The organism is Microbulbifer hydrolyticus (assembly GCF_009931115.1).
Taxonomy (GTDB): Bacteria; Pseudomonadota; Gammaproteobacteria; order Pseudomonadales; family Cellvibrionaceae; genus Microbulbifer; species Microbulbifer hydrolyticus.
The window spans coordinates 2,818,566-2,876,236 of record NZ_CP047491.1; the positions used below are offsets into that span (position 1 = coordinate 2,818,566).

At 54.8% G+C, this 57,671-nt stretch carries 50 protein-coding genes (2 of these 50 cut by a window edge); 31 read left to right on the forward strand and 19 right to left on the reverse strand.

The window, feature by feature from the left end:
- The 11 genes from GTQ55_RS12015 to GTQ55_RS12065 all read left to right on the forward strand — a co-directional run.
- Positions 1-1,040: the 3' portion of a ribonucleoside-diphosphate reductase subunit alpha gene (locus GTQ55_RS12015; protein ID WP_161858956.1), read on the forward strand. Its footprint begins 1,894 nt before the window's first position; 1,040 of the gene's 2,934 nt are visible here — the last part of the coding sequence; its start codon lies off the left edge, out of view; it ends in the stop codon at positions 1,038-1,040.
- Between the two features lie 267 nt (positions 1,041-1,307).
- The gene (locus GTQ55_RS12020; RefSeq protein WP_237567926.1) at positions 1,308-2,513 is read left to right on the forward strand and encodes a ribonucleotide-diphosphate reductase subunit beta; all 1,206 of its coding nucleotides are present in this window, start codon (positions 1,308-1,310) and stop codon (positions 2,511-2,513) included.
- A gap of 925 nt (positions 2,514-3,438) precedes the next feature.
- Positions 3,439-3,702 (forward strand): hypothetical protein, encoded by a 264-nt coding sequence (locus GTQ55_RS12025; protein ID WP_161858958.1) that lies wholly within the window; start codon positions 3,439-3,441, stop codon positions 3,700-3,702.
- A gap of 550 nt (positions 3,703-4,252) precedes the next feature.
- Entirely contained in the window at positions 4,253-4,579 is a 327-nt protein-coding gene (locus GTQ55_RS12030) for a hypothetical protein (RefSeq protein ID WP_161858959.1), read from the forward strand.
- A 1,033-nt stretch (positions 4,580-5,612) separates the two neighbouring features.
- Positions 5,613-6,179, forward strand: a complete 567-nt coding sequence (locus GTQ55_RS12035; protein WP_161858960.1) for a hypothetical protein — start codon at positions 5,613-5,615, stop codon at positions 6,177-6,179.
- A 555-nt stretch (positions 6,180-6,734) separates the two neighbouring features.
- Positions 6,735-7,010 (forward strand): hypothetical protein, encoded by a 276-nt coding sequence (locus GTQ55_RS12040; protein ID WP_161858961.1) that lies wholly within the window; start codon positions 6,735-6,737, stop codon positions 7,008-7,010.
- Positions 7,011-7,194: 184 nt separating this feature from the next.
- A complete protein-coding gene (locus GTQ55_RS12045; RefSeq protein WP_161858962.1) occupies positions 7,195-7,869 on the forward strand; it encodes a DUF2314 domain-containing protein in 675 nt (224 codons plus the stop codon).
- Between the two features lie 77 nt (positions 7,870-7,946).
- Positions 7,947-8,663: an NYN domain-containing protein gene (locus GTQ55_RS12050; RefSeq protein ID WP_161858963.1), complete on the forward strand. Its 717-nt coding sequence runs from the start codon at positions 7,947-7,949 to the stop codon at positions 8,661-8,663.
- Between the two features lie 107 nt (positions 8,664-8,770).
- The gene (locus GTQ55_RS12055; RefSeq protein WP_161858964.1) at positions 8,771-10,315 is read left to right on the forward strand and encodes a hypothetical protein; all 1,545 of its coding nucleotides are present in this window, start codon (positions 8,771-8,773) and stop codon (positions 10,313-10,315) included.
- A 243-nt stretch (positions 10,316-10,558) separates the two neighbouring features.
- Complete coding sequence (locus GTQ55_RS12060) at positions 10,559-10,780, forward strand: hypothetical protein (RefSeq protein ID WP_161858965.1); 222 nt, start codon at positions 10,559-10,561, stop codon at positions 10,778-10,780.
- A gap of 228 nt (positions 10,781-11,008) precedes the next feature.
- Entirely contained in the window at positions 11,009-11,383 is a 375-nt protein-coding gene (locus GTQ55_RS12065) for a potassium channel family protein (protein ID WP_161858966.1), read from the forward strand.
- 152 nt (positions 11,384-11,535) lie between these two features.
- On the opposite strand, the gene GTQ55_RS12070 is transcribed toward GTQ55_RS12065, so the two are convergent.
- The 6 genes from GTQ55_RS12070 to GTQ55_RS12095 all read right to left on the reverse strand — a co-directional run bounded on the left by GTQ55_RS12070 (position 11,536) and on the right by GTQ55_RS12095 (position 19,581).
- Complete coding sequence (locus tag GTQ55_RS12070) at positions 11,536-13,119, reverse strand: amidohydrolase family protein (RefSeq protein WP_237567660.1); 1,584 nt, start codon at positions 13,117-13,119, stop codon at positions 11,536-11,538.
- A gap of 250 nt (positions 13,120-13,369) precedes the next feature.
- Positions 13,370-14,746: a M24 family metallopeptidase gene (locus GTQ55_RS12075; RefSeq protein ID WP_161858968.1), complete on the reverse strand. Its 1,377-nt coding sequence runs from the start codon at positions 14,744-14,746 to the stop codon at positions 13,370-13,372.
- 117 nt (positions 14,747-14,863) lie between these two features.
- Positions 14,864-16,030, reverse strand: coding sequence for a hypothetical protein (locus GTQ55_RS12080; RefSeq protein WP_161858969.1), 1,167 nt, complete (start codon positions 16,028-16,030; stop codon positions 14,864-14,866).
- 714 nt (positions 16,031-16,744) lie between these two features.
- Entirely contained in the window at positions 16,745-18,223 is a 1,479-nt protein-coding gene (locus GTQ55_RS12085; RefSeq protein WP_237567927.1) for an arylsulfatase, read from the reverse strand.
- 483 nt (positions 18,224-18,706) lie between these two features.
- Positions 18,707-19,159, reverse strand: a complete 453-nt coding sequence (locus GTQ55_RS12090; protein ID WP_161858970.1) for a GNAT family N-acetyltransferase — start codon at positions 19,157-19,159, stop codon at positions 18,707-18,709.
- A gap of 5 nt (positions 19,160-19,164) precedes the next feature.
- Complete coding sequence (locus tag GTQ55_RS12095; protein WP_161858971.1) at positions 19,165-19,581, reverse strand: rhodanese-like domain-containing protein; 417 nt, start codon at positions 19,579-19,581, stop codon at positions 19,165-19,167.
- Positions 19,582-19,699: 118 nt separating this feature from the next.
- On the opposite strand from GTQ55_RS12095, the gene ftrA reads away from it, so the two are divergent.
- The 5 genes from ftrA (at position 19,700) to GTQ55_RS12120 (ending at position 23,590) form a co-directional block, all read left to right on the forward strand.
- Positions 19,700-20,653 (forward strand): transcriptional regulator FtrA, encoded by a 954-nt coding sequence (gene ftrA, locus GTQ55_RS12100; RefSeq protein ID WP_161858972.1) that lies wholly within the window; start codon positions 19,700-19,702, stop codon positions 20,651-20,653.
- Between the two features lie 141 nt (positions 20,654-20,794).
- A complete protein-coding gene (locus GTQ55_RS12105; RefSeq protein WP_161858973.1) occupies positions 20,795-21,508 on the forward strand; it encodes an AHH domain-containing protein in 714 nt (237 codons plus the stop codon).
- A 6-nt stretch (positions 21,509-21,514) separates the two neighbouring features.
- Positions 21,515-22,090: a hypothetical protein gene (locus GTQ55_RS12110; protein ID WP_161858974.1), complete on the forward strand. Its 576-nt coding sequence runs from the start codon at positions 21,515-21,517 to the stop codon at positions 22,088-22,090.
- Positions 22,091-22,392: 302 nt separating this feature from the next.
- Positions 22,393-22,956, forward strand: a complete 564-nt coding sequence (locus GTQ55_RS12115) for an NlpC/P60 family protein (RefSeq protein ID WP_161858975.1) — start codon at positions 22,393-22,395, stop codon at positions 22,954-22,956.
- Positions 22,957-23,113: 157 nt separating this feature from the next.
- Positions 23,114-23,590, forward strand: coding sequence for a YcxB family protein (locus GTQ55_RS12120; RefSeq protein WP_161858976.1), 477 nt, complete (start codon positions 23,114-23,116; stop codon positions 23,588-23,590).
- A gap of 113 nt (positions 23,591-23,703) precedes the next feature.
- On the opposite strand, the gene GTQ55_RS12125 is transcribed toward GTQ55_RS12120, so the two are convergent.
- Positions 23,704-23,928 (reverse strand): tautomerase family protein, encoded by a 225-nt coding sequence (locus GTQ55_RS12125; protein WP_161858977.1) that lies wholly within the window; start codon positions 23,926-23,928, stop codon positions 23,704-23,706.
- 173 nt (positions 23,929-24,101) lie between these two features.
- Between GTQ55_RS12125 and GTQ55_RS12130 the strand changes: the two genes are divergently transcribed.
- The 9 genes from GTQ55_RS12130 to GTQ55_RS12170 all read left to right on the forward strand — a co-directional run bounded on the left by GTQ55_RS12130 (position 24,102) and on the right by GTQ55_RS12170 (position 30,781).
- On the forward strand, positions 24,102-24,785 hold the full coding sequence (locus GTQ55_RS12130) for a winged helix-turn-helix transcriptional regulator (protein WP_161858978.1): 684 nt from the start codon (positions 24,102-24,104) through the stop codon (positions 24,783-24,785).
- A gap of 23 nt (positions 24,786-24,808) precedes the next feature.
- The gene (locus GTQ55_RS18080) at positions 24,809-24,913 is read left to right on the forward strand and encodes an excalibur calcium-binding domain-containing protein (protein WP_202620614.1); all 105 of its coding nucleotides are present in this window, start codon (positions 24,809-24,811) and stop codon (positions 24,911-24,913) included.
- A gap of 88 nt (positions 24,914-25,001) precedes the next feature.
- Positions 25,002-25,469 (forward strand): GNAT family N-acetyltransferase, encoded by a 468-nt coding sequence (locus GTQ55_RS12140; RefSeq protein WP_237567661.1) that lies wholly within the window; start codon positions 25,002-25,004, stop codon positions 25,467-25,469.
- 293 nt (positions 25,470-25,762) lie between these two features.
- Complete coding sequence (locus GTQ55_RS12145; protein ID WP_161858979.1) at positions 25,763-27,094, forward strand: erythromycin esterase family protein; 1,332 nt, start codon at positions 25,763-25,765, stop codon at positions 27,092-27,094.
- Positions 27,095-27,342: 248 nt separating this feature from the next.
- Entirely contained in the window at positions 27,343-28,023 is a 681-nt protein-coding gene (locus GTQ55_RS12150; RefSeq protein WP_161858980.1) for a zinc metallopeptidase, read from the forward strand.
- A 70-nt stretch (positions 28,024-28,093) separates the two neighbouring features.
- Positions 28,094-28,534 (forward strand): GFA family protein, encoded by a 441-nt coding sequence (locus tag GTQ55_RS12155; RefSeq protein WP_161858981.1) that lies wholly within the window; start codon positions 28,094-28,096, stop codon positions 28,532-28,534.
- A gap of 37 nt (positions 28,535-28,571) precedes the next feature.
- Positions 28,572-28,976, forward strand: coding sequence for a GFA family protein (locus GTQ55_RS12160; RefSeq protein WP_161858982.1), 405 nt, complete (start codon positions 28,572-28,574; stop codon positions 28,974-28,976).
- A gap of 49 nt (positions 28,977-29,025) precedes the next feature.
- The gene (locus tag GTQ55_RS12165) at positions 29,026-30,081 is read left to right on the forward strand and encodes an oxidoreductase (protein WP_161858983.1); all 1,056 of its coding nucleotides are present in this window, start codon (positions 29,026-29,028) and stop codon (positions 30,079-30,081) included.
- A 133-nt stretch (positions 30,082-30,214) separates the two neighbouring features.
- Positions 30,215-30,781, forward strand: a complete 567-nt coding sequence (locus GTQ55_RS12170) for an SOUL family heme-binding protein (protein WP_161858984.1) — start codon at positions 30,215-30,217, stop codon at positions 30,779-30,781.
- Here the strand turns inward: GTQ55_RS12170 and GTQ55_RS12175 are convergent.
- Positions 30,775-31,959 carry a PilT/PilU family type 4a pilus ATPase gene (locus GTQ55_RS12175; RefSeq protein WP_161858985.1) on the reverse strand — a complete coding sequence of 395 codons (1,185 nt, stop codon included), beginning with the start codon at positions 31,957-31,959 and terminating at the stop codon, positions 30,775-30,777. The two genes, GTQ55_RS12170 and GTQ55_RS12175, sit on opposite strands and share 7 nt — an antisense overlap.
- Positions 31,960-32,570: 611 nt before the next feature.
- On the opposite strand from GTQ55_RS12175, the gene GTQ55_RS12180 reads away from it, so the two are divergent.
- Positions 32,571-33,497: a CE1 family esterase gene (locus tag GTQ55_RS12180; protein WP_161858986.1), complete on the forward strand. Its 927-nt coding sequence runs from the start codon at positions 32,571-32,573 to the stop codon at positions 33,495-33,497.
- A gap of 156 nt (positions 33,498-33,653) precedes the next feature.
- On the opposite strand, the gene GTQ55_RS12185 is transcribed toward GTQ55_RS12180, so the two are convergent.
- From GTQ55_RS12185 to GTQ55_RS12205, 5 genes are all read right to left on the reverse strand, one after another.
- Entirely contained in the window at positions 33,654-34,283 is a 630-nt protein-coding gene (locus GTQ55_RS12185) for a TetR/AcrR family transcriptional regulator (RefSeq protein WP_161858987.1), read from the reverse strand.
- Between the two features lie 116 nt (positions 34,284-34,399).
- Entirely contained in the window at positions 34,400-35,995 is a 1,596-nt protein-coding gene (locus GTQ55_RS12190; RefSeq protein ID WP_202620615.1) for a long-chain-fatty-acid--CoA ligase, read from the reverse strand.
- A complete protein-coding gene (locus tag GTQ55_RS12195) occupies positions 35,992-37,554 on the reverse strand; it encodes a carboxylesterase/lipase family protein (protein WP_202620616.1) in 1,563 nt (520 codons plus the stop codon). The genes GTQ55_RS12190 and GTQ55_RS12195 overlap by 4 nt, the downstream gene beginning before the upstream one ends.
- A gap of 186 nt (positions 37,555-37,740) precedes the next feature.
- On the reverse strand, positions 37,741-40,005 hold the full coding sequence (locus tag GTQ55_RS12200) for a TonB-dependent receptor (protein WP_161858988.1): 2,265 nt from the start codon (positions 40,003-40,005) through the stop codon (positions 37,741-37,743).
- A gap of 178 nt (positions 40,006-40,183) precedes the next feature.
- Positions 40,184-41,854 carry a carboxylesterase/lipase family protein gene (locus GTQ55_RS12205; protein ID WP_161858989.1) on the reverse strand — a complete coding sequence of 557 codons (1,671 nt, stop codon included), beginning with the start codon at positions 41,852-41,854 and terminating at the stop codon, positions 40,184-40,186.
- Positions 41,855-42,045: 191 nt separating this feature from the next.
- Here GTQ55_RS12205 and GTQ55_RS12210 point away from each other — a divergent pair, with 191 nt between their 5' ends.
- A complete protein-coding gene (locus GTQ55_RS12210) occupies positions 42,046-43,344 on the forward strand; it encodes a hypothetical protein (RefSeq protein WP_161858990.1) in 1,299 nt (432 codons plus the stop codon).
- A 17-nt stretch (positions 43,345-43,361) separates the two neighbouring features.
- Here GTQ55_RS12210 and GTQ55_RS12215 read toward each other — a convergent pair whose 3' ends face one another.
- Entirely contained in the window at positions 43,362-45,074 is a 1,713-nt protein-coding gene (locus GTQ55_RS12215; RefSeq protein WP_161858991.1) for an MFS transporter, read from the reverse strand.
- 248 nt (positions 45,075-45,322) lie between these two features.
- Positions 45,323-47,143, reverse strand: a complete 1,821-nt coding sequence (locus tag GTQ55_RS12220) for a cation:proton antiporter (protein WP_161858992.1) — start codon at positions 47,141-47,143, stop codon at positions 45,323-45,325.
- A 185-nt stretch (positions 47,144-47,328) separates the two neighbouring features.
- Between GTQ55_RS12220 and GTQ55_RS12225 the strand changes: the two genes are divergently transcribed.
- Together GTQ55_RS12225 and GTQ55_RS12230 are read left to right on the forward strand one after the other, a co-directional pair.
- Positions 47,329-47,715 (forward strand): DUF2750 domain-containing protein, encoded by a 387-nt coding sequence (locus GTQ55_RS12225; protein WP_161858993.1) that lies wholly within the window; start codon positions 47,329-47,331, stop codon positions 47,713-47,715.
- Between the two features lie 36 nt (positions 47,716-47,751).
- A complete protein-coding gene (locus GTQ55_RS12230; RefSeq protein ID WP_161858994.1) occupies positions 47,752-48,081 on the forward strand; it encodes a hypothetical protein in 330 nt (109 codons plus the stop codon).
- 50 nt (positions 48,082-48,131) lie between these two features.
- Here the strand turns inward: GTQ55_RS12230 and GTQ55_RS12235 are convergent, their stop codons facing one another.
- Positions 48,132-49,124: a GGDEF domain-containing protein gene (locus GTQ55_RS12235; RefSeq protein ID WP_161858995.1), complete on the reverse strand. Its 993-nt coding sequence runs from the start codon at positions 49,122-49,124 to the stop codon at positions 48,132-48,134.
- A 1,124-nt stretch (positions 49,125-50,248) separates the two neighbouring features.
- Between GTQ55_RS12235 and GTQ55_RS18130 the strand changes: the two genes are divergently transcribed.
- Positions 50,249-50,686, forward strand: coding sequence for a recombinase family protein (locus GTQ55_RS18130; RefSeq protein ID WP_161858996.1), 438 nt, complete (start codon positions 50,249-50,251; stop codon positions 50,684-50,686).
- 267 nt (positions 50,687-50,953) lie between these two features.
- On the forward strand, positions 50,954-51,289 hold the full coding sequence (locus tag GTQ55_RS12245; protein ID WP_161858997.1) for a hypothetical protein: 336 nt from the start codon (positions 50,954-50,956) through the stop codon (positions 51,287-51,289).
- 490 nt (positions 51,290-51,779) lie between these two features.
- Here GTQ55_RS12245 and GTQ55_RS12250 read toward each other — a convergent pair whose 3' ends face one another.
- From GTQ55_RS12250 to GTQ55_RS12260, 3 genes are all read right to left on the reverse strand, one after another.
- Positions 51,780-52,103 carry a hypothetical protein gene (locus tag GTQ55_RS12250; RefSeq protein ID WP_161858998.1) on the reverse strand — a complete coding sequence of 108 codons (324 nt, stop codon included), beginning with the start codon at positions 52,101-52,103 and terminating at the stop codon, positions 51,780-51,782.
- 633 nt (positions 52,104-52,736) lie between these two features.
- Complete coding sequence (locus GTQ55_RS12255; protein WP_161858999.1) at positions 52,737-53,354, reverse strand: hypothetical protein; 618 nt, start codon at positions 53,352-53,354, stop codon at positions 52,737-52,739.
- A protein-coding gene (locus tag GTQ55_RS12260; protein ID WP_161859000.1) for an FG-GAP-like repeat-containing protein crosses the window boundary here: on the reverse strand, positions 53,351-57,671 show its 3' portion. It continues 2,594 nt past the right edge of the window; 4,321 of the gene's 6,915 nt are visible here — the last part of the coding sequence; its start codon lies off the right edge, out of view; the stop codon is at positions 53,351-53,353. Before GTQ55_RS12260 ends, GTQ55_RS12255 begins: the two co-directional genes overlap by 4 nt.

Below are 57,671 nucleotides of genomic sequence, written 5' to 3' on the forward strand. Positions count from 1 at the left end.
CCGTCAAGCTGGAAAGCACCGTGAAAACCGCCGTGCGCATGCTCGATAACGTCATCGACATCAACTACTACTCCGTGGAAACCGCGCGCCAGTCCAACATGCGTCACCGCCCGGTGGGCCTGGGCCTGATGGGCTTCCAGGACGCGCTGTACAAGGCCGGTATCTCCTACTCCAGCGATGAAGCCGTACAGTTCGCCGACACCACCATGGAAGCGATCAGCTACTACGCCATCTCCACCTCCAGTGATCTGGCGGCAGAGCGCGGCTCTTACGGCAGCTACGAGGGTTCCCTGTGGAGCCAGGGCATACTGCCGATCGACTCCATCGAGATTCTGGCCAAGAACCGCGGCGACAAGTTTATCGACCAGGACACCAGCAGCACACTGGACTGGGATGTGGTCCGCAAGAAGGTCTCCAGCCAGGGCATGCGTAACTCCAACGTCATGGCCATCGCCCCGACCGCGACCATTGCCAACATTACCGGCGTATCCCAGTCCATCGAGCCGACGTACCAGAACCTGTACGTGAAATCGAACCTGTCTGGCGAATTCACCGTAGTGAACCCCTACCTGGTACACGACCTGAAAGCGCGCGGCCTGTGGGACAAGGTGATGGTCAACGACCTCAAGTACTACGAGGGCTCGGTACAGAAGATCGACCGTGTACCGGCCGACCTCAAAGCCAAGTACGCCACCGCGTTTGAAGTGGAGCCGCGCTGGATCGTGGACGCCGCCAGCCGTCGCCAGAAATGGATCGACCAGGCCCAGTCCCTGAACCTGTACATCGCCGGCGCCAACGGCAAGAAGCTGGACCTGACCTACCGCATGGCGTGGTACCGCGGTCTCAAGACCACCTACTACCTGCGCGCACTGGCCGCCACCAGCACGGAAAAATCCACCGTGAACGGCGGCACCCTGAACGCAGTAAGCTCCGGCAGCAGCGCCCCGGCAGCCAGCGCGGCACCGGCCGCAGAGCCAGCCCCGGCCGCAGTGCCGCAGGCCTGCTCCCTGGACGATCCAGACTGCGAAGCCTGCCAGTAAGCGCAGGTTAAAAGTCTCTCGGGGGAGAGCCATCGCGCAGAACCGCAAACCATCGCGGGACTGCGCAACCAAGACCATGAGCGCCGCCCCGGTACCAGACACAATAAGTCCGGGCCGGGTGCAGGCTGCACACCACACACTTTCGACCACCTGTGCCCGCACACCAATGCCCGCACAAGGGTCACACGGAAAATAAAAGGGGAAGTCATGCTGAGCTGGGACGATATCGATACCAAGCCCGAACCCAAAAAAGCCGAACCGCAACCGATGCCGGGTGCGCTGCAATCCGAGCAGCAGGCAGTCACCGAACCCAGCGCTAGCTACCAGGCAGATAGCGCGAGCAGTGCCCCGGCATCGACCGCGGCCCAGGGCAGCGCCTCCTCCGCTGTGGAAGCCGCACGCGCCGCCGTCAGCGAACTGGACCCGGCCCCGGGCCTCGAAGAACTGGAAATGGGCGCTGCCCGTATCCAGGTGGACGAAAAGCGCATCATCAACTGCCGCGCCGACCTCAACCAGCTGGTACCGTTCAAGTACGACTGGGCCTGGCAGAAATACCTCGACGGCTGTGCCAACCACTGGATGCCGCAGGAAGTAAACATGAACAAAGACGTGTCCATGTGGAAAGACCCCAACGGTCTGACCGAGGACGAGCGTCGCATCGTGGAATACTCTCTGGGTTACTTCTCCACCGCCGACTCCCTGGTAGCCAACAACCTGGTGCTGGCCATCTACCGCCACATCACCAACCCGGAATGCCGCCAGTACATCCTGCGCCAGTCGTTTGAAGAAGCCATCCACACCCATGCCTACCAGTACTGTGTAGAGTCCCTGGGCATGGACGAAGGTGAAGTCTTCAACATGTACCGCGAAGTACCGAGCGTCGCCAAGAAAGCCGCCTGGAGCCTCGCGCACACCGGCTCCATCAGCGACCCCAACTTCAAGACCGGCACCGTGGAAACCGACCAGGAACTGCTGCGCAACCTGATCGCGTTCTACGCGGTGACCGAAGGCATCTTCTTCTACTGCGGCTTCACCCAGATCCTGTCCATGGGCCGCCGCAACAAGATGACCGGCGTTGCCGAGCAGTTCCAGTACATCCTGCGCGACGAGTCCATGCACCTGAACTTCGGTATCGACGTCATCAACCAGATCAAACTGGAAAACCCGCACCTGTGGACCGAAGAGTTCAAGCAAGAAGTGACCCAGATGATCCTGGAAGGCATGGAACTGGAAGTGGCCTACGCCCGCGACACCATGCCCCGCGGCGTACTCGGCATGAACGCGGCGATGATGGAAGAATACCTCCACTTCATCGCCAACCGCCGCCTGAGCCAGCTGGGCCTGAAAGAACAGTTCCCGGGCGCCCAGAACCCCTTCCCGTGGATGTCCGAGATCATGGACCTGCGCAAGGAGAAGAACTTCTTCGAAACGCGGGTTATCGAATACCAGACTGGCGGTGCACTGCAGTGGTAAGCCACTGAATACACATCGACTGTAGATAAGGAATACCTACAAGAAAGAGTCGCTCACAGGATGAGAGTTATTGAAGCGGGCGTAATGCCCGCTTTTTTTATGCTTGCCAGATTTGCAAGCCGTTGAGGGGAACGCAGATGTGCACATATAGACACACGTGTGTATATTTAGACACCATTGCATATACCCAAGTGTCTACATCTAGACACGCTTCTGAATAACACTGTTAGGGTTCCGGGTAGAAATGAGAATATTCATTAATTTTCTTATGCTGCTTTTCACTCTCAATGCGTACGGATGGGAGTGTCCAGAAAATTATTTAGATATAGATAAGAATTGGAGTGATCGCAAAAACGTGTTTGTTGCACGCGTTATGAAGGGGGAGTACTCTCCGAGAAATTCTTATGCTCAAAGATTTAGCTACGAGTTGAGTATTACTGCAAAGCTTAAGGGTGAAATAGATGATCGTCTTATCATTAGTGGCGATTCAAACTCGCTTCCCCTTGAGTTATCTGGAGAGTACATATTCTTTCTAGACGACAGCAAGCTGGATCTATGTACGCTGGTGTTGCCTTTCAGTTTCGCGTGGTCTGAGCGAACGGATATACGAGAGGCGGATTACGTTAGAAAAATTATCGAGCTTAGCGGGTATGAACCCTAACAAACGCAAGCAGAATACTCCGGCCCTTCGGGCCTCCGCGGGACGCCCAACGCTGTGCACGTATTGTGCGGGTCGCTGCGCTCCCAGTTTCGCACAAAACGTGTACAGCATTGGTCGCCCCTGTTGCGGGCGTTAGGTTTCAATCAGTCATATGAAAAAATATATTCTGTCTATTTTTGTTCTGGTTACTTCATCTTTAGCAAATGCTTCCCTCCCGCCACCTTGCGGGTGGGAAATTATGAATATTCATGAAAAAATCCTGGGTTGGAAGGGTTCGCAATTCAGCGATACCCAGATTGGGATAAGGATGAAAAAATTTATAAGGGTGGTCACCCTTATATTGTCTTCTTCAAGTTTAAGAACGGTATGGATCACATCGTTTTTTATTCTGCCTCCGGCCAAGTAATGGGCGGTGAGTGGGAAAAACTACCTGATAGCCATTGGAAAAAATATAAATTACGGAATGTTTCTGATCTTTATCATGAGTGCCGAGGACATCATTCATTGGGCGCGGCGCGTAAAACCTAACAAGCGCAAGCAGTATGCTACGGCCCTTCGGGCCTCCGCAGGACGCCCAACGCCATGCACATTTTGTGCAGGTCGCTGCGCTCCCAGTTTCGCACAAAATGTGCATAGCATTGGTCGCCCCTGTTGCGGGCGTTAGCAATCTTTAGAGAGCAAGGATGTTCAAATTATTTAAAATCACTACGCTAACTATATTTTGCCTTGCCGGGATCTATATCTTGGGCTTTGAGTTGGGCAGGGGGCTTGGGAATCCCCAAGTGTTCGAGGAAAACTACCTACTTTTATTGGGTATTTTGTGTAGCGTAATCTTCGCGGTTTCTTTGCTTGTATCAGAGGTCCGTCGGGGCTCTAAAGCAGCTGAAATGTAAGCGCCAGCCTATGTACAGATATCCAATTGCTAACAAGGCCAGGCAGGATGCTCCGGGCCTTCGGCCCTCCGCGGGACAGCTTACCTTGTGCACGTTTTGCGCGGGTCGCTACGCTCCCATTTTTGCGCAAAAAGCGCACAAGGTAAGCTGCCCCTGCTGGCGGCGTTAACTGTAAAGTAGCCAGAATGAACAAATATATAATTGCTCTTTTAATGATGCTGTTTTTCGCTAATGTCAATGCCGCAATTCCCAGGGAAAAAGAGGTTCCAGGGGTAAAGGAAAATCTCTCTATCCCGGTTCCGGATGGTGAAAGTTTTTCAAATGTGAGGGCGCTTTGGCTTCAGCGAGTACAAGAAAAATGTAACTTTAAAGAATTTAAGATTATTCGCTATGCGGAGCGGCATGAGATGTATGGAGATGCGCTTTCACTGAATCCAGCAACCGGGAAGTATGAGGCCCCAAAATTCCCAGCGTCAGTTTCAGGTGTGTACCAGTGCCTCGAAAACAGTTAACAAGGCCGGGCAATTTGCTCCGGGCCGGAGGCCCTCCGCGGGACAGCTTACCTTGTGCACCTTTTGCGCGGGTCGCTGCGCTCCCATTTTCGCGCAAAACGCGCACAAGGTAAGCTGCCCCTGCCGGCGGCGTTATATTTTCGTTAACCTTAAGGATTGAGGATAAATAAGGTATGAGAAATTTTTCACTAGCTGCCCTTGTGCCAATCATTGGTCTTATTCCAACGGTCATTGCACCGATAGTAGCCAGGAGCAATAGTAGCGATTTCTTGTTTGGTTTGAGCTCAGATTATTGGGCCGGTTTTATCGGTGCCGCGGGCGTCGGCATGATGCTTGTGGTTCTATCTTTGCATTTTAAAAAACAGAGAGCGGCCCGAGACTGCAGTAAAATATAACAAGGCGAGGCAATTCGTTACGGCCCTGAGGGCCTCCACCGGACAGCTTACTTTGCGCACATTATGCGCAGGTCGCTTCGCTCCCATTTTTGCGCATAAAGCGCCCAAAGTTAGCCGCGGCTGAGCGCGGCGTTAGGCATTTTTATGAAATCAGAAATATATTCTGACACCACAAACCGTTCTCGAAACAAGAAGCCAAAAGGAAAATAGGAGATCAAAATGGTGGTTTTTATATTTCGTATTTTGGGCATGTTTAACGATATGGGGTAATTACTCTCTAATCCAGCAGCCGCAGCTCGGACTCGCTGAGTACTTGAGCATTGTTAGCATACCAATCACCATATTAGGGATAGTCGGTTTTCTCTTGAAAAAGAAATTATTTCAAAGAGTTCACTGGAAGGCATATTTTTGCTTTTCGATAGCATTTGTGTTCGCGTACCCTTATTTAACCCACATTGACTATCGGCAGGATATTCCGTGGACATACTACTTAATAGGGCAGGCGGTTTCACTTTTAATGTTTTTGCCTCAATATATAGCTCTTTATTTATATGCATATAAATCGAATGATATTTGGCAAGCGGGCGATGCCTAACAAGGCGTTGTTGTGGACGCTTCACCGCGTCCTAGTTTTGCGCTTGGATAGCACAAAACTCGTTCGCCGTAACCGCCGCAAAACTGGGCGTTATATTTCAGGAGAAATCGTGCCTTCGTATCTGCTAATAATAGGAATCTTATTTTCGGTCACAGGCTGCACGGCGATTCCTTACGCAGTAAATTGCATTGATGCAAAGATACCTCGCGAAGCGCCGTCAGAGCCAGTCGAATACCGTGTGAGTTTTAAAAATATTCACGCTGAAGCTGAAGTTTCAAGAACTCTTATCTGCCAAGAATTTTATGATGCGCAATGCAGTACGAAAGGAAATGGATGGAGTATGCGTCAGTTAAATGATCCTCGCCCCGTCGAGTTGTTGGCTTCTAATGGAAGCGTTGTGCGAGTTTTAATTCCTTACTGCAATCAAATGGTTATCGGAACTACAAAGCTTAGTAACTTAAATAAATATTTGATGCCGGAAAATGTGTATATTGAGGCAAGCGAAATTCCGAATAGTCAGCCGTATTACATAGAAGATGAAAAAGGAACGTTGTACTTTGATATCCCCTATGAACTCCGCCTGGAAAATATAACAAGGCCGGGCAATTGACTCCGGGCCTACGGCCCTCCGCGGGACAGCTTACCTTGTGCACGTTTTGCGCAGGTCGCTTCGCTCCCATTTTTGCGTAAAACGCGCACAAGGTAAGCTGCCCCTGCCGGCGGCGTTACATGGCCATCAAAATGATTTCCGGATTAAAGCGATTTTTCACGATTTCATTGATTATTTGCCCGCAAGCATTTTCAATATTACTCGTAGGAGTTTTCATGGAAGCCCTCTATAGGGCTTTCATCGTCGTCGGCCAAGCGGAACCTGGTTCTGAGTGGCTGCTCCTGCAGACAACCACTCTTGTATCGGCTGTATGTTTGATTTTTTCTTGGGGTAGATACTTTCTAGTAGGCGCAAAGCTTTAGCTGCTGTAAAACATGTAACAAGCGCGTGAAGAACGACTCCGTAAGCTTTGCTTCGCTTTTTGTTCGCCGCGCTCACAATTTAACAAAAAATCGACGCGCCGCTAGTCGCGCCTTACGCGGGCGCTACGCTGCCAACCATCCATTCGTTTTCCAATGATCAATAAAAATGAAGCCATACGCAAAGATAATCACTATGATTCCGGTCCTAATGTTTTTATTTTCCTCAATCGTATATGCGCAAACTGATGTGAATAAGCATGAAAAGGAAACAGGGACTTCATTGATAGCCCCTTCTATTCAGGATGCTAAAGATTTTCCAAAGCTGAGTAGCTCTGATACAAAACAAATTGATTCCTCGCAGAAGCGCGAAGGAAGTAATGAAGAATCTAAACAAAAACCAAAGCCAAAACCAGCACAAACTTTCACAGGGTCTGGCCCAGCAATGGCAAGGGACAATCCTGATGCTTAGGCTTCTAAATTGGTTTTGGAACTTCACAGCATAACAAGGTACGGCAGCCCGACGTTGATCCTCACCGGACAGCTTACCTTGTGAGCTTTATTCGTAGGCCGCCTCCTTTTACGTTCACAAAGCGCCTAAATTAAGATGCTGCTGCTCGCGGCTTTATGAATCTTACCTCAGAACATAAGAAGCCATGAATAAACTATTACCGATCATCTTTTTTCTACTCTCATCTACTCTTTCGTTGGCAGGTGAGACAAATTATGGGGATATGCCGACCGGAATCGATCAGAGTGTTCGTCGAATCCTAGATAAGCATGAAGAGAAGTCCCGTAGTGAACTGCCTTACTTTAACGGCGAACTTGAAAATAGGGAGGGACGTACGTTTTATGTGGTAACGCGGTTGCATCAAGGTGAATTCTACGAACAGGTTTATGTAAAAGTATCAAACATAAAGGATGGCGCCTACAAAGGAACGATAGCTAGTGAGCCAATGGGAAGGGTCGATTTTAATTCAGGAGATGTCATAGAAGTTGTTAATAATAAGGTTGTTGATTGGCTAATAGTAAATCCGGATGGAACCGAAGAGGGAAATCTCCAAGGAAAGACACTGGATCTATTTCAGGTTGGGCATGCCGCATTTATTTCTAGAATGACGCCAAAAAACGGCAAGTTCTCGCACTTTGAGGTTGTTTCAGTTCTTAACCCATATACAAAGCAAGAAATAATCGACGTTGTTCCGGTTGAGATCAAACAAAAGGTAGCTAATTACCTGTCGAAGACATTAGGCGGCTCAGCGTCAGAAGACGGCAAGGAAAAGTACACATATACATTTCTTCGCTTTCCTAGCTGGGATATTGTGGAATGAATAATTGAAAATAAATGGGTCAGATGAAAGTTTTGACGTATATCTCGCCCTATCCCGAGGACAGCCAAGGTTAAAAAATGGACGAAATCAAGCAGAAAATTGCCCTGTTTATCGATGCGGACAACGCCCCGGCAGGCAAGTTCGAGGATGTTCTGAGCGAGGTAGCCAAATACGGCGTGGTGACCATTCGCAAGGCCTATGGCAACTGGAAATCACCGACCCTAAAAGGCTGGGAAGACCTGCTGCACGAACACGCGATCCAGCCGGTGCAGCAGTACGACCTGACCAAGGGCAAAAACGCCTCGGATATCGCGCTGGTGATCGATGCAATGGATGTGATGTACACCAAGGATATCGACGTGATGTGCTTTATCTCCTCGGACTGTGACTTTACCCCGATGGTGACCAGGGCGCTGGCCGAGGGCAAGGTGGTGCTCGGGTTTGGCGAGCGCAAGACGCCGATGCCCTTTGTGAACGCCTGTTCGAAGTTTCTGTTCCTCGACAAATCAGACGTCGTCAAGGAAGAGAACGGTGAAAGGCCCAAGAACATCAAATCGGACACCAAATTGATCCACCTTCTACGGCAAGCCATTGAGGCCACCGAGGACGACGATGGCTGGGCTGAACTCGGTGCAGTTGGCTCCAATATTTCCAACAGGGCATCCTTCGACTGCCGCAACTACGGCTTCAAAAACCTGAGCAGCCTGTTCCGGGCCATCGACCTGTTCGAATTGAAGCGGGGCCAGGGCAAGTCGTACCTGGTTAGGGATGCCAGAAAAAGCAAAAAGAGCTGAAAAGCATGGAAGAAACGAGCAGATAACAAACTTGACGTTGAATCTATAAAAAATACATACCGAAGATTTGACCTGCACCACCAGTTAAGCGACTTCAAATCGATCTGATGAATAGCATCCTTACAAATCTTCAATTCATTCTAATGCTGGTGTTCGGCATAGTTCTTATCGGCGGAATTCTGGCGGCTATATATACGCTTACAATCAAGCGCAAACACAAATCAACATCTGTTGATCAGAAAATACCATCACCGTCCCGAAAAGTTACAGGTAACACCTCCACAAATGCGCCTATTCAAAGGCGCAAACAAAACTCCAAGCCTGTCGATCGTCATAAGCCTCCCCCTTCCCGAAGAATTCCTGATGATACCTCGGTAGAGAAACTGTTGACCTATACAAGAGACTGGGACGGCTATCGGCGCGAAGAGGCCGTTCGCCGGCTCGAATCACTGGATGCACCCGGAATACTGTCCGCTCTGATTGAGCGTCTGAATGACTGGGTTCCTGAAGTACGGAATGTCGCCAAGGCAGTGTTCCTCCGTCTGCTGAAACCTGGAAACTGTGCGGAGCTGGTAAACGCTCTACCAGAAATTTATCGGCTAGCCGAGCGCGGCCGGGATAATCACCAGCCGGTTATCTGCGCCGTTGAAAACCACCTGACCAAGTCTGTGTGTAAAACAGACTTGATCGCCGGGCTCGGCAGCCCCGATATCAATGTCGCCCGCGCTTGTTACGATTTGCTACTGGACAGGCAGATTCTCCTCCCGCAGGAACTTCTGTCAATCGGACTTGAAAGCTCCGATTGGCATATACGGAGAAGTAGTCTTGAGTGCCTGACTCAACTAACAGAATCAGAGATACGGCCAGCGCTCTCCGTTGCTCTGCAAGACAAGTTCCCGCCCATACGCAGAATCGCAATGAGGTTACTACTGGAACGCTCCCCGCCTGCCGCTGAAGTTTCACCTTTCCTGTTCGACCGCAATACCAGTGTTCGTGAAATCGCTGTGAGGCACCTACTTGAACGCGAATTCCCAGTCGCCGAAGCGTATACAAAATTGCTGCAGGCACCCACTGCGCGACAACAGATAATCGCACTCTGGGGTGTGACCAAAATTCACCATGAGAAAGCAGTGGAAATCGCAACTACGAAGCTGGATTCACAATTTACCAGCGTGCGCCGCGAAGCTCTGGAATGCCTTGCCAAACTGGACGAAGACATGGTGCAGCCGCATGTTGTCGCCGCATTCTTCGATGATTCCCTGGGCATGATGCGCACGGCAATGGTATTAGCGAAAAGACTTTCGATAAGGCCTCGCGCCACTGAGCTTGAGACAATTCTCAAGCAGTCAAACTCACCTGAAACTCTTCAAACCTGCATCCAGCTAACGGCGATTATGGATAAATGGGAGGCCCTGGCATTTTTTTTGCGTCAGATCGGAGACGATACACAGGGTTTTCAAAGTTCCGCTGTGAATAAAGAGCAGATGTTGAGAAAGGCAGTCTCGGCTTGGTCCGAAAGATACAATAACCTCAGCCTTTTTGCCCCTTACCCAAAACAAAGGAAAGCACTCGAAGCGGCAATTGGACGAATGCCGGAACAGGCTAAAGCATTTTGGCATAAGTGGTTCGAGCAACTGCTTGCGTCGATTTGAGCAATAATTGAGGTCAGAGTAACGTTTTGACGTGGGAGAGCACTGAAAAATATCGCGCCATAATGTTACTCTGACCCCAATATTCTTTATTTCGCTGCTTCAGAATACAATGATGAGCTTTACGGAATACTCAAGGAAGAAGCTGCATTCGAAAGTATTGATAACAATGTCGGCACGCTGCCCATTGGCGTCGTTGCCTTGGTGACGAAAAAAAGAAATTCTGATGCCTCCAGCTTCGCAACCATGATGCTATCTTCCAGCACACTCGGACTCACCCCTATCGTCGGAGGAGACCAGGTTGCCGTACAGTATTTTGTTCGCGTACAGGGAGAGATCATCGCTGAATACGAATACAAACTGGAGGGCGTCGACGCCACAACCTGTATGCGTCGCAACAAACGAAACTGGATGATGAAGACAAGCAGTTTGTTACCACTTCCCTGCAAATCTTCCTGGCCGACCTGAACAATGAACCTGTCGTTCAGGATATATTTAGCGAATACTATTTATACTTTGACGATGAGCTTTAATCGCCTATAGCTCCAAACTCGAAGATAAAGCCCCTCGCGGGACTTTATCTTTGCAGCCTGACTCCTTGACAACGATCGACCTGGAGACAATTGGCTAAGGCTCCAAGTTATGTGAATGAGGCATCATTCTAGCAATTGAAATCAATATCGTTACAGAGGAATTATGGTCAGTTTTCTTATTAATATTTTTAAGTTGTTGAAAGCCGTTGTTGTTGGAATAAAAGACGATCAGGAATTCAGAATTTTATTGTTTTTACTCGTAACAATGTTAATTGGTTCAACTTTTTTTTATTCAGGTATTGAAGGTTGGAGTAAAGTCGATGCATTGTACTTTTCGGTAATGACCATGTCGACGATTGGTTATGGTGATTTAGTACCAACAACTGAATATTCAAAAATATTTACAATCATTTTTACTTTTTTAAGTGTTGGAATTTTTGTGTCATTAAATACAAAAATAGTTTTGATGACCTTGAACCAGAAAAAAGAAATGTTACTAAAACGTAAGATCAAAATGGATAGTGATAGTGCAAAGTAACATCTTGCAAAATATTCAATAATTGGGGTCAGAGTAACGTTTTGACGTGGGAGAGCACTGAGAAATATCGCGCCATACTGTTACCCTGACCGCGATATTCTGACCCCGATATTCCTAACCTTTTTCCTTTCTTCGTATCTGGCATTTGCGTTCTATTCGTCGTGCCCCTTTGGCGAACGCCGGATCGGCTTTCCCGGCAGGACTTCGGTGACGATCTTGCCGTCCTTCAAAATGAAGACGCCGTTGACGAGGGTGTGATGAAAGCCGTCGTTGAGCGCTGCGACATCGTCCCAGGTGGCGTTGGCCTTTACGGTCTTGGGGTCGAACACCGTAATGTCCGCGTCCATGCCGACCTGCAGGCGCCCCTTGGTGTTGAACTGGGGAATGTGTGGGCCCAGTTCCCTGGCGGGAACATAGGTGGAGTTGGCGATCGCCTGCATCAGGGTCAGCGCACCCTGCTCTCGCACCCATTTCCCCAGGATGATCGCGTGGGTGCTGGTGGTTCGCGGCTGGCCGCCGGCATCCTTTGGCAAGGGCCAGATATCAACCCCGGACCCTAGCCCCAATTTGTCCGCGCCCTTGGGTTTGCCCTTCCATGCGATGGGCGTTCCGTCGGCGGCCGGGATGGTCTCGGGGAAGGTCACCGCGGCGCGCATCGCGGCCAGGCCCTCGGGCGTGCTCTCGTCGATATACTCCATCTGCACGAATTCAATGGGATGTTCCTTCTGGTACTTCTGGAAGTCGGCCTTATCCTTGAACGTGTAGTGGGGCTTCTTCTCGGTACGGATCTCGTTCCACTTGAAGCCGATGCGCTCATCGGAGTTCTCCCATTTCAGGTAGTCGGCGGATATCGGTGGAGCGGTGCCGCCGAAGGGATAGACTTCGGTAGTGAGCCTGAGCCCGGCCTTGCGACCGGCGTCGATGACGTCGAGCATCATGTAGGGATCGCTCAGGCCGAGCAGTTGGATGTGGCAGACAAGGGCGTGGGCGCCCGATGAAGCGGCCAGGCCTAGCATCTCGTTCATGGCTTCAACCGAGCTTTTCGGATCAAGCATGGACTGATAGCGCGCATGGACCGAAACCGGCACGTTGTTGGCCGCCGCCTTCTTCCACAGCTTGATCGCCTCCTTCAAGCCGGCACCGCTGCCGTAGGCGGGGGGGTAGCCGATTGCGAGGGCTCCATCGTCAAGATCCTTCTGGATCAGCGCCAGGATCTGCTTTTCCTGCTCGGGATTTGAGACCGTCTCGCCCCACCCTTCGAAAGCCTCCGTCAGGCCTTCGAAGGTCGCCTCGCCCTTGAAGCCCGTCATGACCTCGGCCCGCCGCATGGGCCAGCTGGAGGAAAAGCCGTAGTTGATTGGGTGACCGCCGCGCTTTTCCACGATGTTGTAGGCCTCGGCTACGGGACTGCGGCCGAACTCTAACTCCATGTGGGTGGTGGTGCCGTCCTGCGCAGCAAGCCGGCCATCGGCAATGTCGAGGCTGTGCTGGTGGGTGTCGATGAAGCCCGGCGAAACCACGAGCCCTTTCACATCGATGGTTTCCTTGCCAGAGAGTTCATCCTTGGTCACCGCGGCGATCTTGCCGTCCTTGATGCCTACATTCATGACCGCATCGAGCGAGGTCTCTGGGTCCATGACCCGCCCACCCTTCAGCACAACGTCATAGTCCTGCGCGTGGGCTGTAACCGCTCCGATCAGCGCTAGCGCCATTAGCATCGTCAGCACTTTGCTCATAAATGACTTTCTCATCGCATAGCTCCTTTTTGTTTGGAGCCGGAAGGGCAGACTGTCTCAGCGAGCCGGATACACCTCTCGCGGCGGGCAGCCATGATCCTAGCGGGTTAAGGAATTTTTACTTCGCTAAGCAGGGTTTGACCCCAGTCTCGCGCCATGAACCGCCAACGCGACAAAGCCCACTAAGTTACAAAGTCACCACTGGCACTGTTTTTCCTACTCTGTTTTTCCTATCGAGGAGAACGCGTTCCTATCCTTTCGGTATGCTCCCATTCCACACCAGCGAATCCGGCACTGTGGTGAACCGCTCATATCCATTTTTGGTAATCGCAAAGGAATCTTCTATGTTGTAGGGTCCCGGTGCATAGGCGCCCTGCGCAGCCATATAGGAGGTCTCTAAACTCACGCACATACCCGGCTGGAATTCGACATCAAAACCGGGGGCGAACAGTGGATGATCCTCGAGCAACGGAGAGAGGCTGATGCTGTGCCCCACGTGGCCTCGGGCGTAGTTAGGAAAGATTGGAGACTTTTCCACTTCTGCCCGTACTTCGGCATACATTTCCGACATCTTCACGCCAGGCTTGAGCAATGTAAGGCCTTTCTGGAACCCGGCATACAATGCGTCATATGTCTCTTCATGCTTGGAGCTCGGCGAACCGCCAACGGCCCAGGTGCGCGTGATGTCAGAGATGTACCCAAAATGGGTCCCGCCGCCATCAATACGAATAAGATCGCCCTTTTTGATCACGTAGTTCCGGGGCGATGCGGATACGCCCCAATAAGGTCCGATGCCGATCTGGTAGGCCATGCCGGACAAAGAGAATTCCTTATCTTCTTCCCAGGCTGCCGACATGATCATATTATCGAGAACCAAGGCATTCATCCCGGGCTCAAGCTGCTTAGCCACGCGCGACTGGACGCGCTCGCAGTGCTGGGCCGCCATGCGCAGCATATCGATTTCCCAGGGTGTCTTGATCAGGCGTGCTTCAAATAACAAGTCATCGGAGTCTACGGACTGATCCTCTTTCACCTGGCTGTTGAGATAGGCCAGAAGCCCTCCGAGCAACGCGCCCTTCTCGATACCGATCTTGCCGTTGGAAGCCATGTCTTGGGCGGCCTTCAAAGCATCTTTGAACCCAGCCAGTGGGTCAATGGTCGCGCTGCGTTCCTTGCGCGACTCGGGTGTCCCATCGTCTACGAAAACGAATCCCGGCATGGCCGAGACCTCAACATCGTTGGTCATTCTTGGGGCATCATCACTTTCCATCAAGTCGACGAACAGGTGGGCATTCCCTTTTGCCGGAATAACGGCAACTGCCTGGCTTCCCGCTGGAACATCGGGTCCATAGGCGAACCTGGATACGTAGCCCGTCGAATAGGCTACATTTTCAGGTTTCACGATAATGAGCGCGCCAATCCCGTCGCGCTTCATGAGGCCCTGAATGCGGGCCAGAATAGCCTTCTGATCGCGCTTGGCCAGCAAGGGGTGAATATTCTTACCCGACGCGGGGGCCGCAAAGGAGTTCGTGCCCTTTTCGGCCTTCGCCTGGGCCAGCCCGGGCAGCATCAAACCGGCAGCGGATACCGCTGCCAACTGGCCAAACTGTCTCCTACTAATTTTCAAAGCACACCTCCTTGTTTACAGTTGAGAATAGGTCCCTATCTCGAAGAGAGTAGAGGAGGTAAGGACCTGTCCCCTCAAATCGATTACTCGCCGCTGGCGGCGGTCGGATCGCCGGCGCTATTTCACTGGCACCGTCAGGATCGGCCCCCCGCCGCCACCCGAGGGGGCGATCTCCATATTGAAGAGGTCGTAGACCGCATTGAAGAAGCGCTTGGAGGCGTAATCACGATCATCCACGTAGAACCAGCTGCCGCGATGCTTCACGGCGACGAAGGCGTTCGCCGGGCGCTCGCCGCTGGAATACACGACGAATTTGTCAGAGATATCTATCGCGCGTCCCTCGCGAACCGCCTGATCGTATGAGGCCTTGGTGAAGGCCCGGCGTTCCTCCTCGTCCTTCGGGGGGACATTGATGCCGAAGGCGAGCAGGTTCAGCACCGAGTAGAAGGAGCGCATCCGCATCTTGATCTCGGGCCGCGGATCGTCGGTCAGGTTTTCGAAGTCCGTACCGGCGACGACCCGGCTCGGCGCAAAGGACCAGACTCGCTTCAGGGGGGTGGGCTGCAAATTCAGGAGCTCGATTACGCGCTTGCCGTCGCCCGAGGTTCGCGCATCCGAATCAATCCACATGGCCGGATAATTGTTTTTGTCGGTGAAGTAATAAGTCTTTCCGCCGTCGTAGCTGCGGAATCGGCCGGTGCCGCCGCCGAGGGCGATCGCGGTAAGCTGGTTTTCGACCGTGATCTGATCGCGATCGTAGCTGATGTCGCTGTAGGGATCGTTCCAGCTGAAGGTCCCGACGATGAGCTGGCCCTTGTCGATCAGCCGGCCTATCGATTCGATGAGCTGAACATACTCCGGATCACCCGGCCGGAAATCGGTGCCGACACCGGCTTGCGGCCCGCGCACGCTGGTCAGGCCTTCGGCCGTCAATGACAGCAAAAAATCGAAGCGGTAGCCGGCGTTGGCCATCTTCGCGAGAGTGTTGACACTCATCCGCGCGGTCAGGGGTCCGAGGATCTCGGTGCCCTGCAGGGGCGTGATGGTGACGGTCGGCGAATCGGAGAAGCCGACACTGCCGCCAATGTTGCCCGTCGTGGGCGTCCCCTCGTTGCCGAAAGCGGAATCTCCGGATATGACGGTCGAAGTGCTCATGGTCGAGCTGATGCTCGAAATCGTCACGAACTGAGGCGCTTCGTAATACCGTCGGCGAACAATGTTGAGCAGAAGTTCCTCTTGGATTACCTGCTCGACGGCCTTGTTGTACTCGATATGGGAATTCACGATGAGCTGCGGCCCGTATGTGCTGCAGCCGGAGAGAAGTAGCACCACCAACAGGGTGCCAGGTCTCGTGCAGACTCGGAGCCAATTGAGCGCTGTCCGTTGCTCCGAGACTCTATCGCCCATTCGCCCGTCTCCTAATCTTCGTCTTAGCTGTTTCGCTGCCCCGCACTACGCAGTATCTGGTCGTGGTCGGCGGCGCCATCAAACGGGGGCAGCTGCGCCCAGCAAAGCTGGTATTTTTTTAGAACTGGCGGGCGAACAGACAGGCTCTCGAACCCAAAATTAATGGGTCAGATAAAAACTTTGACCTATAACTAGCCTTCGACCCAAAACAACCATAGAAGTAAGATGGACGAAATCAAGCAAAAGATCGCCCTTTTCATCGACGCCGCCATCTTTCCAGACGTCCCCAACCACGTGCACCTCGCCCGCCATGCTGTCGCGCGGATTGCCCCCCCCCTGACGTAATCCAGAGACCTGCGCTGTAGCCGGTTGCGGCCGCAGCGCGGGTGCAGGGTTTGGATTACTCCGTGACATACAGTAACCGCCACCCGTATCGGGTCCAGTGGAAACGAGACACCGGTATCCGCATTGAGGCTGCGCTCTTCCCAACAGGCAATCAACGCATTGGACTGGAAGTACTCCAGCCGATCGCTCAGCAGAGTGTCGACACAGTCCAGCCCAGGGCCCCGGTCAGCATTCAGTGATCCACAATTATTGTTTGGGGGTAAAGCTGCCCCCTTCCTGCCGTGGCGGGAACTCCTTGTAGGTGTCCATATGTTTTGTCACCAGATCTTTCAGCGGGACCATGATGAACATATGGCGGACCATCCAATCGTCGTAGTAGGCGGAATCCACCGGTGCGCTCTCGAACGGGTCCGCGCGCAGGTTGATGATCAACGGCGCCTTGCGACCTTCCTGGGCAAAAAACCAGGCGCCAATACCGTGGTGTGTCTGCGTACTTAGGTTGAATTTGTAATCTTTATAACGCACCGCACCCAGGCTGCCATCGTCGACGAAGGCATAAAATACATCCCGTGGACCTTTTTCCTCTTTGCCGGTGAGATAGGGCAAAAAGTTGTAGCCATCGAGATGCACTTTGAATTTTTTGCCGGCGGCGGAGTATCCCTTCAGCAATTTATTCTGGATATCCGGCTCGCCGGCGGCGGCCAGAATCGTCTGCAGCCAGTCTTCGTGGGAAATGATTTCATTGGACACCTGCGCCGGTTTGATCGCCGCCGGCCAGCGCACCATCAGCGGCACCCGCACGCCCCCTTCCCAGGTCGTGGCCTTCTCACCGCGGAACGGGCTGGTGCCGCCATCCGGCCAGGTGAATTTCTCCGCGCCGTTGTCTGTGGTGTAGATGACCAGGGTATTGTCCGCAATGCCGAGGTCATCCAGTTTTTGCAGCAGCTGGCCTACATGGCCATCGTGCTCCACCATCCCGTCCGCATAAATGCCCTTACCCGTTTTGCCCACAGATTCTTTTTTCAGGTGGGTGAAAATATGCATGCGGGTCGAGTTGAACCAGACAAAAAACGGCTTGTTGGCGGCGTGTGCGCGGTCGATGAAATCCAGCGTCGCCGCGAGAAACTCCTCGTCAATGGTCTCCATGCGCTTGCTGGTGAGCGGACCGGTATCCTCAATCTTGCCGTCGGCAGAAGATTTGATGACACCGCGCGGGCCGTATTTTTTACGGAACGCCGGGTCTTTGGGGTAATCGGGATTTTCCGGCTCTTCCTCCGCATTCAGGTGATACAGGTTGCCGAAAAATTCATCGAAGCCGTGGGCCGTGGGCAAAAACTTATCCAGATCGCCCAGGTGATTTTTGCCAAATTGCCCCGTCATGTACCCCAACGGCTTCAACAACTCCGCGATGGTGGGATCTTCCTTTTGCAAGCCGATGGGGTCTCCCGGCATGCCGATTTTCAGCAATCCGGTGCGTTTCGGCGACTGGCCGGTAATAAATGCCGCGCGGCCTGCGGTGCAGCTTTGCTGGCCGTAGGCATCGGTAAACAGCATGCCCTCCTTGGCAATGCGGTCGATGTTTGGCGTCTTGTACCCCATCATGCCGAGGTTATACACGCTCGGGTTGTACCAGCCGATATCGTCACCAAAAATCACCAGGATATTCGGTTTGTCGGCGCAAAACGCTTTGAGGGGAATGAACGCAATAAAGAGAAAAATCGCCAGGAATTGGCACCCCAGACCTTTTTTAGCTCCCACAGCCCACACTTTCCACCTCCGGATTTACCAGTAAAAATCAGTAAATCCAAAATAGTAGAAAGCGTGGGAGACGGTAGTTTAAAAGCCGCCAGTTGCGGCCGCAGCGCGGGTTCGGGGTTTGGCTTACTCCGCGTCTTCCAGTGCCGCCACCCGTATCAGGTCGAGGTCGTGGAAATCAAAGGAAAAGTCGGTGGCGGGTGACACCGCTTTCATGCGGATGCGCTCTATAAACCACCTTTCTGGTCCAGGGTAACTGAGCCATAGACATCCGCGTTGAGGCTGCGGTCTTCCCAGCGGGCAATATACGTATTGAGCTGGAAGTGCTCCAGCCAACCGCCCAGCTGCTTACTAGAAGCGGGGCCAAGGTAAGTTATATTAGGTCAGAGATATCAAGAAAAATAAAAAGAGCTAATAGGCGAAATGGTGAACTTAGAAAGGCTTCGGCAGCCCCTATACCTCCAGGTAGAAGCGCTGCTTTTCTAGCGCTTGGGCACCCAAGCTCCGGTAGAACTCAATGGCGCGGTGGTTCCATTCGGGCGTCTGCCACTGCATTTCTTTCAGGCCTCGTTGCCGCGCGTAATCGACGGTTGCATTGATCAACTGCCGGCCGATGCCCTCTCCACGTCGGGTCTCGCGCAAATAGAGGCAATCGAGGTGCAGATACTCCGCCGCGGACCAGGTAGAAAATTCGCGGGTGGTCGCGGCGTAACCGAGCAAATATTCCGCATCCAATGCCAGCCACAATTGCACCCGCGGCTGCGCACCGAAGGCAGCCTCCTCCAGCCGCTCGGCAAACTCTGTATTCTGCGAAAAATGATCGGCCTCATAGGCCGCGTGCTCAGCAATGAGCGGGATCAAAACCTGAATGTCGGCCGGCGTCGCCGGCCTGATCACTATTGCCATAACACCTATACCCGCGCGAGTTCGAAGCCTTCATCGAGCCAGCCGGTAACGCCACCGATCATCTCCTTCACCGGTCGCCCGAGCTGTGCCAGCTTCAGTGCCGCCTTGGTGGAACCATTGCAGTGCGGACCCGCGCAGTAGACGACAAACAGCGTATCAGCGGAATATTCCGCGAGGCGCGCCGGGATGAGCTTGCGCGTGGGGATATTAATGGCACCGGGCAGGTGACCGGTGGCGAACAATGTCTCCATGCGCACATCCACCAGAACGAAGTCTGGCTGCTGGTGATTCATCGCGTACCACACATCGGCGCAGTCGGTCTCAAACGCCAGCTTCGCCGTAAAATGCGCTGCGGCCTCAGGGGCACGGGCAACCGGCGTTTTGCTGACCGCGGTGCTGGGGTTGCTAAGAAGTTCGTTCACAGGGGAGTCCTTGTATCGGTTGGTGTGCTCGTATTGTCGACGGCGCAACCGAACCCGGTAAGTGGCATTTTTGACAAGGTTCGTATACTTTCTGCCAATCTACCAAAGGAGCTCATGGATGCCTGTGAACCACTCTGTCGCCCTGCTCGCCTACGACGGCCTGTGCACGTTTGAGTTCGGCGTGGCCGTGGAAGTGTTCGGTCTGCCGCGCCCGGAGCTGGCCGAATGGTACGAGTTCCGGGTCTGCGCCGTGGAACCAGGCCCGCTCAGGGCCACCGGTGCCATTCAGGTACTGGCCGATGGCAGCCTGGAGGATCTGAAACGCGCAGACACCATCGTTGTGCCCGGCTGGAAGGGTGCCGACGTGCCGGTTCCAGAGGAGCTACGGCACGCGTTGCTCGATGCCCACGCCGCCGGCGCGCGGCTGGTTTCCATCTGCTCCGGGGTTTTCGTGCTGGCGGCGACCGGGCTGTTGAATGGGCGAAGCGCCACTACCCACTGGCGATATGCGTCGCAATTGGCTGCGGCCTATCCAAGCATTTGTGTAGAACCGGATGTGCTCTATGTGGACGAGGGCGATCTGCTGACGTCGGCCGGCAGCGCCGCCGGCCTTGATCTCTGCCTGCACATAGTGCGAAGGGATTTCGGTGCGCGCATCGCCAACCAGGTCGCGCGCCGGCTGGTAATACCGCCGCACCGCGACGGCGGCCAGGCGCAGTTTGTGGAGGCGCCTCTGCCACAAAAGCGAGCCGAGATCTCCGCGCTGTTCGACTGGATTCGCCGCAACCTGCATCGGGAGATCAGCATCGAAGCCCTGGCGGAGCGGGCAAACATGAGCCCGCGCACGCTGGTCCGTCGCTTTCATGAAACCGTCGGCTGCGCCCCCAAACAGTGGATTCTGCGCGAGCGTATCAACCGCGCACGCAACCTTCTGGAAACCAGCAGCCGCTCCATCGAACAGATCGCCGCCGAATCCGGGTTCAGCTCGACGGAAAACCTACGTCACCACTTTCGCGAACAGCTGCAAACCTCGCCCGCAGCCTACCGACGTCGCTTTGCCGAATCTGCCTGATGCAGGCAACATAATAATTGGGGTCAGAGTAAAATTTTTTGACACCCTTTTTACCAAATGAGCAACCCGAACAAGCTGTGCGGAGGAAAATCTCTAAGATACAATCTCTACAGGTTGAGCCGCTGAAATAAAGGATTATGTATGGAACTGGAGTACCACAACGGCATTCGGATTACGAAATTCCGCCATGAGATGACATCGCTCGAAGCTGCGATTCAGAACTACGAGGCCATGGCAAAAGAGCACTACGCCAAGGAAAATGATCAAACCTTGACCGAGCAGCAGCGCAAAGTGGAGTGCGACAAAGCCCTTAAATGTCTACAGCAGGAGCGCACCTACATCAACACGTTGACCGATGTCCAAGCCCAGCTGGAGGCATATCGAAACCGGGGGTTACAAGCAACAAAAGGTAGCTTGGCGGAGCGGGCAAGTGCTATCAGCACGATGAGTAATGAGAAGCATCACCCAACACAAGTACTTGAAAAGCACATGCGCGCTGAGGGCATACCGAAACCCAGCCCACAACACACCGCCCACCATATCGTGCCCGGGAAAGGTAAGCTGAAGGTCGTAACCACCAATACGCGTATGCACCTCCATCGACACGGGATCAGAATCAACGACCCGGCGAATGGTGTCTTTCTCGTCTGCAAAGACAAAGATACGCCGCACTGGTCAATGCCAAACTCAAGGGGGCACCTGAAATACCATACACACGAATACGAACAGTGGATGGCACAACGGGTTCAGCGCCTGAACAACATTGATATGATCAAGACACAGCTTCAGGTTATTGGCCGTATCTTACAGGACAACGAACCTAAAACGGCCGTTCAAGCCATCAAGAACGTGTGACCCTATATGAGCAAGATCTACGCAATACGTAATGACGGATTTGGATACCAGAGCCTGGATCTGACGTTGCTCGATATCGCACGCTATGCGCCCGAAGATATCGACCCGGATGCGGTGATGGACTTCAGTCGCACTAACAGCCGCCTGGCTGAATGGTGGCAGACTCCTGATACCCGCTTTGTCTGCAATGAAGGCGTTAACGACAAAGGCATTCCAGATATCAGTGCCTGGATTGGGGCGAGCTTGGTACTCTCACCTAAAGCGCATCGCTACCTGAGCGACACATTGAAGAGTTACGGTGAATTGCTACCGGTAACGGTAGGAAATGATACTTTCTTTATATTCAACTGTACTCAACTCGGTGAAGAAGACCTGAGCATGAGTGAGTATGAAACACAGGGTGAAATCCCAATTCAATTACTCAATCTCGCTTTCAGGAATTCGGCTCAAACTCTCCCCGTTTTCAAGTCCCGTTACGAATCCTGCCTGACGGTATTCTGTAACGAGCGGTTTATGCATGCTGTAGAAGACTTCAATCTGACCGGTGTGGTATTCGATGAAAATTTGGTGCCGCAGTACTGAATGCAGGATCATGGGTGTCAGAGTAAAGCTTTGACACCTGACCCAACAACTTCCGGAGCGCGCCCTCAATTGCCCGACGCCCTATCGTCGACTGACAGCTGTAGTTTCGCTGCGTGCTCTGTCGTTACTCCACCGGGCAATTAGCTCAAAAAACGTACAACTCACCTGGGGGAAACTTCACATACTCAGGTTCGCGGTTCAGCGCCTATTCAGCTAGAACCGGTACCATGGTGCCATCCTCAAAACCAAACTCGCCCGCACCTCGCGGACGCTGTTTGCTGCGTTGGCACTGATGTACCCCAATGAAAAGAAGACTGCTACTGCCCTATTCCCTTGCGATGCTCACAACGGCCGGTTGCAGCATGGCCCCTTATCAGAATTCGCCGGTAGACACTGCCAGCCCCTCATACAGCCCCGCCAAAGAACACCCGCAGCCAGCAAAACCACCCAAGTCCGAGCCAGTCCCCTCACCTGACGAGTTGGTCAAAGCAAGCCTGTACCAGCAGCACCAGGAGTGGAAGGGCATTCCGTATCGACTGGGCGGTATGAGCAGGCGCGGTGTCGACTGCTCGGCACTGGTCTACCTCATCTACCGCGACCACATGGGGATTCAGCTGCCCCGCACCACTCAGTACCAGGCCGTGGCCGGTGAGGCCATCAAACAGGGCCAGCTGCGCCCAGGAGACCTGGTGTTTTTCAGGACCGGTCGCCGGGGCCGGCATGTGGGGATCTACATTGAGGAGGGCAAGTTTCTGCACGCCTCCGTATCCAAGGGCGTCACCATATCTGACCTGTCGGATTACTACTGGAAAAGCCGCTATTGGCGGGCGCGCAGGCTGGTAATCGAATCCGGCAGTGAGTCCTGATTGCGCAGAGTGCCACTGCGCACAGACCCTCGATCGCCTAGGTGGATCCAGTTGCCGCTTCGTCCCTTAATGCGGATCAGGTGTTGGCCGGTATCGGAAATTGTGCCACCTGCCTGTACAATATTCCCCCACGGCATACAGTGATTTAATCTTCTTCATGCAACCTTTCAAAACACAATTCACCTTATCTCGAGATTACCTGGCCGAGTGTTTCGACCAGTCTCTGCCCTATGGCAAAGGCGCCAAGCCCAATTATCTGTTTCCAGCTCTAATGCTGGCTGCGGGTGCAGGGTCTCTGATTTTTACCGAGCAGCCCAAAGTGCTTGGCTACATGCTTATCGCTTTCGCAATTCTGGAGCTTCTGCATATTCGATTCCGGCGGGCCTGGTGGCTGGCACGGCAGATGTGGGGCAAAAGTGCTGGTAGTGAAGTGACATTGACGATCGATGAACGCGGGATAACGACTCAGAGTGACCACACGCAAACAGCGCTGTTGTGGTCGGATATCGAACGTGTCATGGAAACCGAGTTGGGGCTGATTGTCGTGTCTAAATCCGGTGGACAGCACTACTTGTCTAAATCGTTATTTACTGCGGATCTGGCAAGTGAAATTGTCACCAGAGCCAATAGCTAATACTCGTGAGGTTCTGCGAAAAGAATATTGGACTCAGATAAAACTAATGCCGCCGCTTACGGCGCGCGTTACAACGCAGGCCGGGCGTAGTGCCCGGCCTGTATGGCGGGTGGTTACAACCCACCTTCGCTCTGTAACTTGTGTACCATCGGCGCGGTGAGTGCCATCCCACCGATTCCCCATTGCCCCTCTGGCACCTCCTCTATTTTTACCCAGGTGACCGAGCGCATGTTTTCGCCCTCAATAGCGACCATGGTGTCGGTCAGGCGGGTGATGATTTCGGCTTTTTCTTCCTGAGAGAAAACGTTCTCGATCAGATTGACGGTAATTAAAGGCATGTTAGTTCTCCTGGTAGAGTATTGATTGCGTTCTCAGAACACCGTGTTCCGATGTGTATAGATTAGGGCGGAGAGCTTGTCGTGGTCTCTTTGCGAGGTGTAGTATTTAACTACGTTTTATGTAGTAACTAACTGCAACTCGCGAAGTAAGGGATTAATAACTCGGAGAACGTATGGAATACGGTCAATTCTGCCCGGTTGCCAAGGCAATGGACATTTTAGGTGAGCGCTGGACCTTGTTGATTCTGCGCGAACTGCATATGGGAGGCTCGCGGTTCAACGAGTTGCAGCGCGGCTTACCCTTAATTTCCCCCACTATCCTTACTAAGCGCCTGAAAGAGCTGGCGGGTGCGGAACTTATTATCCGAAAGAAAATTCCTGGGCAGCGGGGTAATGAGTACTTTTTAACCCAGGCTGGGAAGGAAACCCTGCCCCTTTTACAAACCGTGGGTGAATGGGGTATGCGCTGGGCGCGGGGTGATATTCGCGACAGCGACCTGGATGTCGAGCTGCTGATGCTCTACCTGCAGCGCAGCATCAAGACCGACATGCTGCCCGGTAATCAATCGGTTATTCAGTTTCGATTTACCGACTTAAAAAAACTCCATAGTTGGTGGTTACTTGTTAAGGGGTGCAATGTGGACATCTGCCTGGAAGATCCGGGGCAGGATGTCGATGTGTACTTTACTACCGATCTTCGCACTATGGTGGGTTGCTGGATGGGTGACGAAAGCTACCGTGAGGCAATTGCAGAAAAACGATTAAAGGCGGTCGGGCCTTCAGCGTTGACTCGTAATATCCAGAGCTGGCTATCCGATAGTGTCTTTGCGGGAATACCGTCAGCAAGAACCATATGATCCAGAGGGCTCAATACAGCCAAATGACCTCACGTGCAGAGGCCGAGTTCTTCATCAGGAACTGTCCAAATACAAAAATGGATGGTGATCGGAATGGCATCCCCTGTGAAAATGACTCGCGCTTCTAAATTCACCAACGCAAAAGATAACCCGTAATCTGGCCAAGCCTTCGGTGGGATTTATACGGAACCGTATCGGAAATCGGAGTAACCAGTCGTGAACAAGTTCGAAATAGAGATCGATGACCTGTCGGATGGGAGCGTTGTGGACCTTTTACGACAGCATCACGAGGAGATGTTTTTATATTCTCCGGCTGAAAGCATACATGCCCTTGACGTTTCACGGCTGCGTGACCCCGCGTTAACCATTTGGCGGGCTTCAGCGTATGGAGAGCTCGCCGGCTGCGGGGCACTCAAAGAGCTGGGTACCGATCACGGTGAAGTGAAATCGATGCGCACGGCCAAGCCCTATCTGAGGCAAGGCGTAGCCGAACAGATATTATCCACGTTGCTCGCCGAGGCCAGGTCTCGCGGTTACAAACGCGTGAGCCTGGAAACCGGCACTAATGAAGCGTTTGTGCCAGCGATAGCCTTATACAAGAAGTTTGGATTTGAGCCCTGCGGTCCTTTCGGGGATTATCAGGACGATCCTTACAGCACCTTCCTTACCATGCCAATTGTGTAAATCGGTCAGTTTGCAATTTCCCGGCTCGCACAAGACGGGACAGGGAACCAACATTGAAGAATAAACGCCTGTTGATCGCGGATCGAATTTGATGCCGCTTGCTCAAACAGGACGGCCCTCAACTGCCGCAACTAGCGCTCCAAGAATCTGAGTAGCCGGTTTCGGCCACACCTGCTCGACCAGACAGTCTGCCAGTGGTATTTACCGCGCGATAGTCACCCTACACTTTCGCTCAACAGGTTCCGTTCTTTCCGCGAACCATCCGTTCTACGCGAGATGATAGGGGAGCTTTTATGGCCGATTCCCGCTCGTCCCTGGCTTCTGTGCGCCAACACGCCCTGCCCCTCAACGGCAGTTTCGGTGACTACGATGCCTTGCTCGAAAAAGCCGCGAATCGCCAGTTCATACTGCTGGGCGAGGCCAGTCACGGCACCCACGACTTCTATAACACCCGGGCGGAGATTACCCGGCGCATGATCGAGGAGCAGGGTATCGACGCCGTGATCGTCGAAGGGGACTGGCCCGACGTCTATCGCATCAACCGGTTTGTGCGCGGGCTCGACGGTGATGCCAGCGCGCGAGACGCACTCGGAGCCTTCGAACGCTTTCCGCTGTGGATGTGGCGCAATACCGTGATGGAGTCCTTTGTCGACTGGCTGCAAGGGTGGAATGCCGACAGACCCGGAGAGCAACAGACCGGTATTTACGGCATGGATCTTTACAGCATGTACCGCTCCGCCGATGCCGTGGTGTCGTACCTCAACACGGTCGACCCGGAGGCCGCCCAACGTGCGCGCGAACGCTATGCCTGTATGGATCATCACGGCGACCCGCAACGCTATGGGTATACCGCCGCCATGGGCATCAGTGAATCCTGTCAGCAGCAGGCGGTGGAGCAGGTACTGGAGATGATGCAGGCGCGCACTCAGTGGTTGCAACAGGGTGGTCTCCTCGCCGAAGACGAGCAGTTCTATGCCGAACGCAATGCGCACGTTGTGCAGCATGCGGAAGCCTACTACCGCGGTATGTTTTCAACCCGCGTGAACACCTGGAACCTGCGTGACGAACACATGGTGGATACTCTGCTGGCACTGCGACGCCACATCGAGCGGCAGCGCGGAAGACCGGCACGCATCGCGGTCTGGGCGCACAACTCACACCTGGGTGATGCGCGAGCCACAGAAGCCGTGCAACGGGGAGAACTCAATGTGGGCCAGCTGGTGCGCGAGAAAGCCGCTGGCGAAGCTTTGCTGGTGGGATTTACCACCTACACCGGACATGTCACCGCAGCTCAAGAGTGGGGTGCCCCCGCCGACCATCGCTGGGTAAGACCCGCATTGGAGGACAGTGTCGAGGCACTGTTTCATCAAAGCGGGCTCAACCGTTTTTACCTCGATATGAGCCAGTTGCAGGGTGATGCCCTGCGCGAGCCACTCGTAGAACGGGCCATTGGCGTCATTTACCGGCCGGAAACAGAGCGCCAAAGCCACTATTTCGACGTGGATATCCGCGATCAGTTCGATGTGGTATTTCACCTAAATGAGACCACCGCACTCGAACCCCTGGACCTCACCGAAGGCTGGGACGAACAAGAGCCGCCGGAGACCTGGCCCTTCGGCATTTAAACGATGGACGCCAAACGGACAGCACCGGGCGCCCTTCAAAGTCTTGCCGAATTCACAGGTCCACTTCGCTGAACCCACCATTGCTGCAGATGCCAGACTGTCATCTTTCAGATTAAGCCAGGCAATGTCTCGGGCACCTCAAACTGTCCTTGACTGTGCTGGCTGTATCGACCCCGGGTACCGTCGCCCTCCCCTCGGATAACCGTTAGACTAAGCCAACGATTTGACACCGTATACGACACCCCAACATGCCTTTCGTACTCGTCGCCCTGGCCATCACCGCCCTTATCGTCGGCCCACAACTGTGGGTCCGGTTTGTACTCTGGCGGCACTCCACCGAAGTCGGCGATATGCCGGGCTCGGGCGCGGAGCTGGCCGAGCACCTAGTCGAGCGCTACAAACTCGAGGGCGTAAAGGTGGTCGAGGCCAATCCGGGCGAGAACTACTACTCCCCTTCCGAGAAGGTGGTGGCGCTGAGCCCAGATATCTACCACGGCAAATCGGTAACCGCCGTGGCGGTCGCGGCTCATGAAGTGGGCCATGCCATGCAGTTCTGCCGCGAGGAGCCGGTTTCCAGGCTGCGGGACAAGTATCTGGGGCGGGCGCACCGCATCCAGCGTATCGGCGCCGCGGTTCTGGTTTTCGCACCGATAGTTACCCTCCTGATCAAGTCCCCGGTCGTTTTCCTGTGGATCGGCATCATTGCGGTCATTACCATGCTCTGCTCCGCACTCATGTATGTGGCGATACTGCCGGAAGAGTTCGATGCGAGTTTCAACAAAGCCCTGCCAATATTGAAAGAGGGCTACCTTCCCGAACATCTAATGAGTGCGGCACACAGCGTGCTCAGGGCTGCTGCACTGACCTATGTTGCGGGCGCCCTGCTGGACGTAGTGAGACTCTGGCGCTGGATACGATTTTTTAGGTAACTGGAACCACGACGGTCATCTTGAGAGAAATCCCTCCAAACTCCCGTCGCGCGCAATCAAGGAAAGAAGCATGCAAAAATTAACCGGCCGCTGCCTGTGCGAAGCAATTGAATATGAAATCACCGGCGAACTCGGCCCCATCTTCAATTGCCACTGCTCAAAGTGCCGCCGCTGGCACGGCGCCGCCTTCAGAACCCGGGCAACCATCAAATCCAGCCAGTTCAAATGGGTTAAAGGCGACGAGCACCTGTCCGGCTATCACTCCTCCGAAAACACCGTCAAAACCTTCTGCTCCATATGCGGGTCCAGCCTGATCAGTACCTATGACGAGAGCCCGGACAAGATCGGGATTCCGCTGGGTGGACTGGATCAGGCCCCCGACAACAAAATCGAGGGGCATTTCTTTGTGGGCTCCAAGTCTCCCTGGTACGAGATTGACGACGGTCTTCCGCAATACGATGAATTCCCCGGTTCCCACGCGAAGGTTCGGGAAACCAGTCACCAAGAGTAAACCGACAGTTAACCAAGCAACCCGACAGGAGACAACGATGCCGGTAAATCTAACGGAAGTGGATGGTGTCGCTATCAAGCCCAAGCATAAGGCCACCTGCCACTGCGGTGCAGTGCAAATTGAGCTGGACTTGCCGCAGGGGCTGGTCGACGTACGTCGCTGTGATTGCTCCATGTGCCGGCGGCGCGGTGCCATCGCTGCGTCAGTGACACTGGACGGCATAAAGATCGTGAAAGGCTCCGAGCACATGAAGCAGTATCAGTTCAATACCCACACCGCCAAGCACTACTTTTGCGGTAACTGCGGTATCTATACACACCACCAGAGACGCTCAAACCCAAATCAGTTTGGCTTTAACGTGGCCTGTCTGGAAGGTATCAACCCATTGAAGATTGAGGGCATCCCGACCTACGACGGGGTCAATCATCCTGCAGACCAGTAGTCATATTCATGCAAGCCCTCGCCACTCAATATCGCATCGGTGTGCCGCAATGAACAAAACAGCCGAAATCAAAACCGCCATCATCGGCTACGGTTTCTCTGCCACCACTTTCCACCTGCCATTTATCCTGAGCCAGGAGCCCTTCCGCTTTACCGCGGTCAGCACCTCGAAGGGTGCGCAGGTTAAGGAGCAATATCCGCAGGTGGAGGTGTATGCAGAGGCGGAAGCGCTGTTGACCGAGAGTGACGCCGATCTGGTGATCATTACCGCGCCCAACAATGTGCACTTTCCCCTGGCCAAGCTCGCCCTGCAGCAGGGCAAGCATGTGGTGCTGGAAAAGCCGTTTGTTACCCGCGTCGAGCAGGGGGAAGAGTTGATCACGCTGGCGGAAAAGCAGGGCCTGGTATTGAGCGTTTACCACAATCGCCGCTGGGACGGTGACTTTCTCACGGTGCAAAAGCTCATTGCCGATGGCCGCCTGGGCCCGGTGCGCTATTTTGAGAGCCACTTCGACCGCTTCCGCCCCGAGGTACGCAAGCGCTGGCGCGAGTCTGCGGTGGAGGGCGGCGGTATCCTGTTCGACCTGGCGCCGCACCTGCTCGACCAGGCACTGCAACTGTTTGGGCCACCCACCGCGATCACCGCCCGGGTACATACGCTGCGAACACAGGCAGAGGCCGATGACTTTTTCCATATCACCCTGCACTATCCCGAGCGGCTGGCGATACTGCGCAGCAGCCCGTTTTGCGCGGCACCCAACCTGCGCTTCGAGGTACAGGGCGAGACGGGCAGCTATGTAAAACACGGGCTGGACCCGCAGGAAGAGCGCCTGAAGTCCGGCTTGCAACCGATCAACGAAGGCTGGGCACAGGAAAATGCTGAGCAATACGGCCACCTGTACACCGCTGACGGGGCGGCGGCACTCACCACCGAAACTGGCGGCTACCAGCACTACTACCAACAGCTGGCCAGCGCCATTCTGGATGGTGGCGAGGTGCCGGTAAGCGCCGAGCAGGCTCTGTGGAACATCCGCCTGATCCACCTGGCCCTGCAAAGCAGCGCCAGCGGCCAGACGGTTGCGCTGGCGGAACTCACAACAGACTAGTATTCCTATAAGGACCGGAACCCCATGGGTAACGCCAGAGGGGCGGGAAAGTCTTGAACAGGATAACTGGCTGATGCAACAAATAGCGCGATGTCTTCTGGCACTCCTCTTGGCAACACTGGCGGGATATACGATGGCAACGGAAGAACCGGCGTATACGGTGACAGAACAGGAAGAACCTTTTGAACTGCGCACCTACCAGCCCAGGATCGTGGCCGAGGTGATGGTGAGCGGCTCGATGGATGAGGCGTCGGGTCGGGGCTTTCGCCTGCTGGCGGACTTCATCTTCGGTAACAACACCGCCCGCAGTGGCGGCAGTCAGAAGATCGAGATGACAGCTCCGGTGGGTATGGAGCCGAGTTCGGAAAAAATCAGTATGACGGCCCCGGTGAGCATGCAGGAGAGTGAGGGCCGCTGGCGGGTTTCTTTCGTTATGCCCAGCAGCTTCACCCTGGAAACCCTGCCGCGCCCGAATAATCCGGCGGTGACGATCCGCCAGATTCCCGAATCCCGCTACGCGGTCATCCGCTTCTCCGGGCTGGCCGGCGCAAAAAAAGTCGCGCAGAAGACCGCGGACCTGCAAGCATGGCTGGCGCAAAAAGACCTGAAGCCAAAAGGCGCACCGGAGCTGGCGCGCTACAACCCACCCTGGACCCTGCCCTTCTTGCGCAGGAACGAGGTTATGGTGGAGGTTCAGTAAACCAGCGATTCTTCCTCTTCGTCTTCCAGTGCTTCCAGCGACAGCCCGAGCCCCCTGCCGGCTTTGGTCTTTTCGCTTTCATCTTCTGCCTCCGCTGCGGCAACCTTCGGCTTCTTGCCCTCTTCGTACATTTTGATACGCAGGCGCAGGTTATTCGCGGAATCCGCATTCTTGATCGCTTCTTCGTGGCTGATGCGGCCTTCCACGTAGAGTTTGAACAGGGCGCCGTCAAACGTCTGCATGCCGAGGTTTTCCGACTTTTCCATCATTTCCTTGATGTTGTGGAACTCGCCCTTGAGGATCAGCTCGTTGATGGTCTGTGTACCCAGCAGGATTTCCACCGCGGCACAGCGCTTGCCATCCACGGTGGGCACCAGGCGCTGCGACACGAACGCGCGGATGTTCTGTGACAGCGACATCAGCAACTGCGGCCGACGCTCCTCCGGAAAGAAGTTCACAATCCGGTCGAGAGCCTGGTTGGCATTGTTGGCGTGCAGGGTGGAGATCGCCAGATGGCCGGTTTCGGCGAAGGCGATGGCGTGCTCCATGGTCTCACGGTCGCGGATCTCGCCGATCAGGATTACGTCCGGCGCCTGACGCAGGGTGTTCTTAAGTGCGGCATGGAAGCTGCGGGTGTCCACCCCCACTTCCCGCTGGTTGATCACGCTCTTCTTGTGTTTGTGGACGTACTCCACCGGGTCCTCGATGGTGATAATGTGACCACCGCTGTTGGTGTTGCGATGGTCAATCAGTGCCGCCAGCGAGGTGGACTTGCCGGAGCCCGTACCGCCGACAAACAGCACCAGGCCGCGCTTGGCCATCACCACATCCTTGAGGATGGGCGGCAGCTTCAGGTCGTCAAATTTGGGGATCTCGGTGACGATATTTCGTGCAACGATCGAGACCTGGTTGCGCTGCCAGAAGATGTTGATCCGGAAACGCCCTACGTTGGGGATGGTCATCGCCAGGTTCATTTCCAGCTCGCGCTTGAACTCCTCCCGCTGCTCCTCGTCCATGATCTCCATGGCGATCTTCTCGATCTGGCCGGCACCGAGCGGCTCTTTGCTGAGGGGCTTCAGCACCCCCTGGAATTTGGCGCAGGGCGGCGCACCGGTACTGAGGTAGAGGTCAGAGCCATCATTTTTGGCGAGCACACGGAGGTAGCCGGTAAAATCCATCGATACAGTTCCTGTTGGCGCGAAAATCATCGGCCGCAAAGCTTATCGAAAACCGTGACATGCATCAAAGAAAAAACCGCAGGATGCGCCAGGAAGGAAGTAGCAGGGAGAAGAGACTAACTTAACGTCACAGGGCAGCGCCACGATTCAGCGCCAATTGAGCTTGAGCGGGCACGAAAGGCGTCACCATTTCCCAAATGACGGATTACTACTGGAAAACCCGCTACTGGCGCGCGCGCCGGCTGGACCTCGATAAAGACAATCACGCCACCTAGACGACACTTGTCGCCACACAAATTAACCGCAGACCAGCTCCCCTCACTTTCTCCTTCCAATACGCGCCATAATACTCACTAATGCGTGAGTGTATGTTGTATTGCGACAGCGATTCCCTTAACTTCGTTTGGACCGGGTCGATAGAAATTGCACTCCCACCCTTTTGTTGTCGATGGGACGAACGATTCGGGAACGTTGTGTCCGGGGAGTTAACACCCCACCCGAAACACGCGGCAGTTTGTGCTTCGGGTTTAGTGCCACGCTCCCTCTCTTCGTACAACCCTCTGCTCCGGAAGTCTCTGGCGGACGGAGTTCATAAACCAAGAGGTCAAACAATGAATAAGAATGCCTCAGTATTCAAAATAGCGATCCTGCTTAGTTGTATGTTGCCTGCTTTCAGTGCCCTCGCTGCGCCACCTGGTGGTGGCGGTGGTGGTCCCTGTACGATCGAAGCCGGTGCCGATTGTCAGTTCACGATTTTTGTGGACGGGCGTGATAGAGAATATTTACTGCACATCCCCGACGGCTACGACGGCAGCCCCATTGCATTGGTCGTAGATGTGCACGGCTACACCCAAACACCGGAATGGCAACGCGACAACTCCGGTATGAACGAGTTGAGCGATGTCGAAACCTTTGCTGTTGCCTGGCCGCGGGGCGGGCCTATTTCCAAGCCCAAATTTTTCGACAAGGGTTTCAATGGTTCGGCCGAATGGGTAGATCCAGGCTGCTGTGCCACACCGGTGCGAGAAAATTGGGACGATGTTGCGCTGATGGCTGCGGTGAAATATGACGTGGCCTCGAAGATCAACGTCGACAAGTTTTACTTTACCGGCCTCTCCAACGGTTCCTACATGGGACACCGCTTGCTGTGTGAAGCGCCAGGAGAGTTTGATGCCTATGCAACCACTTCCGCCGCCCTGTCAGACTCGTGGGATGACTGCAATCCATCCGATACGCGCCCGGTCTTGTACTTACACGGCAGAAATGACACTACCCAGCCCATAGAAGGAGACACGGTTGCCGGTGAGGCCATGCTCAGCACTGCCGATACCATGGCGATCTACGCCTCAAGAAATATCTGTAGTGGCTATCCCAATGATTACGAAGTTACCTTCTCGGCGGGAACCAGCTGGTGCCGCGAATACAATGGCTGCAATAAGTCTGTTGCCTACTGTGAACTGGATGCACCGCACATCACTTACGGTGCGTCGCAGCTGGATACAGCGGAAGTGTTCTGGGACTTCTTCAGCCGCCACTAAATAGCCGGGCATAAAAAAATGGGGCAGATCGTTTGCAAATCTGCCCCATTTTTTACTGATACTGTTATTTGGCAACCGGAAAATCGCTCAATACTACGACGTACTTTCCGAATGGTTTACACCGTTACCACTAGACGAGCGGCACCAATTCAAAAATCATTGGCCCCTACGCTGCTTGCAAATAGAAACGAAGCCCGCAGCCATAAATGTCGCCATGCGTTCTTTGACGGCAACAAAGTCATCTGACTTACACAGCCCGCCCGACAACTTATCGATACGACCAGTCCGCGCCAGAGTCAGCATCAGGGCGCCAGTGACAAAGTGGTATCCCCAGAATATATCTTCCTCGGAGCAATCCGGCAGTGCCTTTTTCAGGATGCTAATTAAACGTAGTACCACAGGGTCGAAATGTCGGTCCATGGTTTCCGCACCCCACTCCGGGGTATTCGCCACTTGCGCGCCGAGCGCGGCATAGTTTCGCCAGCCTTCGCCGCCCTCGATATAGAGATCCAGGTCCGTATCCAGAAACGCGCGCAGCGCGCCCTCGGCGGTCGGTTTACCGGCGCAGGCCTGTTCGTATTCTTCCAGCATCCGCATACGCCGCTCACTGGTCACTACCGCGCGACGAGAAAACACCGCATCAAACAGATTCTTTTTGTCGTCAAAATAATAATTGAGCAGCGTGTGGTGCACTCCCACATGTTTCGCGACATCTTTCAGCGTTACGCCGTAAAAGCCATGCATGGCAAACAGATATTCTGCCGCGTCAAGGATTTGCTCCATCATTTCAGCCCGCTGCTGAGCCTTGACACTGCGCTTTCGCGGAGAGGACACTTTTTCTGACACGCTTACCCCTTCTGACTTAACTAAGATCTAGCACTTATAGTACATAATTTACACGATTAGATCGCGCCGTAATCCTGCCGCAGGCGAACTTTGTCAATTTTCCCAGTGGATGCAAGCGGCATCTTCGGCAACCGCACAATGGCATCCGGAATCCACCAGGGTGCAACACGCCCGTGCAAGGGTTCGAGGAGCTCCTCATCGGTGACATCCTGCTTCTCACGCAATTCCACCAATAAGATCGGGCGCTCGCCCCATTTGGCATCAGGCCGGCCAATCACTGCCGCCCATGATACCTGCTGCAGCGCCCCGACAAGTGCTTCAATTTCCGACGGATTGATCCATTCGCCGCCAGATTTGATCAGATCCTTAGAGCGGCCGGAAATGGTCAGATAGCCCTGACTGTCAATGCGCGCAAGGTCACCAGTATCAAACCAACCATCCGCATCGGTGGCGGATTCGCGGTGACCAAAATAGCGTTCGACAACCGAGGCCCCACGCACCCGCAAGTGCCCTTCCACATTGCGCTGCTGCGGAAGCGCACGCCCCGCCCTGTCCGTGAGCAGCAGATCGATGCCGAGAGTCGGCCGGCCGGAGATGGACGGACTCCTGTCCGGCAGGCCGGGCGGCATACAAGTGCCGGTCGGGGATAATTCCGTCATACCCCAACTGGTCTGAACCGTAACCCCGAGCCGCTCTTCGATTCGCGCCATCAGAGCCGGCGGCATGGCCGCACCGCCCACCATAACCCGTTTCAGCGATGGCAATTGGCCGCCCGTGGCATCCAGGTAATCCGCAACCCCCACCCACACGGTGGGCACGCCCACGGCGAGCGTGACGCCTTGCGAGTTGATCAGGCGCGTCAGGCTCTCACCGTCGAGGTGGCGACCGGGCAACACCAGGTTGGCGCCCACCGCCGGCACCGAGAACGGCAGTCCCCAGGCATTCGCATGGAACATCGGCACCACCGGCAACACCACGTCATTGGAGCTAATCCCGAGTACGTCCATCTGCAGGACTCGCAACGTATGCAGGTAACTGGAGCGGTGTGTATAGCTCACGCCCTTGGGGGCGCCGGTGGTTCCCGAGGTAAAGCACAGGCCGCAAGGCGCCGTTTCCTCGAACTCGCCCCAGGGGACTGTAGTTTCCGCTTGCTGGAGCAATGGCTCCAGGTCGGCAATTGTTAGGCCTGCCGCTTTGGTCGTTTCAACCCCGACATTCCCATCGATCACCAGGATATGCGCGATGGATGGCAAGCGCTCCGCTACCTGCTGCGCCAACCCCATCAGGTCAGCACTCACTATCAGTATCCGTGCGGCGGAGTGATCGAGCATCTCGGACAGCTGGCCCGGGGTAAGCCGCGGATTCAGGGTATGGCACACGGCGCCCATGCCCATAATCCCGTACCAGGCCTCAACATGGCACTGGGTGTTCCAGGCCAGCGTCGCCACCCGGTCGCCCTTGTGTACCCCCAGGTCCGCCAACACCGACGACACCGATTGCGCGCGCTCCAACAATTGCGCATAGCCGATACGTTTAACACCCGCCTGTTCCGCCGCAGTGATGACCGCTGCCTCGTGATGCCACTTGGCAGCGTGCAAAAGGATTTTGTCGAGCGTCAAGGCGTACGCCTGCATTGCACCGTCGTTACTCATGGGCAATCCTTCACCTCGCCCGGCAGCGGCGGTGCGATTACCCCCACATTCCAATTCCATGCAATTTCTCCTCCAGCCCGCCGAAGGCACACGACCTTCTCATGCAGCTCGAATACGCCCGGCAACAGGTGTTTGTCCGCACGCGCTGTCTCGGCAAAATGCATATAGGATTCGCCCGCAGCAAACGGCGGCCATTCGGGGTGCTTTTCCGCACGCGGAACACCCGAGCGGGCGAATGAAGACCAGTAACCGAGCATCGCCGCAGACATGCTGGAGTTCACCTCATCTTCTGGCACTTTTGGCCAGCGCGGCGGAGTGCGCTCGGCCGTGCCGAATATGTAGGGGATCTCCATTGCGTGAAAGCCGTGCAGGCCGCTGTCATCGGCAGAGGTATATGAGTGGTCGAAGTAATAGAGGTACGCCGGTACGTCGAGCGCAGACTGCCTGGCAACGAGCCGCTCTGCGGTCCAGCCATACATCGCATCGCGGGTCGCCGCGAGCATGCTCTCTTCCATATTCGTAGCCGGGTAGTGCTGCAGAAACGTATCCGCAAGCTCACCGTAGCCCTTGCGAATGGAAGCCTCGTAGGCTTTTGCATCCGCCGGCGCCGGCGGCAGTAAAAAACGCAGTGAGCGGATTTCCCCACTGTTGAAGCCCGCGATCATGGGCACTGGCGCCTGCTCGCCACGATCAAAACTTTCCACCAGTTGCCGCGGCACGACCTTGCCGTCAACGGCAACAAAGGGGAAATAACCCGTTTTGCTCGATGCGTTGATCAGCTCCGCCGCGTCCATCGCGCGCAGCGCGGCCATATCGTTGGCCTTGGCCCCTAGCTTGTCCATCAGCCAACTGCCGACTTCTTCCATCGGAGGCTGCCCGTACACTTTTTCTTTCAGCGCCGGCGCCGTGACCATGTAGGCACTCTGGGCAATTGCGCGGTGGAACAGTTCGCGCGCAGCCGGTGCCACCATCAGGTACATCACGCTCAGCGCGCCCGCAGATTCCCCCGCGATGGTCACATTTTCCGGATTGCCGCCGAACGCGGAAATATTGCGCTGAACCCACTGCAGTGCGGCAATCTGGTCGAGCAATCCGTAATTGCCCGAGACTCCCTCCGGAGATTCGGCGCTCAGCGCTGCGTGGGCAAAATAGCCCAGCATGCCCAGGCGGTAATTGATGGAAACCACCACCAGACCACTCTGTGCCAGCGCGGCACCGTCGTACATGGGCACGCGACTCGAGCCGCTGGTCAGCGCGCCGCCGTGAATCCATACAAACACCGGTGCATTGCGCGCATCCTCTGGCGCCCACACATTGAGCGTCAGGCAGTCTTCGCTCATGGCCGGATATTTTTCTGCGTAAATACTGGCAGAGCGAGGTTCTGGCTGCAGACAGGCGGGACCAAAATCGATAGCGTCGCGCGCGCCTTCCCACGCAGTCTGAGGGGCCGGCGGCTGCCAGCGCCGCTCACCCACGGGTGGCAGTGCATAAGGGATACCGCGAAAGACGGCCAGGCCATCTTCTTTAACACCGTGCAATTTTCCAGACGCAGTCGTCACCTCCGGTCCACTAATTGTTTCCGCTATAGCAACCGAGGTAGACAACAAGGATGCCGCCACGATACAGAGCAGCGCGCGAATACAGTCCAGATATCGACTCTTTGAAAACACCGTAACCCCTCCCAGAATAAAAAGCCCCGGTTCCGCAATTTCTTTATGGAACCGGGTAACGATCAAGCGCGATGATCAAAAATCGCGAGCAAACCGCAGACCGTAAGTGCGAGGACGCAAAGTGCCGTAACGGCTGAACAGGAAGGCCTCGGGGTGCACGTAGGTAACGGAATGATCGTCCGTCAGGTTTTCCACATACCCGGAGGCCACCCAGTCTCCCTTCTGCACTCCGAAATTGACGTTCACGTTGTTAAACGTATCGGTGTGGTCGTAGGTCGGGTTGGTCTGGTCCGGCTTACCCGGCACATTTGGGAACAGGCCCGGGAATGACCCTACGTGGGCGATTGTCGCGGAGGCGAATGCCGTCATGTCGGCGCCGACTTCGAAGCTGTATTTGGCGGTGGCCGAGCCCTGGAAATAAGGCGCGGCGAGCCGCTCACCTTCCACCGCACCGGAAATCGCCGCTTCTTCCGCGGTGAGGTCGGTTACGCGGGAATCGGTGTAGGCACCGTTCAGATACAGGTCGAGTCCATCCAGCGGGCTCGCGGTAATCTCGAACTCGACGCCCTGGCTGCGCGCCTGACCAATATTGGTAACGAACTGCACCGAATCCGATACGCGGTTGGCCTGCACCTGAATGTTGTCCCAGTCGATAAGGTAGGCCGCCAGATTGGCAGTCAGCGCGCCATCCATCCAGGAACCCTTGAGGCCGAGTTCATAGTTGATCAGCTCATCGGAGGACGAGCCGAACGGGATGACAATATCGTTGGGATCCACGAGACTCGCCGCGCCGCCGCGCGCATTGACCACCGGAGTACGGAAGCCGGTTGCGACGGTGGCATATATGGTGATGCTATCCACCGGCTGGTAGGAGAAGCTCGCCTTGTAGGAGAAGCGATCGGCCTTGGCCTTTTCCCCTTTGCCGGCCGCAATCGGCGTGATCGTCACCGGGCCCGACAGGCCGAACAGTCCCATGGTCAGGTAATTGCTGGCGTAGCCGCCGTCCTCGGTAATAGTCTGCACGTCGTTGCTGCCGTAGCGGAGTCCGCCGGTGACCCAGGCTTTATCATTCAGGTGGTAAGTGACCTCACCAAAACCCGCAAGCTCATTGGCGACGGTGTGATTGTACAGTTCCTGATAAGTGTCTCCGTCCAACCCGGTAATACCGCGCTGGGCGAAAAACTCCTCCGTGCCCTTGTAGGCAAAATCCACATCGCGCCGCTTGTAGTAGTAAAAACCGCCCACGACCCAGTCAATCGGGCCAGAAGTCTCGGATACCAGCCGCGTTTCCTGCACAAAAATCTCGTCGTAAGCATCGGCGTCGAGTCGGAATGGAAGCGCAAACCCGAAAGTATTCGCCAGGTCGACATAAAAGGTCTGGTCGAAGTGCGAGTATGTGGATGAACTGGTCAACGTCGCCCAGTCAAACTGGTATTCGACGGTGGTATTGAAATTGTTCAGCTCGGCCATGAATCGGTCCGGCCGCTCGGAGTTGCGCAACTCCTCCCCCAGTGCCGGGTTGACCAGCGATGAATCTTTAGGATCGCTGTTTTCGTGTGAAGCCAGCATCCGCACAGACAATTTGTCGGTGGGCTCCCACAGCAGGATCGCGCGCCCACCTACGTCTTGCAGGCTGTTGGAATTTTCGATGCCGGTGCCGAGGTTATCCACATAGCCGTCTTCGTCGCGGTAGAACACCACTGCGCGGAAAGCGAGCTCATCTTCCACGATCGGCACGTTGACCATGGCGTTGTAACGCTGGCGCAGCGAATCGGAGCCGCTCATGCCCATATCCACCAGCATGGAGGCTTCCACTTCGTCGAGGTCCGGGCTTTTGGTCAGAATACGCATCGCCCCTGCCAGAGAGCCGGAGCCGAACAGCGTGCCCTGGGGTCCGCGCAGGAATTCCACGCGCTCCACGTCGTAGAGGTTCGGGTCAAGAATGGTAGAGTTGCCGTTGGCAGAGATGGGCAGCTCGTCGATGTAGATCGCCACGGTGCTCTGCAGGTTCGCGTTGTAGCCGTTGGTGGCGATACCACGCGCGGTGAAATTGTTGAAGTTCTGGGTCGGGCGGTTCATGACCACGCCGGGGGTTTCATGGGCGATACCCTCGTAGCCGACGATGCCTTTTCTGGTCAGCTCGTCCTGAGAGAAGGCCGTCACACTGATCGGTACGTCCTGTAGTTTTTCTTCGCGCCGGGTGGCGGTTACCACGACCTCTTCCACTTCGATATCTTTGGTTTTACTTCCAGTCGCTGTGTCTGCCGCCTGGGCAAAGGTGATGCCGGCACTACCACTCAAAGCGGCAACACATGTTGCGGCGTATAGAACCTGTTTCATTGGATCCATCCCTCATCAGCTGTTGTGAATGATTTATTTTTATTCCACGCCAACCCTGCACAACTGGAGCGTGCGCTACACATAATCACAGGAACTCTACCGGCGGTCAACGCTCACTCTCACGCGTGTTAATGAAATTTGTGCCATTTTTTGGCATTTCCATGAGATTCTCAGCCTGCTACTGCCCGGACAGCGAAACAGGCGACTGAGCTGGCGGTACCTGGGGTGCCGCAATACCCACCTTGAAAAACCACTGCTCACCTGCGCGCCGTCGCCGCTGCACCAGCTCTTCCTGCATTTCGAACATTCCGGAAACCGGATCGCTGGATGCCACCGGCCGCTCGGCAAAGTGCATATAAGACTGCCCCTTGGAATAAGGCCGCCACTCTGGCAACCCTTGACCACCCGGCACACCGGATCGCGCGAAACTTACCCAGTAGTCGAGCATTGCTTCAGAAAGCGCCCGGTCCGCCGCGCCTTCCGGCCGCGGCCAGTTCGCTGGCAGCGATGCGCCCGGTCCTATCTGCCCAAATACATAAGGCAGATCACTGGCGTGGAAGGCACAAAGATCCCGCGCTGCAGTCTCTGCATCGCAATGATCAAAGAGATAGAGATAGGCGGGCTGGCCCGCCGCGGCCTGCAGTCGCACCATGCGCTCGGTGGCCCAGCCGTACACAGCATCGCGCAGGGCGGCGAGCATACTGCCGCGGATGTCCGAAGCCGGATACAACCTCAGGAAGGCCGGCGCCAGATCACCGTAGCGTTTGCGAATCTCCGCCGTATAAACGTCCGCGGACGACGGCGGCTTAGGTAGCAGCAGTAACTGTGTCTTTACTTCCCCGCTATTGAATCCGGCAAGCAGAGGCACCTGCGCCTGCCGCCGGGCATCGAATATGTCGATGATTTGCGCGGGAAGTACACGCCCGTCCACCGTGCCCTGGGGCCGGAAATGCTGACCGGTGGCGGCACGCTGCAACGCATCGACATCCAGCGCCCGCAGTGCCTCGAGGTCCGCCGCACCCGCAGCACGAGCGATGCCGGCACCAATCTGTTCCGCAGAGGGCATGCCGTATACGGACTGCTGCAATTCTGGAAAGGCACGCGCATTGGGGCTTTGCGCAATGGCCCGGTGAAAGAGTCCGCGTGCCAACGGACTCGTAAGCAAATAACTCACGCTGAGCGCGCCGGCAGACTCTCCCATAATGGTGACATTGCCCGGATCCCCACCAAAAGCGGCGACATTGTCACGCACCCATTCAAGCGCTTGTATCTGGTCAAGCAGACCGTAATTGCCCGAGATACCATCCCCGGATTCCGCGCTGAGTGCCGGATGTGCAAGCCAGCCCAGTGCACCCAGGCGGTAATTCAACGATACAAATACGACACCTCGCCTGGCGAAATTACCGCCGTCGTATAACGGGCTGGCACTGCTGCCGATACCCAAACCACCACCGTGAATCCACACAATCACCGGTGCACGGTGGGACGAAGGCGGCGCCCAAATATTGAGGGTCAGGCAGTCCTCGCTCTTTGAGGGTGGCTCATCCGCGTAGAAATAATCTTTTGGCAAAGACGGCTGCATGCAGCCCGGCCCGAACACTGCAGCATCGCGTACTCCCGGCCAGGTCACGGGAGCCCCGGGAGCTTTCCAGCGGCGCTCACCCACTGGCGGCGCAGCGTAAGGGATCCCTTTAAACACTCGCAGGCCCCGATCAACAACTCCGCGCAACTTTCCCTGTACCACCGCTACTACCGGACGCTCCGGTTCGGCGACAAGGTCCGCACAGAAAAGGCCGAAAATACTGGTAATCACGCACTGACAAATCAAACCACGAAATTTGGCACTCATTGGAACCCTACTCTCCGTTATTGGCCGATGTGCACTTGGCACCCCTCCCGCACAAATTTACACTCACACGCGAGTTAATGACAATTGACACACGCTCCGCGGCAGCTCTCAGTCGGCAACCGGGCGCACGGTGTTTCAAAAGTCACCCGAACATCAAAACCAAAAACAACCGAATCCGAGGAGACTGACCCGTGCTGAAAACTACCCGACGTGCATTCTTGGCCAGCACCGCACTGCTCCCACTGGCACGCGCTGCCGGTGCAAGCGACACCATGACGACAACCCAATCAATCGCCGCTGACCTGGGCCGCTATATCGGCTTCGGCTCCAAGCAGGCCGGCGGTTCCGGTGATAATGCTTGCGGCGAATGGTTGGCTGCGGAATTGCAAGGAGCCGGCTTTTCCATTGAACGGCAAACGTTTACCGCGCCCTACTTCGAAGCCCGCCACACGGACATTGTCAGCGGTGACGCACGCGCAGATGTCTGGCCCCAACCGGTGGTTATCCCGACACCGACGAACGGTATCCACGGGAATCTGATCCGCGTAGGCGCCCAAGGCCAATCCGCACTGCCAGTCGCCGACGCCATTGCGCTCATCGACCTACCCTACGGGCGCTGGTCCTCAGCCCTTGCCAGCGCGATCCGAGCACCGATTGAAAATGCCTTCGCCGCTGGTGCCCGCGCCGCCGTCGTGGTTACCAACGGCCCGACCGGCAAAGTAATTGCCCTCAATACCGATGGCAGGAAACCTATGTTCGCAGGCCCGGTCGCGCTGCTGGCACCGGAGGATGCCGCGCCTTTTTTTGCCGCGGCGCAGCGGGGAGAAAAAGCCACACTCCGCCTGAGCGGAGAAAGCGGTCGTCGCCCGGCGTTTAATTTTGTCGGACGCATCGACCGCAACCGGTCGCGCTGGCTCGTGGTGTCCACGCCCCGCTCGGGCTGGTTCACCTGTGCCGGCGAGCGCGGCCCCGGTATCGCCGCCTGGCTGCAATTAGCGCGCTGGGCCAGCCGCAGCATCACCGACTACAACCTGGCATTTATCTGCAACAGCGGACACGAATACGAATATCTGGGCGCGGAAGAATCGCTCAAGGCAGTAGCGCCACGGCCGGAAGAAACAGCGTTCTGGCTGCATCTCGGTGCCAATATGGCAGCGCGGGACTGGCACGGCATCACGGGAAAACTAGCGCCGTTGCCCGGGGCCGATTCCCAACGCTATCTTGTCGTCAGCCCATCATTGCTACCCGCTGCCCGGCGGATTTTTTCCGGGCTCAGCGGACTCGAGGCACCCTATTCCAGTAAAGAGTTATCGGCGGGCGAGCTGACTGGAATCATCAAGGCTGGCTACCCCTCCGTTGCCGGAGTCTTCGGGCTGCACCGGTTCCACCATGTCATCGATGATGATGCCCGCTGTGTCAGCACCGAATCGGTGGCTGCAGCGGCTACTGCCTTTCAGCGCCTGCTCGCACAGGTTACCCGCACCGCTTAGGCAGTGCGGGCTTTACCCTACGCGTGGATATTGCGACGGAAGGTTTCCGGCAAAAACAGCGCGCCAACCACACAGGTCATGCCCGCGATTACGACCGGATACCAGAGACCAAAGAAAATATCCCCAGTCGCCGCCACCATGGCAAAGGCGGCGCTGGGAAGGAAGCCACCAAACCAACCATTACCAATGTGATAAGGCAGCGACATGGCGGTGTAACGGATACGCGCTGGAAATAATTCCACCAGCATTGCGGCGAGCGGTGCATAGGGCGCTGTCGCAACCAGCATCAACCCGAAAAGTATCATCACAACGAGCGGTTTATTGATCTGCTCCGGATCCGCCTCAAGCGGATATCCCGCGTCATCCAGGCCAGCCTTTACTTCCGCCGCAAACGCGGCAATGGCGACCTGCTTTTCCTCCGCCGGCAAAGTCACTGGATCGGGAGCGACAATTACTTTGTCTCCGATATGCACCTCGGCAACCTTGCCCGCCGGAGCCGATTCGTTGCTGTAGTTGATCCCCCCTTTGGCGAGATAAGCCTTGGCAATATCGCAGCTTGAAGAATCAAATGTATTCTTGCCGACCGGATCGAATTGCAGTGAACACTCACCGCCATTAGCGACCACCGTTACCGGTGCCCTCTCTACGGCCGCCGCCAGTGCCGGGTTGGCAGCGTAGGTCAGCGCCTTGAATGCGGGGAAATAAATAACGGCAGCCACCAGACACGCAGTGACAATAATCGGCTTGCGGCCAATGCGATCACTGAGCCAGGCGAAAATCACAAAAAAGGGCGTTCCGAGAATTAGCCCGATCAATATCATCGTATTCGCGGTCGCCGGATCTACCTTAAGTATTTTCTCCAGGTAGAACATCGTATAAAACTGCGCGGTATAGCCAATCACCGCCTGCCCCGCAACGGCGCCAAACAGGGCGATCAGACCGAATTTGATATTGTTCCACTGCCCGAACGCCTCCTTGATCGGAGCTTTCGAGGTCGCGCCTTCCTCCTTCATTCGCTGGAACACTGGGCTTTCTTCCAGCTGTATACGAATCCACAGGGAAATCGCCAGTAACACAATAGAGAGCAGGAAAGGTACCCGCCAACCCCAATCAGCAAACGCCTCTTCACCAATCAGCGCTCGCAGACCGATAACCAGTAAGAGCGCAAGTATCAGTCCGAGCGTGGCCGTTGTCTGGATAAAGCTGGTAAAGAAGCCGCGCCTGTTATGCGGTGCGTGCTCGGCCACATAGGTAGCCGCACCACCATATTCCCCACCGACGGCCAACCCCTGCAGTAGTCGCAGCGCTACCAGGATTATGGGCGCCGCCACGCCAATAGAGGCATAACTGGGCAGCAACCCCACCGCAAACGTTGAAAACCCCATAAGGCCCATGGTGACGAGGAAGGTATATTTTCGTCCGATAATGTCGCCGAACCGCCCGAATACGAGCGAGCCGAAAGGCCGCACCGCAAAGCCTGCAGCAAATGCCGCAAGCGCAAGAATAAATGCAGTAGTTTCGTTAACGCCCGAGAAAAACTGACTGGATATATAGGTGGCCAAGAGCCCGTAAAGATAGAAATCGAACCATTCGAACATGGTCCCCAGGGATGCAGCTGTTACTACCAGCTTTTCTTTTTTTTTGGCCGTGAGATGCTTGGAAACAATTTCCTCGCCAACAGCCCCGGTTACCGCGCGCTTGTCACCGCGCGCTATTACGCCTTCAGACATCGCTCAGCCTCACTTTCTCTCATTATTGTTTTATCTAGAGACTATCAGAAGAAAATTTCACTCTCAAGCGTGTGAATGTTTTTACCCCTATCAATTGGCGCCATTTTTGTGGTGCACACCGCAGCCCATCACAACATAAAGAAATACGCGCCATTCGCTACCGTTATACAACAACCAGACTCATGCCAGGCTTAATACAACGCCCGTCGCCTCAGACAGCCGAAACGTCACCCGCGGGCAATGATGCCCTATTCACGGCCCTCCCCAACCACCGCCTCCGGCGCAATCAGGCTGACTATCTGCCAATCTGCCTGAAGTTCAAATTCGTGAGAAATCGTATTGATGTGGACTCTTCCCTGCGGATCTAGCGCGTAGAGTTGCGTGGCTCGGTTACCGTAGGTTTCCCGGTAGTCCTCGATGGTAAAGGCCTCCGTCAGGCGTGTGGTCTTGATGGTGGCTCCCTTCGCGACCAGGCTGGCGAGGCGACTGTAGGTTGCGCTCTCGGAAAACAGCTCCAGTTTTTTTGCGTACTCTTCCGATACCTTGTGACTGGCGCGCCCCTCTTGAGTACCGTGACTCAACCCCAGTACCGCCCCCTCTCCGAGGATGTGCTCAAAATGATAAGTCACCAGCGGGTTTAACTGTTTGTAGGGCGACAGCACCAGCACCTTGCCCACCGTGGAAATGTCCATGGTCAAGCTCGCATGTTCTGAGATAGGGTTGCCATAGTAGGTGGGAATATTGTCCATCCGCGCCTCACGTATGGTATCCCAGTTGGTATCTGCAATTCGGACGGGAACGTCCTTCTCCATCAGATCTTTTGCCAGCATGCGCGCAAACTTGCCGCCACCGAAGAGCAGGTAACCATTCGGATAAGGAGCACGCACGCCCAGCAACTTGGCAATGGGCTTGGAGGTGAGGCTCTGCAGCACCACGGTGGCGATGATCACCAGGAATACCATCGGCACCAGCAGTTCGGACTTGGGCAAGCCAAATGAATCCAGTTTCAGGGCAAACAGCGCGGAAACGGCCGCGGCAACGATACCCCGTGGCGCGATCCAGCTCAGCATCGCCAGCTCGCGCCAGCTGAGACCGGACCCCGGAGATGACAGGAACACGGATAACGGCCGCGCGACAAAAATGATCGCTGCCAATACCACCAGTGCGCCCCAGCCCAGCTGGGCTAGCGTGAAAAACTCCACCCGTGCCGCGAGAAGGATGAACAACGCCGAGATCAGCAGTACGCTGAGGGTTTCCTTGAACTCGAGAATGTCATCGACGTCCAGGTCTTTCATGTTGGCCATCCAGATCCCCATGACGGTTACCGTGAGGAGGCCGGATTCATGGGTCATCAGGTTGGAAGCGGCGTAGGCCCCCAGCATCAGGGTAAGCACTGCGGTATTGCGCAGGTAGTGCGGCACCCAGTTGTGCCTGAGCAACGAGCCGACGAAATACCCCATCAAAGACCCGATGCCAAAACCGATGGCGATCACCTTGAGAAAGGTAAGGAACGTGTGCTCCAGCGCGCCGTGTGATGCGACCACAAACTCATACACGAGCACCGCGAGCAGCGCACCGATGGGGTCGATCACGATGCCTTCCCATCGCAGGATGTTGGAAATACGCGAGTTAGGACGAACCGAACGCAACATGGGCACGATCACCGTCGGCCCGGTAACCGTGACAATGGCACCGAAAAGCGCAGCCAGCTGCATCGGCATCCCGAGGACATAGTGCGCGGCGGGGGTGGCAACGAGGAAGGTCACCAGGGCACCCAGCGTACACAGATTGCGCACCATGGTGCCGTGGCCAGCAAGGTCGGAAAATTTAAGCGTCAGCGCACCTTCAAACAGGATAATCGCGACAGCCAGCGATACGAGCGGAAAAAGCAGGTCGCCAAATAATGCATCCGGGTCCAGTACACCGGTAAGCGGACCCAGCGCCAGACCGGCCAGCAGCAACGGCAGGATCGCCGGCAGCTTGAGCATAAAGGCGAGATACTGGCACGCAATCGAGACGATGCCCACCATCACTAACAGGGCCATTGGGTCCGAGAGGATTTGTTGCATAGTATTGATAGCCGATTGCAGAGCGGGTTCAGGAATTAAGTTATCAGTTTGGCCCCCAGAGTTTATATCTACTCCAGCGGAGGCCTACGTATTGTTTTGCCCACGGATTGGGACTAGCGTAACCTTGCCGTACTAACTTTGATGCCAATTGATGCCAAACATCAACCATAGCGAGCACCCAAGCCATGAGCAATGAAGACCTGAACGCAATCCTCGAACTGGATTGCGAAGCCCGCTACGAATACTTCATGGATGTGGTCGGCGAGGAGCGCGAAGTCTGGATTCTCATCAATAGCGATGAACACTTCCTGAAACTGCACTCCGAAGATCAGGGCGGCTTTGAGTACCTGCCACTGTGGCCCAGCATTGAGTTTGCCGAAGCCTATGCCGGCGACGATAGTGACCTGCAACCCAAAAGCGTCCCCCTGCCCCAGTTCCTGAACCGGTGGCTTCCGGGCTTGAAAAAAGATGGCATTGAAGTCGGCGTGTTTCCTGGCGCAGATGACAGCGTATGGGTTATGGAGCCCAGCGACCTGGAGCAAGACCTGCGGGACGAACTCGACAAGTTCTAGGCTTGTAGGTACTCAACCTATGCAAGGAGTGCATAAATGGAATTCCTGATCACCCTCATCATCATTCTGGCGGTACTGGTAGTCCCGCTCAAAATGGCGGCAGCCATGATGGGCGCGCGCAATACCGGAGTGTTCGCCTGCCTGTTTGCCCTGTTGCTGGCGGTCATTATCCAGCACTTTGTCGGGCGCCTGATTCCCGGCGTCACCGAAGAGTGGGGGCTACTGATCACCATACCGCTGGCGGCCATTGCCTATATGCTGGTACTGGGAACCGGCTACCTCAAAGCGATCGTGATCGCTCTGGTACAGGGCCTTTTGACCATAGGTCTTACGCTATTGCTGGGCGGCGTCATCGCCAACCTATAGCGCAGCACTTAACCAACACCTTGCTACAAGCGCGGCAATTGCGGCCCGCGCTAGGCGATGGCAACTGCCAGTGGCTCTTCCGCCGCCAGCTGACCTGAACGCCGACAGTAGAAGTAGTACTGATTGCGCCCGTGGTTCTTGGCCATGTAGAGCGCGGTATCGGCGTTTTCGATCAGACTTTCAGGGTTGGCAGGGTAGTCCCTTTCCACCGTGGTGCCACCGATACTGACGGTAATCTGCTCCAGCCTGTCCGGCCTGCCCGCATGGGGAATGGCGCTCTCACGGATCGCCGCCTGTAATCGCTCAACCGTTGCGGCCAGCTGGGTTTTATCGGTATTCGGCAGCAACAGTGCGAACTCCTCGCCGCCGTAACGCGCCAGCAACTCCCCGCTGCGCCGGACACATCCGGCAATCGCATCGCTCACCAGGCGTAGGCAGTGATCGCCGGAAACATGGCCATAGTGGTCGTTGTAGGCTTTGAAGTGGTCGATATCCAGCAACAGTAGAGACAGCGGCTGCTCGTTGCGCAGCGCCCGATCCAGTTCTTTTTGCAGGGTTTCATCAAAGTGCCGGCGATTTGCCAGGCCGGTCAGGCCGTCCTTTTCAGAGAGCTCCCTCAAACGGAGATTGAGCTCGATGGACTGAACGATGGACCTGTAAACCGGTGCTGCGGCCAACAGGATTACCACGCCATATAAGAACAATGCCGCAGCGAGGATTTGCATACGCTCACTGCCATCCATTAACAGCAATACGGTGCCAGGCACCACGACCGGAGCAAAAAACGATAGCAATGTCTTTGGGTGTGCAGCGTATCCCACCACCGCGCAGGCACTCAGCCCCATAACCCACAGACAGACAACGGACAGAAAAAACTGATCCCCGCCCGGAACAAACGCAAACCAGGCAACCCCGTAAAGACTCCCCTGTAGCGCCGCCATCGCGGCAAAGTAGAGTCCCCAGCGCTCACAATGCGCGATATCTTTTTCGTGTCGGCGGTATTGGCAGTACAGCGGGACTCTAGCGACAGATATCAGAATCAACGCCGTGAACCAGCTCAGCAACGGAAGAGCAGATGCGACCTCCCAAAAATTGGCAACCAATAGCGCTCCGGCGATCGGGTGGCTAATCGCAAGCGTCCAGGTGTGCTTGTACACGCTGGCTATTTTTTGTGCTCGAACCTGTTGTTGGAGACTGGGGGTTTTCGCGGTCATTTTTACTGGTTTTTATGGAACTTGGCGCGAATTGTGTTGATGTTGTGCAGAGAGATCAAGTTTGGGGGCTGGAGGGATGGACTCAAAACACGCTAGGGCGTGTTTTGACCCTGCGGGCTCGGCTTCACCTCGTTCTCAACTCGCTCGCGCGAGTTAATCGAACCCTCGATGCCTAAACATCTGCACGCCAAAACAATAAAGTTATATATATCAACCACTTAAGCAGAGACTGGCTTGCCGTAAATTCTATTCGTGTAGCAAACAACTCTTGAATTGCGTAGCAATTTGACGAATTCGTAAAGGCCAGACGCACCTTAACTTCCGCATGGCGCTAATCGCATCTCAGGGCTATCAATTTCTTGGAAAACCGGCAGCCCCCGACGTGTTCCCTCGCCAGTTAAAACCAGCCGAGACGCTTACCTCTTTGCACAATTTCAATTAACGACATTTTGACCCCATTACCCACATCTATCTTCGGATTTGAATCAAAACATTCTTTTCGCGAAGGCGCATGCCAACGAACACTGAAATCTCCTCCGTAATCACTTCCACACTTATAAGCCACGAGAGACGAAGCTGCTCCCTCAAAAACTTCCCAATCTCCTACGGGGTCGACTGTAATCAGTCCGAGGTGCCTTGGCATATAAGGCAAGTCATCGCACCTTTCAAATTCCGCTCGATAATCGTAATCATGAGGAATATGCGCCAACACCATTCGTGGCGATATTATTTCCCCATTAATACGGAACGCCGAGTCGTAATATGCTTCGCACTGATCTGTGACTCTGGTACTGAAAAAAGTCCTGTTGGTATGCCGCCGTAAGTACTTTGATTCAACCCCAACCCATTCCTTAACAAACAGTTTTTGTAGTGGTCAACTCTTCCTGGCTGTACACAAGATGGTAACAGGTTGTAAGCTGGGAGATCGGCATCTGAAATACTGAAAATATTGGTTGACTGCGGCCTGCCTGTGCCCATTCTATTACAGGATATGGGACAAGCTAAGTGGCACCACTGCGGATCGACCTCAACTTAAAGAATGTCGCCGCTACTTGAGAAAAGGCGATACCTTAGTCATCACGAAATTTGATAGGCTCGCCCGCTCTACTTTTCACCTCTGTCAGATCAGAGATGAGCTAATCGAGAAAGGCGTTGAGCTTCTCGTACTAGATCAATCCATCGACACAACAAGCATTACCGGTAAACTCATGTTCAACATGCTCGGCGCAATCGCCGAGTTTGAAATGAGATCAGAAAGGAGCGACGGCGCGATGGAATCTAAGCAGCCAAGGCTCGGGGAACAAAATTTGGCCGCAAGGCTAAACTCACCCCTGATCAAATTGGTGAGATGCACGAGAAACGCCAGCAGGGCATCAAGATCAACGCCTTAATGAAAGAGTACGAAATTGGACAAACTGCTGCCTATAAGCTACTAAGCGAGGCGTAGTTCGCTTCCCGATCTAGCCCTACGACAAAGCCCCCTCAGGGTCTTTTGAAACCCGCTATGATACCCTGGTCCGAACGCATTCACACATAACCTACGCCCAAAACGAACCACCAAACAAATTTTACAATCCGAATTCAAAACAAAGACCTAATCGCGTTAAAATACATCAAGCCGCGAGAGCTACCAATTTCAAGACTTCCGGAAATTTAAAGTGAAGAAAGCTAAACAAATTATTATTCTTGCAGCGCTCCTTCTCCCGACCGTTGTTATTGCTGGTGAGTGGACCCCGCCTGTAGATATTAAGGTTTCTTACGTTCACCTTAATCATGGAGGGTACGGCTTCTACGAGATATCTGATACTTCGAGAAATCCCGATAATTGCAATACATCATGGTATGTAGTAAGCAAACAAAATAATCCTATTTTCAATGAAATCTATTCACTTATGCTTGCGTCTCACATGAGCGGAAAGCAAGTTAGGTTATTTATTCAGGGTTGTAGTCCACATGGTCACCCAGAAATAATGCATGTGAAAACTGTCAAATGAGTCCGAATTGGAATCATCGATCGACCACCAGAACCCACTGCCTTTGCCGCAGGGTCCACCTGAAATCTGGGTATCCATAAGCATCACCCCATTATGAGATATCACGGAATCGACAAGACCGGCATTTGTTGACCAACCTGCGAGGGAACTCAATGGATAAACCAGGACCAGGATAAAAACGAGAACCTAATTCATAAAATCTCCACAATATCAAATCAATCTGCAGAGCCCACATTGGGCTCACTCACCAGGAACCGGGGCCATAATCCACATATTTGTGTGGATTCAATTACAGAGTAACTGCGTATATAGCAACCACACCAGTAGATCAACAAAGCCCACAGATACCACAAGAATTTTGCAAGCTGTTTAAGGAGCGACTTCAGGCTTCAGAAAATACTTCATATTAGCAATAGTCTTCGGACGTGACGGAAAATAAGACAAGACAACGGTTCACTGCGCCACGAGCCAATAATACAAAACAAAAATCCTAACCATTATTGACATTAAAATAATGGAACGTTGGGTACTTCCCATAACAGCTATCGGAAATATTAAACTGCACCTTCTTTCCCGCAAAGTATGCCGCCGTCAGCAACGTCAGCGCCGCGTTGCCACCTTTGGAAGCGTCTTTGTCCCACCTGACAGATGAACTACTGCAATCGACAGGACCAACAACCTTGTCTATATGCACATAGCAGGTGGAATCTTCGAGGTGGCAGCCAATTTTTGAAATGCTTACGCTTCCAGAATCTTGACCGGCGAATGAAAAATTTGTGGCAACCAATGCGATTAAAACCAGAATTTTCTTCATACAAGTTCACTCCGACACCTATAGTAATAACCGCGATATTGGTGAAAACACAGGCAGATTACCGCAGTATTTAACAATGGCTGACCTGGATAAACCGCATAGAGACCAAAGCCCTTCAACGACGAGAATAATTCACAACCTCTTTATTGAAAGATGCGTTATCTTGGCCTTTGAGTACTTACATTCCGGCGTTGATTCGTTATATACAACACTTACTCGTTTCTCTGCTGCCAATGCCGCAAGGGCAAGGGACACCATGTTATCCGAATCGGGATCATCGATCGGCCACCAGAACCCACTGCCGTTGCCGCAGGGCCCGCCGGAGATCTGGGTATCCATAAGCATCAACCCATTGCAGGTTTCACGGAATCGACACGACCGGCACTAACCCTAACGACAGCACGAAACAAGCCACGGAGGACCCTACGGCTTTATTATCAGAACGACGTCCAACAGTTAAGCAGACGTCAACTTGCTCAACCCGACACTCTGCCATTTTCCGGATAAAGACCGTTCCATCCGCCACTGCCACTGCCACTGCCACTGCCACTGCCACTGCCACTGCCACTGCCACTGCCACTGCCACTGCCACTGCCACTGCCACTGCCACCGCCACTGCCCCAGAAGTTTACATTACAAAAGAAAACCGTCTACAACATTTACCTCCAGCCAATTTCTAAGTCGAACGATATCCTCTGCGTAAGCCTTTGCGCCATCGATATTTTCTGCCATGACTTCTAGATCCACCTCCCCACAGCGACCACTCAAATAAAGGAAGATCAATAGTCTCTTTGCAAGATATACAGAGCATCCATCAGGAAACTCTGCTGGACAGGAATGGCAAATCATCCTGTCAAGAAACCCCTTCACAACACCGTCATCAACGCCGACAGGATCAAAAAATGGCTGAAACTCGTCATGTAAGTCTTCTACGTCAAAATCAGAAGTTGGCCCGTCGAATACCTTTTTGTAGAAAGTTGGCCGACTCAGCACTGACACATGCCCAAATCCGGACATGGCCATTTGCTCCGATTCGTATCTCTCCAGGCATCTTTCTACCGCTTCTATGCGCACGCCAACATCTACCGAAATAAGGCCTTTCTTCGTCTCGAATACAAGAATCAAGAAGGTCGCACCGGCCACTATAGGCCTAGAATACTCGACTACTTTATAGTATTTATTTACAGTCTTCGAAAATCCATGACCGACTAAATCCTTAGAAATCCTTGTAAGAGCACTCATATTCTTCATTTTGCTCCACCGGGCACGAGAATAACCCTTGCCAAGTTCACTGTTGCACCTGACTGAAACCCCAATATCTCAGCTGGGCCGGTAACCCCAAAGTAGCCCTGAACCTCAATCTGCCGATCCCTCAATATTTGGCGCTTCACAAGTGGTGACAAGTTTGCCTTAACCTCAACGAACTGCCACCTTTCTCCAGGCTTTCTGATTGCGAGATCAGGAAATCTCATGCCGCCATTTGCTCCGCCAACTCTAACTGAAAGTTGCCCCTCGTAAACTTCGAATCCAAGCTCCCTATAGCCTTCCGCCGCTGCGGACTCGCCGGTCCTTCCGGTCATCATACGAAGCTGCCAACTATTCCCTGCCTCCATCAGGATGGCAAGCGCGTCAGGCACATCGCTTTCAAGCACTATATCGGTCGCCTTACCCCAAGGGTAATAATCATCGCCTTCATTCTGGGAAGTCAAGTTCGCAAGCCTGAACGCATCCTCCGAATTGTTCGAAGCCAGCATGTACGTCGAATCACTACCTTCATGCCGAGCGAAAAACGCATCCAGATAGATGGCAGACTCCGCTGAAACTACAGAGTTATGCCCTCCACCGTTACCAGTTCTGGGCGTGGAAGCATATTTGAGTATATAGGCGATATACTCCGCGCTGGCCTGGAACGCCCCCGGCGCTACGCCCTCTGGCAGCGTCAGTCCGGCCCCACCCTGTGGCGCCCATTGGACTAGGTCCGCATTGCCTCCCTGCTGACCCGCATAGAAACCAATTCCGTTGGACCCAAAAGTAATGCCGGCACCATCGCCGTCACCGAACAGGCGACCCTTGAGTGATTCCCAGCCCTCCGAGAGGTCGTCCTTGAAGTCATCCCAGCTGTAATAGCCGGTAGGATCGGTCAGGGTTAACGGGTTGCCCTTGACATAGGAATAGCGGTTATAACCCTGGGGGTCGGTAACACCATCGATCATTGGGTCGGCCTGCAAGAACCTCCCCAGGACCGGATCGTAGATACGGCCGTTCATATGAATAATACCCAGCGCATCGACCATTTCGTGACCTGTGAAGCCGCGGGTCGTGGTAGACGTCAGTGTATCCAGCAGACTGTAATTGCTGCCCAGCAGCTGGTTCAGGTCAATGCCCTTCCAGCTGCTGTCCCGCCGCTTACCCCAGGGGTCAAACGCCATTTCCTCGGCGCCGACGCGGTTACCATTACCGTCGATCACAGCACTGATGGAACCAATATGGTCTTTGAGCAGGTAGCGTCTTTTCAGGCTCTGCTGCTTGTAGGCCGCATCCGTGACATAGGTGAAGACCGCGCTGCCCGGCAGGTAGCGCTTCCATTCCATCGTGCTGCCCGCACTCGAACGGATCAGCTCGACACTGCCAATGTACAGGGTGGTAATGACCTCCCCTGTGCTGCGGGTGTCACTGCGTTTGTAGCGGGCGCGGTCCGGGCCGTAACTGAAGGAAACGCTGTTGCCAGAACCGGCATTGCTCACCACGCTCGGCTTGTCGAAGGTGGTGTAGGTGAACTCCCGGCCGGTGTCATCCGATGTCAGGTTGCCATTTTTATCATCATATCGGTATCCGACAGTCCCCGCTTTTGTTACCGCATGCGGTTTCGCCGACGTATAGGCATAGGCCTGACCGTCCTTGTGGGTGATATTGCCAATGCTGTCGTATTGGTACTGGGTATTATCCGCATTCGGCGCACAGCCGGTAACACTGAGCGTGCCACTGTTGACCTGCAACAGCCGGCTGAGGTGATCGTAGCAGAAGGACTCCTTCCTGCCGGCGCGGAGGTTATGCCGGCTCTCGAGGTTGCCGATACCGTCCCAGCCGTAGGCCATCTGCTGCAGGGTGACAGACTGCGCATTGGTCGCGCGCTGGGTTTTCAGGCGTCCGGTGGCAGAATCATGGTCATGGTCCACGCGCACCAGGCCATTGGCGACATCAAAGTCGGTCACCTGCCCGCGCGTATTGCTGTCGACCACGCGGTAGAGCTCATTGCCGGTATCCAGGTCCCTGACAAAATGCAATTGCCCGGTATTGGTAAAGTACTGCTGGATACCGCTGACCATGCGATTGCTACCGTCCAGCACCACATCGTTGAGCGCATCGTACTGGCGGTAGGGCCGACCCAGGCTGTCATACTCTGTCTGCTGGATAAACTCGCCATCGGCGCCGCCGACGCCCAGCACGGTTGCCAGGGTATCCTGGCGGCCGTTGCTGTCGAAGGCGTACATCGCGCAGTAATTCGTCGTTCCTGCATAGCACAGCTCGTCCCCCGCACGGGCAGACTGGACAACCGCGGTAAGCTGACCAAGTGCAAACGGGATGCTTGACCCGGCGACTCCCTTGTCGTCGTAATACCAGCGGGTATGGTTTTCCGCACCACCACTGGTTTTGAAGTCCGTGCGACGCTCGGGCCGGCCATATCGATCGTATTCCGTGACCGTACGCTGCGCCTTGCCATCGACCTGCTCCAGCAGATCGCCAAATGCGTTGTAGCTATACGTCCATGTGCCCTTGTCCGGGTCAGTCATGGACTCCTTGCGACCCCGCTTGTCATAGCTGGTGGAAATAGTAATCCCCAGGTTTTCACCGGGCCGGCCATGACTGATCACTTTCTCAACTTCACCTGCGGCAGTGTACTGATACTCCAACTTGCCGTCATAGTGATCCAGTATGAAACGGACCTCGCCCAGTGCGTTCTTCTTCTCTGTCTGCTTCTGGCCCTTTGCGTTTGTCGTGGTAGACACGACCAGGTGACCATCCAGCGCAGGCTCGGAATGAGTCACTTTGCCACCGTCCGGAAGCATTGTTTCGACCGGCCGTGACTGGATATCGTATTGGTTTACGGTCCAGTATTGCGGTAACGAGCCCTTGCGGTATGGCTCACTCTGGCGCCATTTGCGACCAAATTCATCGTACTCGGTCTGAATCTCGACCACATCACTGGTATCAAAACCGAGTGAGCGCACGCGGATGGGGCGGTCGAGCCTGTCGAAGTACGTGGTGGTGCTGGCGCCGTCCTCACTGGTGGAAACGGTATAGTAGGCCGCACCCGCAACACCACAACCGGTACAGGAACGGTAATCAGTCCTCAGCCATGGTCCATCACCGGGGTCCGTAAGGGTCTGACGGCCAAGGGCATCATACTGCGCAGTAGAGGTCACATAGGCAGTGCCAGTCACATTGGTGTAGCGACGTGTCTCGGTTGGCAGGCCCAGGTGATTACGGGCAACTACCTCACTTCGCTTCCGTCCATCGACATCCAGCACCACATCCTTGTAGCGCTTGTCACTGTCATATATTGCGCTGCCTCCCCTTGCGGACTCATTGGCAGCAACCTTGGATGTCGCAGTACGATTACCGTAATCGTCATAGCTGTAGCTGGTTGTCAGCTTGATACGGTCAGCGTCTTCCTCATTGTAGCCTGGCTCGATACTCTCACTTTTTAACAGCCCCTTTCTCGTACCGGACTGATAATAATCAAACCGGACTACTCGATCCGTGGTTTTTGTGCCCCTGGTAGTGGTCACCGTAGTCCTGGTTACCCTGCCCTGCTCCCGATACCAGGCAGGCGCTCCGTAGCAGGAAAAGCAATTGTCCTGAACAACGGTCGAGAGCAACTGGCCGGGCCCGCTCCAGGTCTTTGTTGTCCCCTTCACTAGGTTGCCATAGTTATCATAGTCACTATCGACTTCCACCTTCTTGAACCTGGCGCCCTGCGTCGCACCATCGTCTTTGGCCAGGTAGCTTTCGACCATTGACTTGTCGACAAAAGGCCAAGCCACGCCATCGACTGACTTGCTGGCCAGCGTATTGGAGGTTTTCGACAGAAGCTTACCCTGGGGACTGTATCTCTCGACCTTCAGGGCCATCCCGGTATTCGGGAAGCGCTGCTCGTACGTAGTCTCAAGCCGTCCCGTACGCGAGTCGGTCTGGATTACCTTCCGATAACCGAGGGCTCCACGGCCACCGCCCTGGAAGCGCAATCCTTCATACCGATAACTGACCTTCTCGAGGTTGCCGGGATCACCTGCAACCGGCATGGAGAATTCATGGGTGGCTACAACATAAGCCGAGCCAGTCACATCGGCGACAGGCATACCCCAGTTGAGCTTAGCCGCACCACTATCCATGGCATAGACACTACTGTCAGAAAGCGGCTTGTAAGTAAAAATAGATTTCTTACCGTACCCCCCCTGAACTTCCGTGATTACATCATCCACGCCGGAAGTTGCTTTCGCCGCATAGAAATCCATCTTCGGACCGCTACTGCTCGGGCGGATGCGGATATATTCCTGATACCCGTCA

What these genes read in the sequence shown, in the direction of transcription:
- GTQ55_RS12020 (WP_237567926.1), top strand. Translation starts at nt 1,308, where the DNA reads ATGCCGGGTGCGCTGCAATCCGAGCAGCAGGCAGTCACCGAACCCAGC.
- GTQ55_RS12030 (WP_161858959.1), top strand. Translation starts at nt 4,253, where the DNA reads ATGAACAAATATATAATTGCTCTTTTAATGATGCTGTTTTTCGCTAAT.
- GTQ55_RS12040 (WP_161858961.1), top strand. Translation starts at nt 6,735, where the DNA reads ATGATTCCGGTCCTAATGTTTTTATTTTCCTCAATCGTATATGCGCAA.
- GTQ55_RS12045 (WP_161858962.1), top strand. Translation starts at nt 7,195, where the DNA reads ATGAATAAACTATTACCGATCATCTTTTTTCTACTCTCATCTACTCTT.
- GTQ55_RS12050 (WP_161858963.1), top strand. Translation starts at nt 7,947, where the DNA reads ATGGACGAAATCAAGCAGAAAATTGCCCTGTTTATCGATGCGGACAAC.
- GTQ55_RS12055 (WP_161858964.1), top strand. Translation starts at nt 8,771, where the DNA reads ATGAATAGCATCCTTACAAATCTTCAATTCATTCTAATGCTGGTGTTC.
- GTQ55_RS12060 (WP_161858965.1), top strand. Translation starts at nt 10,559, where the DNA reads ATGATGCTATCTTCCAGCACACTCGGACTCACCCCTATCGTCGGAGGA.
- GTQ55_RS12065 (WP_161858966.1), top strand. Translation starts at nt 11,009, where the DNA reads ATGGTCAGTTTTCTTATTAATATTTTTAAGTTGTTGAAAGCCGTTGTT.
- GTQ55_RS12070 (WP_237567660.1), bottom strand. Translation starts at nt 13,119, where the DNA reads ATGAGCAAAGTGCTGACGATGCTAATGGCGCTAGCGCTGATCGGAGCG.
- GTQ55_RS12090 (WP_161858970.1), bottom strand. Translation starts at nt 19,159, where the DNA reads ATGGCAATAGTGATCAGGCCGGCGACGCCGGCCGACATTCAGGTTTTG.
- ftrA (WP_161858972.1), top strand. Translation starts at nt 19,700, where the DNA reads ATGCCTGTGAACCACTCTGTCGCCCTGCTCGCCTACGACGGCCTGTGC.
- GTQ55_RS12105 (WP_161858973.1), top strand. Translation starts at nt 20,795, where the DNA reads ATGGAACTGGAGTACCACAACGGCATTCGGATTACGAAATTCCGCCAT.
- GTQ55_RS12110 (WP_161858974.1), top strand. Translation starts at nt 21,515, where the DNA reads ATGAGCAAGATCTACGCAATACGTAATGACGGATTTGGATACCAGAGC.
- GTQ55_RS12115 (WP_161858975.1), top strand. Translation starts at nt 22,393, where the DNA reads ATGAAAAGAAGACTGCTACTGCCCTATTCCCTTGCGATGCTCACAACG.
- GTQ55_RS12120 (WP_161858976.1), top strand. Translation starts at nt 23,114, where the DNA reads ATGCAACCTTTCAAAACACAATTCACCTTATCTCGAGATTACCTGGCC.
- GTQ55_RS12125 (WP_161858977.1), bottom strand. Translation starts at nt 23,928, where the DNA reads ATGCCTTTAATTACCGTCAATCTGATCGAGAACGTTTTCTCTCAGGAA.
- GTQ55_RS12130 (WP_161858978.1), top strand. Translation starts at nt 24,102, where the DNA reads ATGGAATACGGTCAATTCTGCCCGGTTGCCAAGGCAATGGACATTTTA.
- GTQ55_RS18080 (WP_202620614.1), top strand. Translation starts at nt 24,809, where the DNA reads ATGACCTCACGTGCAGAGGCCGAGTTCTTCATCAGGAACTGTCCAAAT.
- GTQ55_RS12145 (WP_161858979.1), top strand. Translation starts at nt 25,763, where the DNA reads ATGGCCGATTCCCGCTCGTCCCTGGCTTCTGTGCGCCAACACGCCCTG.
- GTQ55_RS12150 (WP_161858980.1), top strand. Translation starts at nt 27,343, where the DNA reads ATGCCTTTCGTACTCGTCGCCCTGGCCATCACCGCCCTTATCGTCGGC.
- GTQ55_RS12155 (WP_161858981.1), top strand. Translation starts at nt 28,094, where the DNA reads ATGCAAAAATTAACCGGCCGCTGCCTGTGCGAAGCAATTGAATATGAA.
- GTQ55_RS12160 (WP_161858982.1), top strand. Translation starts at nt 28,572, where the DNA reads ATGCCGGTAAATCTAACGGAAGTGGATGGTGTCGCTATCAAGCCCAAG.
- GTQ55_RS12165 (WP_161858983.1), top strand. Translation starts at nt 29,026, where the DNA reads ATGAACAAAACAGCCGAAATCAAAACCGCCATCATCGGCTACGGTTTC.
- GTQ55_RS12170 (WP_161858984.1), top strand. Translation starts at nt 30,215, where the DNA reads ATGGCAACGGAAGAACCGGCGTATACGGTGACAGAACAGGAAGAACCT.
- GTQ55_RS12175 (WP_161858985.1), bottom strand. Translation starts at nt 31,959, where the DNA reads ATGGATTTTACCGGCTACCTCCGTGTGCTCGCCAAAAATGATGGCTCT.
- GTQ55_RS12180 (WP_161858986.1), top strand. Translation starts at nt 32,571, where the DNA reads ATGAATAAGAATGCCTCAGTATTCAAAATAGCGATCCTGCTTAGTTGT.
- GTQ55_RS12185 (WP_161858987.1), bottom strand. Translation starts at nt 34,283, where the DNA reads ATGATGGAGCAAATCCTTGACGCGGCAGAATATCTGTTTGCCATGCAT.
- GTQ55_RS12190 (WP_202620615.1), bottom strand. Translation starts at nt 35,995, where the DNA reads ATGAGTAACGACGGTGCAATGCAGGCGTACGCCTTGACGCTCGACAAA.
- GTQ55_RS12200 (WP_161858988.1), bottom strand. Translation starts at nt 40,005, where the DNA reads ATGAAACAGGTTCTATACGCCGCAACATGTGTTGCCGCTTTGAGTGGT.
- GTQ55_RS12205 (WP_161858989.1), bottom strand. Translation starts at nt 41,854, where the DNA reads ATGAGTGCCAAATTTCGTGGTTTGATTTGTCAGTGCGTGATTACCAGT.
- GTQ55_RS12215 (WP_161858991.1), bottom strand. Translation starts at nt 45,074, where the DNA reads ATGTCTGAAGGCGTAATAGCGCGCGGTGACAAGCGCGCGGTAACCGGG.
- GTQ55_RS12220 (WP_161858992.1), bottom strand. Translation starts at nt 47,143, where the DNA reads ATGCAACAAATCCTCTCGGACCCAATGGCCCTGTTAGTGATGGTGGGC.
- GTQ55_RS12225 (WP_161858993.1), top strand. Translation starts at nt 47,329, where the DNA reads ATGAGCAATGAAGACCTGAACGCAATCCTCGAACTGGATTGCGAAGCC.
- GTQ55_RS12230 (WP_161858994.1), top strand. Translation starts at nt 47,752, where the DNA reads ATGGAATTCCTGATCACCCTCATCATCATTCTGGCGGTACTGGTAGTC.
- GTQ55_RS12250 (WP_161858998.1), bottom strand. Translation starts at nt 52,103, where the DNA reads ATGAAGAAAATTCTGGTTTTAATCGCATTGGTTGCCACAAATTTTTCA.
- GTQ55_RS12255 (WP_161858999.1), bottom strand. Translation starts at nt 53,354, where the DNA reads ATGAAGAATATGAGTGCTCTTACAAGGATTTCTAAGGATTTAGTCGGT.